The 44,621-nt window shown below is 32.3% G+C and carries 22 protein-coding genes and 1 pseudogene; 10 read left to right on the plus strand and 13 right to left on the minus strand.

Translation table 11 applies throughout. From position 1 onward, the window contains the following. The 5 genes from ACEN2I_RS17975 to ACEN2I_RS17995 all read right to left on the minus strand — a co-directional run. The coding region (locus ACEN2I_RS17975; RefSeq protein WP_441767482.1) for an amino acid adenylation domain-containing protein at window positions 1-15,311 on the minus strand (15,311 nt) is incomplete at its 3' end. A 122-nt stretch (window positions 15,312-15,433) separates the two neighbouring features. After that, complete coding sequence (locus ACEN2I_RS17980; protein ID WP_441767483.1) at window positions 15,434-17,110, minus strand: cyclic peptide export ABC transporter; 1,677 nt, start codon at window positions 17,108-17,110, stop codon at window positions 15,434-15,436. Between the two features lie 171 nt (window positions 17,111-17,281). Beyond that, window positions 17,282-18,880, minus strand: coding sequence for an MBL fold metallo-hydrolase (locus ACEN2I_RS17985; protein ID WP_441767484.1), 1,599 nt, complete (start codon window positions 18,878-18,880; stop codon window positions 17,282-17,284). 289 nt (window positions 18,881-19,169) lie between these two features. Then, the gene (locus ACEN2I_RS17990) at window positions 19,170-19,901 is read right to left on the minus strand and encodes a thioesterase II family protein (protein WP_441767485.1); all 732 of its coding nucleotides are present in this window, start codon (window positions 19,899-19,901) and stop codon (window positions 19,170-19,172) included. Window positions 19,902-19,925: 24 nt separating this feature from the next. Next, window positions 19,926-20,588: a 4'-phosphopantetheinyl transferase family protein gene (locus ACEN2I_RS17995; RefSeq protein WP_441767486.1), complete on the minus strand. Its 663-nt coding sequence runs from the start codon at window positions 20,586-20,588 to the stop codon at window positions 19,926-19,928. 285 nt (window positions 20,589-20,873) lie between these two features. Here ACEN2I_RS17995 and ACEN2I_RS18000 point away from each other — a divergent pair, with 285 nt between their 5' ends. Beyond that, entirely contained in the window at window positions 20,874-21,410 is a 537-nt protein-coding gene (locus ACEN2I_RS18000) for a DUF3575 domain-containing protein (RefSeq protein ID WP_441767487.1), read from the plus strand. Window positions 21,411-22,672: 1,262 nt separating this feature from the next. Here ACEN2I_RS18000 and ACEN2I_RS18005 read toward each other — a convergent pair. Further along, a complete protein-coding gene (locus tag ACEN2I_RS18005; protein ID WP_441767488.1) occupies window positions 22,673-22,891 on the minus strand; it encodes a hypothetical protein in 219 nt (72 codons plus the stop codon). A 153-nt stretch (window positions 22,892-23,044) separates the two neighbouring features. Between ACEN2I_RS18005 and ACEN2I_RS18010 the strand changes: the two genes are divergently transcribed. After that, on the plus strand, window positions 23,045-25,432 hold the full coding sequence (locus tag ACEN2I_RS18010) for an arylsulfatase (RefSeq protein ID WP_441767489.1): 2,388 nt from the start codon (window positions 23,045-23,047) through the stop codon (window positions 25,430-25,432). A 546-nt stretch (window positions 25,433-25,978) separates the two neighbouring features. Here ACEN2I_RS18010 and ACEN2I_RS18015 read toward each other — a convergent pair. The 3 genes and pseudogenes from ACEN2I_RS18015 to ACEN2I_RS18025 form a co-directional block, all read right to left on the minus strand. After that, window positions 25,979-27,535, minus strand: a complete 1,557-nt coding sequence (locus ACEN2I_RS18015; protein ID WP_441767490.1) for a hypothetical protein — start codon at window positions 27,533-27,535, stop codon at window positions 25,979-25,981. 882 nt (window positions 27,536-28,417) lie between these two features. Continuing rightward, window positions 28,418-28,540 (minus strand): hypothetical protein, encoded by a 123-nt coding sequence (locus ACEN2I_RS18020; protein ID WP_441767491.1) that lies wholly within the window; start codon window positions 28,538-28,540, stop codon window positions 28,418-28,420. Further along, window positions 28,540-28,682, minus strand: a pseudogene (locus tag ACEN2I_RS18025) (transposase); the annotation flags it as partial. The gene ACEN2I_RS18020 and the pseudogene ACEN2I_RS18025, both read right to left, overlap by 1 nt. A 33-nt stretch (window positions 28,683-28,715) precedes the next feature. Between ACEN2I_RS18025 and ACEN2I_RS18030 the strand changes: the two are divergent. The 6 genes from ACEN2I_RS18030 to ACEN2I_RS18055 all read left to right on the plus strand — a co-directional run bounded on the left by ACEN2I_RS18030 (window position 28,716) and on the right by ACEN2I_RS18055 (window position 33,500). Beyond that, window positions 28,716-29,003, plus strand: coding sequence for a hypothetical protein (locus ACEN2I_RS18030; RefSeq protein ID WP_441767492.1), 288 nt, complete (start codon window positions 28,716-28,718; stop codon window positions 29,001-29,003). A gap of 272 nt (window positions 29,004-29,275) precedes the next feature. Then, window positions 29,276-29,710, plus strand: a complete 435-nt coding sequence (locus ACEN2I_RS18035; RefSeq protein ID WP_441767493.1) for a thioredoxin family protein — start codon at window positions 29,276-29,278, stop codon at window positions 29,708-29,710. Window positions 29,711-29,750: 40 nt separating this feature from the next. Next, window positions 29,751-30,644 (plus strand): FAD:protein FMN transferase, encoded by an 894-nt coding sequence (locus ACEN2I_RS18040; protein WP_441767494.1) that lies wholly within the window; start codon window positions 29,751-29,753, stop codon window positions 30,642-30,644. Next, window positions 30,641-30,874 carry a DUF4266 domain-containing protein gene (locus tag ACEN2I_RS18045; RefSeq protein WP_441767495.1) on the plus strand — a complete coding sequence of 78 codons (234 nt, stop codon included), beginning with the start codon at window positions 30,641-30,643 and terminating at the stop codon, window positions 30,872-30,874. The genes ACEN2I_RS18040 and ACEN2I_RS18045 overlap by 4 nt, the downstream gene beginning before the upstream one ends. A gap of 18 nt (window positions 30,875-30,892) precedes the next feature. After that, entirely contained in the window at window positions 30,893-32,077 is a 1,185-nt protein-coding gene (locus ACEN2I_RS18050; RefSeq protein ID WP_441767496.1) for a DUF3570 domain-containing protein, read from the plus strand. 715 nt (window positions 32,078-32,792) lie between these two features. Continuing rightward, complete coding sequence (locus ACEN2I_RS18055) at window positions 32,793-33,500, plus strand: LytR/AlgR family response regulator transcription factor (protein ID WP_441767497.1); 708 nt, start codon at window positions 32,793-32,795, stop codon at window positions 33,498-33,500. A 51-nt stretch (window positions 33,501-33,551) separates the two neighbouring features. On the opposite strand, the gene ACEN2I_RS18060 is transcribed toward ACEN2I_RS18055, so the two are convergent. The 4 genes from ACEN2I_RS18060 to ACEN2I_RS18075 form a co-directional block, all read right to left on the minus strand. Next, on the minus strand, window positions 33,552-35,630 hold the full coding sequence (locus tag ACEN2I_RS18060; protein WP_441767498.1) for a tetratricopeptide repeat protein: 2,079 nt from the start codon (window positions 35,628-35,630) through the stop codon (window positions 33,552-33,554). 658 nt (window positions 35,631-36,288) lie between these two features. Further along, a complete protein-coding gene (locus tag ACEN2I_RS18065; protein ID WP_441767499.1) occupies window positions 36,289-37,842 on the minus strand; it encodes a cellulase family glycosylhydrolase in 1,554 nt (517 codons plus the stop codon). Then, a complete protein-coding gene (locus ACEN2I_RS18070; protein ID WP_441767500.1) occupies window positions 37,829-39,058 on the minus strand; it encodes a hypothetical protein in 1,230 nt (409 codons plus the stop codon). Before ACEN2I_RS18070 ends, ACEN2I_RS18065 begins: the two co-directional genes overlap by 14 nt. Beyond that, window positions 39,058-42,150 (minus strand): hypothetical protein, encoded by a 3,093-nt coding sequence (locus ACEN2I_RS18075; RefSeq protein WP_441767501.1) that lies wholly within the window; start codon window positions 42,148-42,150, stop codon window positions 39,058-39,060. The genes ACEN2I_RS18070 and ACEN2I_RS18075 overlap by 1 nt, the downstream gene beginning before the upstream one ends. A gap of 389 nt (window positions 42,151-42,539) precedes the next feature. On the opposite strand from ACEN2I_RS18075, the gene ACEN2I_RS18080 reads away from it, so the two are divergent. Continuing rightward, window positions 42,540-43,730 carry a sugar isomerase gene (locus tag ACEN2I_RS18080; protein ID WP_441767502.1) on the plus strand — a complete coding sequence of 397 codons (1,191 nt, stop codon included), beginning with the start codon at window positions 42,540-42,542 and terminating at the stop codon, window positions 43,728-43,730. An 11-nt stretch (window positions 43,731-43,741) separates the two neighbouring features. Further along, window positions 43,742-44,621, plus strand: an 880-nt coding sequence (locus ACEN2I_RS18085) for a glycosyltransferase (protein ID WP_441767503.1), incomplete at its 3' end; no start/stop codon positions are given.

The following is a 44,621-nucleotide window of genomic DNA, read 5'->3' on the forward strand; positions in this document are numbered from 1 at the left end:
ACTAATTGACCTCCATTTAATAAAGTACCCCAAAATTCCAACGTAGTTGCATCAAAAGCAATAGATCCGGTTGAAAGACAAACGGTATCCGAATTTAAAACTGTATAATCACAACTTGTACATAAACTAACAATGTTACCATGTGTAACCATCACCCCTTTTGGATTTCCAGTCGTTCCTGAAGTGTACATAACATAAGCTGCTGAAACAGGTGTTATTTCGTATGAAATAGCAGAAGATTCATATGTATAGGATTCTGTAACATCTAAGAGAAAAATAAAATCAGAAACAGATAACTTAGACAGCAAAGAATCTTCACTGTAAAGAAGAAAACTCACGCTCGAATCTTCTAGTATATAAGACAAACGATTCGATGGTAATGAAGCATCTAGCGGAACATAAGTACATCCTAATTTGATAATACTTAACATGCTAATGATCATTTCAAAACCCTTATCAAACAAAATACCTATTCGGGAATCGCTCGTCACACCCATCGATTTCAGGTAATGAACTAATTGATTGGAACGTTCATCTAATTCCTTATAAGTCATAAAACTATCTCCATGAACTAAAGCGACTGCGTCTGGAGTGCAGTTAACCTGTTCTTCGAATATATCTACTACAGTCTTATCTTTTGCATATCCAGTATCAGTATCATTAAAAACATTCAGTAATTGGTGCTTTTCTTTATTACACAAAATACTCAAAGTATTTATGTTTACTTCTTTTTCCATGGATATGCTATCTATGAGCTGAACTAGTGATTGCTCCATGAATTCAAGTATGCGATCAGCTCCAATACTTGCATCCACAAGTACGGTTAATCCAAAATCATCACCAAAATCATCCACAATAAAGTTAAATGGATAGTTTGTTCGTTCGTACTCTCCAATTAATGTTATCCCCAAATCTTTCACATTATTCTCTTCGATCAAAGATGATGAAGAATGGCGGTAATTTAATAAAGCACTGAAAAAAGCCATTTGATTTGAGATACCACTCCAATCATGGATGTGAGATAAAGGAGTTTGCTCATAAGATAATAATTCTCCTAATCTTAACTTAACCTCTTCTAAATACTCCTTAACACTACCTTTTAATTCCAAAGCAACAGGGAGTGTATTTATAAACAAGCCTAAAGAATCAGCTGCTCCTATAGAACCTTGCAAACGTCCGGAAAATAAAGACCCAAACACCACATGTTGTTTATTGCTACATCTTGCTATTACAAGTCCGAAAGCCGCATGGAAAAATACCGCAGGACTAATACTTAAACCCACACATATCGTACGCAATACTGTACTCAAATCTTTAGAAAGAATAACAGCAGACTCTTCAATTTGCGTACCGTCTCCTAAAGCATTCGATAAATTAAACGGATATGTAGGTTCAATAATAGTTCCCAATAATGACCTAAAATAAGACTCCCCACCGTTGACTGATTGTGTATATAAAGTGTGCCCAATGAAATCCCGATATAAAAAAGGAGATGAAAGATTTTCTGCTTCTCCTAATAAATACGACATTACCTCCTCTATAACTTTTTCTAAACCAACATGATCCATTATTAAATGGTGATCATAAACTACGAGATAATAAGATTCCTCCTGAGGATCATCAGCGATTTTCAATTCCAGTAATGGAGCCTTTGTGGTATCCATCCAGTGAGTACCTGAAGCTACTAGTACTTCTAACTGTGGTAAAATAGCTTTGGAACTATCCAAAATCGAAGTATTTAATAATTCTACTGTTAAAACAGCTTCTCGCAATACTACCTGAACTACACTAGGTAAACCAGTACTTAGAAAGCAAGTACGCAAAATATCATGACGGTTCACCACAAACTGTAAGGCTTCAATAAACGATGTACGCTTGTTTGAATCTGAAAATGAAAGTAAACTCGAAAGAACATAAGGGTCTCCCTGAACAGCATCGCTCATGAGATGATGAAAATAGATCCCTTCTTGTAAAGGAGATAAAGGATAGATATCTTCAATATTTGCAACACCACCCGGAACCATTGCTACTATTTTATCCAAATCACTTTGATCAAAATCAAGTAATGGCACCATCGATGGCGTAATATGGTCAGTTGACGCTAAAATCCCGTTAGCAGGAACAGTATAAACATGCGATATTGAAGATAACTTATCATGAATGGAAGCAACGGTAGGACCTGCAAAAATATCTTTCACCAAAATATGAAAATCTAAAGCCTGCAAGCGAGATATCAATTGAACTACCAATAAACTATGTCCTCCCAATTCAAAGAAATTATCATATATGCCTATCTTATTTACTCCCAACAGAGACTCCCAGATAGCTACTAGTTGGCTTTCTTTTTCATTACGCGGAGCAACATAATCTTGTTTAGACAATTGAGATCCATCAAATTCCGGCAAGGCCTTTTTATCCAACTTGCCATTGGACGTAAGCGGTATTCTATCTAATTCGACCCATAACCGGGGAACCATATATTCTGGTAAAATGGATTTTAATTGATCTTCTGTTTTCTCTTTATCTAATGCACCTTCCGATACTACATAGCCAACCAGACGTTTGTTTCCACTTGAATCCATTTGTACTAATACACGACATTGTATAACCAAATCTAAAGATAATAAAACGTTCTCTATCTCGCTCAATTCAATACGATAACCTCGAATCTTGACCTGATCATCACCTCTGCCAACAAATTCGATATTTCCGTCAGGTAACCAACGCGCTAAGTCACCGGTTCTATAAATTACCTCTCCACTAATGAAAGGATTCGTTATAAACTTCTCATTGGTTAATTCTATTTGGTTTAGATATCCTTTTGCAACTCCTGCTCCACCAATATACAACTCCCCAATAACTCCAACAGGTATTAGTTCCTGATGAGCATTTAAAACATAGAGACTTGTGTTCGTTAGTGGTTTACCTATTGGAACCGTTTCTGAAGTAGTTGGCATTTCAGAAATCACATAACAAGTAGCATATACCGTCGTCTCAGTAGGGCCATACACATGAATTATCTTATTATGTCCTAATCCAGCAAACATTTTTCGGACAGGTGGTACTGAAACTTTTTCCCCGCCAAATAATAAAAGTCTTAAACTTGATAATAACGATAGATTATAATCTGCTAATGAATTAAACAATGCCGTGGTAATAAAAACAATGGTCAATTCACTTTTATTAATAATTTGAGATAAAGCACCTGCATCTGAAGCCTCTAAATTATCTATTAAATAAAGGGAAGCCCCACTTAAAAGACTACCAAAAATCTCATATGTTGAACCATCAAATGCGTAATTAGACCATTGAAGTACTCGATCTGAAGCTTTTATTGCGATTCTACTAGATGGATCATTAATTAAAGTAATTATATTCTCATCGCTTATAAGAATTCCTTTAGGTGACCCTGTTGTACCTGAAGTATACATTACATAGGCAACTGAATCAACTTCTCTTTTGTATAAACTTTCTGAAGTTGGGTAGGTATAAGACTCTGCTGTATTTAAAAGAGTATATTCCGAAACTGTTAAACCAAAGAGTAAAGATTCATCAATATATAGCACGTAATCCACACTTGAATCTTCAAGTATATAAGATAGGCGATTTGACGGCAATAAAGGGTCTAATGGGATATAAGTATATCCAGACTTCAGAATACCTATTATAGCAATGATCATATCGAAACCTCTATTGAATAATATTCCTATTCGAGAATTCTCAACCACACCATTCGATTTCAAATAATGAGCTAATTGATTCGACCTTTCATCTAAATCCTTATAACTTAATTTCTCTCCCTGATAAACTAACGCCACAGCTTCCGGAGCCTTTGCTACCTGTTCTTTAAATAAATCAATTATCGTTTTATCTTTTGGATAAGCAAGGATAGTATCATTAAAAGTATTTAATAATTTATATTCTTCTTGCGCAGAAATCATGGACAAACTACCTATAGGCTGCGTTATATTGTTCAAAATACTAACTAACAACTCCTGATAATGCAGCAGCATTCGTTCTATTGTCTCTTTATCAAATAAAGCTGTACAATATGACATTTCCAATGAAATAGCATTATTATCCTCAAATACATTTAACATCAAATCAAATTGAGATGTAATGCTATCAAAATTATAATTAGAAATAGTAATATTTTCTAAGTTTAATTCTCGAGATGCATCAGGCGTATTCTGTAATACAAAAAGTACTTGAAACAAAGGGCTCATAGCCATTTCACGAGTAGTAACCACACGATCTACTACCTTTTCAAAAGGTGCTAATTGATGGTCATATCCTTCTAAGGTTGTCTTTTTTACCATTGCTAATAAATCGCTGAAACTTGGATCTCCGCTCAAATCACTTCGAAGAGCAATAGTATTGACAAAAAAGCCAATCATATCTTCTAATTCCAATTGCGTACGATTTGCAATAGGTGTTCCCACGCAAATATCAGACTGTCCGCTATATCGGGACAACAAAACCTTAAAGGCTGATAATAAAAACATAAACAGCGTAACACCTTCTGATCGGCATAAGGAATCCAAGGATGCGGTTAACGTTTTATCTAATAGAAAAGAAATACAAGCTCCATTGGTACTATGTACTGAAGGACGCGCATAATCAGTTGGCAATGATAAAGTGCTAACATCTTTGAGCTTCTCTTCCCAATACGATAATTGCTCTTCTAAAACAGTATCTGCTATATATTTTCTTTGCCAAATAGCATAATCTGCATATTGCAAACTCAATTTTGGAAGAGTTGCTGTTCGATCTAAGTGAAGCGCATTATACAACTTCATAAATTCGTTTACTAAAACACCACCAGACCAACCATCACTGGCAATATGATGGAATACACTAGCTAATACATATTTTCCGTTACCCAAATCATATAAGCAACATCTTAGCTTATAATCGTTAGATAAATCAAAAGGTTTCTTTAGAAAGTCCCTTATATTACTTTCTAATAATAATTCATCTAATACAATTTTTCTATCCAATGACCAGTTTTCCGAACTGATAACTTCCTGATAACCGATTCCATCTTCTGAAAGAAGTATAGTTCGCAATACCTCATGACGAGAAATAATTTCCTGTAATGTTTGTTCTAATATCGATACATCTAAAGATCCTTCTAAACGAAGAACGACAGGTATATGATAATCTGTACTGCCTTGCAACTTATCCAAAAACCATAATCGTTCCTGACTAAATGATAAAGGAATACGGGCCGGACGATCCTGTATAGTAATCGTAGGCAATAAAACACCTTCGGACTGAGCGGATACAAAAAGTCCCAATTTAGAAACTGTAGTATGTATAAAGACTTCTCTAATAGAAACTTCTATCATCAGCTCCTTACGGATCACAGAAACTAAACGTGTTGCTAATAAACTATGACCTCCCAGTTCAAAGAAATCATCATGGATGCCGACTTTTTCAACACCCAATAACTCCTGCCATATATTAACGAGTTGTAATTCTAAATCTGTAGTTGGCCCAACATATTCTTCACTTGATAACCCTGAGCTATCAGGATCTGGCAATCCTTTTTTATCTAATTTTCCATTACTGGTTAATGGCATTACATCTAATGCGATCCAGATCATAGGAATCATATATTCAGGTAAGCTTAGTTTCAATTGATTTTGAAGACGCTCCTTATCTAATTCGCCTTCTAATACCACATAACCTACTAAACGTTTTGTACCATTTACATCTTCTCTTGCTAATACACTGCATTGGGTAATTCCTGGCAACAATGATAATGCGTTCTCAATCTCACCTAATTCAATACGATATCCACGAATCTTAACCTGATCATCTTTTCTGCCTATAAATTCCAAATTCCCATCAGGTAACCAACGTGCTAAATCTCCAGTCTTGTACATTTGCTCCCCTTCTTTAAAAGGATTTGCTACAAATTTTTCTCTAGTTAATTCTTCTTTATTAAAATAACCTCTTGCAACTCCCGCTCCGCCAATACATAATTCGCCAATTACTCCTATAGGCACCAATGATTCAGAAAAGTTGAGTATATAAAAACTACTGTTCCATAAAGGTTTACCAATCGGGACATTAATTAAACCATCAAGACTCTTAACATTATCAGTTTCAAAATAAGAACTATCTATAGATGTTTCTGTGGTTCCGTAACTGTTAATGATTCGCATAGCGTGACCAAATCTGGTATACACTCTTTTAAAGTCATTAATACTGCATACGTCAGATCCTAAAATTAACAACTTCATCCAAGCGTAATCTAACTTTTGCTCGTAGATGTAATCCATCAATGGAATCACTAAACCTGGTGTACCTTCTAATATAGTAACACCTTTTTCTAAAATAAGGTCATAAAGTCTGGCTGGATCCAACCTAAAATCTGAAGGAGAAAGTATCATTCTGCCTCCAAATAATAAACTTCGGCATAAATCTCCAGAAAACACATCAAAAGAAAAACTTGCCATTTGTAATAAGCAAGTATCACTATCCAAAGTATAAGATGACTCCCAACACAAAGCTATATTTAATAAGCTCGTATGATTAATGACAACTCCTTTGGGTCTGCCTGTAGAACCTGATGTATAAATTACATAAACAGACTGATCTGCTTTGACAATAGAATCAACCTTACTTAATGGTTGTTCACCTATTGACTTCCAATTGTCATCTATTGTAATAATTTGTATTTTCTTGTTTTTGGCAACTAAAAACTCATGCGCATGATCTGTTATGAAAAAAACGGCATTACTGTCTTCAATTATGTATTGAATGCGATCTTCAGGATACTCAGCATCTATAGGGACGTAAGTTCCGCCTGCTTTCAAAACACCAAACACCGCTATAATCATATCAAAAGAGCGATCGACACATATGCCAACTAAATCTTCTGATTTTAGTCCTTTATGAATCAAATAATGTGCTACTTGATTTGATTTTTCATCTAATTCTTTATAAGTTAATTCCTCATTTCCAAAAACAACTGCTATGCTATTCGGCATTCGCAATACCTGTTCTTCAAATAAATCAACTATCGTTTTATCTTTTGGATACGATACTTCTGTATCATTAAAATACTGTAGTTGTTGCTCTTTTTTATCTTTAGATAACAATTGTATATCCTCTATACTGCCTCCATCGCCATCGCTTTCAATGATTTGATTTAAGATAAATTGATAACAATCTAAAATATCTTCTGCCAGTTCATTACTTAGAAAAGATTCTCTGTAGTCCAGAGAAAGAACTAAATCTCCAGATTCCTCAATGGCATTAAACATTAAGTCAAAATCGCTGTAAACTGGTTTATTATGTACTATATGTAAGTCTACACTTTCCATATCAGTATTGGAAGCACTAACATCAAAATTAAAAATAACATTTACCCAATTATCATACTTTATATCAGTTTCTTTTTGGAGTAATTCCATAAAATTAGCATACGGATATTCTTGATGCTCATAGACTTCATATATTCTGTTTTTTAGATCCTTTACATATTCTATTAAAGAATATTTGGAATTATGAGATATTAGAAATGGCATAAAATGAGAGAAATCTCCAATTGCTTCTTCTATATCCGGCATGGTTCGGCCACCTGCAGGTATACCAATAATAACCTCATCTTTCTCACATATTTTACATAATAAGAGCTCGAATGCAGACAAAAATGTCATGAAGAGTGTTAGGTTTTGCTGACTGCTCCATTTTCTGTACCTCAGAATATTTTCTTTAGAAATACGTAAAGAAACTGAATTACTTGCGTTCCCATATTTTGATAAACTGTTATCAAATGGAAGTGTTATATAAAAAGATTTTTTAGAAAATTTATTTATAAAATAGTCTTCATGAACCTTCCAATCATCATTGTTCAGGTTGTTTTCCAACCATTTTGTATATTCATAAAACCCAACAGCTTGCACTAAATCAAGTTTTTTTCCCTGAAATAACGAATTGTAGTTATCTACAACACCTTGAATAAATAAAGCACAAGACCATCCATCTGCTATTATATGATGCATAGTCACAATTAAAGTACTCTCTTCTGAAGAAAACTTTATTAACTGTAACCGTACAAAAGGTCCGTTGGTAAATGAGAATGCTGTACGCATGTTTTCATCAACTAAAGCTTTATAAGCCTCTTCTTGTTTATTTAATCCATCCTTTGAAAGATCTATTTCTTCTATTGGTACAGTAATAGATGGATCAAAAATTAAATGCTCTCCATCTTCTGATACCCGAGTTCTTAAAATACTGTGATTATCTATTAAATTATGTATTGCCATTTTCAGCAATGATGCATAAATTTTACCTTTCATCTGTAAGCTGAAAGATTGCGTATATGCTAAGGATCTTTCCGAGTCAATCTGATGAAGAAGATTAAACTTCTGTTGTGTTAAAGTCAAATTAACCTTAGAAATATTTGATTCCTGCACATCATAATCAATAACCTCCAGGGACAAACTCTTTTCTTGAGAAATATCAGAAGAAGTATAAACCAGTTTAGCACATTCTGTAATTCCTTTGTATAATTCTTCTATATCTTCATCAGAGTGTGCAAATGAGAGAAAAAGATTACTAGATTCCCATACATATATTCCTCTTTGAACCAAATGGAAAGCTAATAATTCGAAATTCGCTTTGTATCTAAATGAAAATAGAGATCCAAAATATACCATCATCATGGGTAGTGATTCCTTTTCGAAATAACTGTTCAATCGGTTCATTAAAGAAGCCGTTCTGTTATTGAGTTCCAGATATGCTTCTTTACCAATTTCATCAATACGGGTAAGCATCGCTTTTGATGCTGCCATAGTTAATGGATGTCGTGTAAAAGTACCTGCAGTAAATGTTTTGTCTACTTCAGGATAGGATTCATCTCCAAACTGCCAACGACCACCATCTACAGCATCCAGATATTTTGGTGAACCGGCAACAATTCCAATTGGCATTCCTCCTCCGGCTATTTTACCATAAATTACAATGTCGGCTTTGATATCAAAATACTCTTGAGCTCCTCCTGGCATGATTCTAAAACCAGTCACCATTTCATCAAATATGAAAGGAATATCTAATTCTTTAGTTAATTCGCTAAGCTGATGTAATAATTCTTTTGGCTGAAAATCAGGAAACCTGCTTCTTACAGGCTCTACTAATATCCCTGCAAGATCGTCTTTGTGTGCGCGTATTTGTTCTAGAATATCGTCATCAGAATAATTAAGGATGATTAAATCTTTAACCATATTTGCTGTTATCCCTGCCGATAAAGATTCTACAACATTTTCCTGATCACCTTGAACTCCAAGTGTTATTTCTCCATGTCCGTGAAAAGAGGCCGAAAAAACGATGATTTTATTCTTTTTTGTAACAGCTCTTGCTATTCTTAAAGCAAAAGAAACAGCTTCTGTGCCTGTATTGGTTAGGCAAACTCGCTCAGCACCAGTTAATTTGGAGACTAATCTTGCAATATCTCCAGACAACTTATTCATAGGGCCAATAATCATACCCTGACTATGCTGTTCAAGAATTGCCTTAGAAATAAATTCTGGTTGATGCCCAAAAATACAGGATCCAAATCCCATCACTATATCAATGTACTTATTTCCATCAATATCTGTAAAATGAGAACCAAATGCATGTTCACTCACTATTGGGTAAACCATTTCTTTTGTAGCAATGTTGAACTTATAAGCAGAGCGATAATCCGCTAAAACTGCTTTGTTTTCAATAGCAAAAGACTTTGATTTCTGGGTTTTAGCGGTATAACTCTCTATTAATTGTGGTAATTGTTCTTCTTGGTTTTTTGGTAATTTTTGAAAATAAAAGCTTTTACTGCCAAATGATCCTGGCAGGCTAACTTTTTCTTTAGTTGTTATTTTTTTTTTTACGATATCAAATATGTTCGCAGTTTTAGAAACCTCTGCGACTGTTTCTTCCGCTGTATGTTTATCAGTATTTTGTGATGTCCTGGAGGTGTTTAAAAACTCAGAAATTATCTGATTTTGTTGTGACAGTATACGATTCTGCTCAGCAAATTGTTCTCTTATTATAGTAAATTCTGTAATATCACTTGCTGTATTATTAATTACTTCTTTTACCGGTGTTTTAATATATTCAGCAGTCGATTTATTTATTGTTTCTTCTCCATTATTTGAATGTCTTCCAGTACCAATCTCACCATTTGAACTTGCCGAAAAACTACAAGAAGTATTCGCGTCAAATGTCTTATTAACCACTACATGATTATTAGATACGACTTCTGTTTGCCCCGTTTCCTGAATAATGTATTTTATAATTGCATCCAAATTCGTTAAATCTTCAAACATCTTTCGGATTGGAAGTTTCACGTTGAATTCTTTACGTATTTTATTTATGATTTCCATCAAAGAAAATGAATCTGCACCATAATTCAACAATGGTCTATGCAGCTCTATTTCTTCAATTTTCATCTGTAGCGTAGCTGAAATTGTATTCTTTAAAAAACTCTCTATATCTTTAAAAACCATGGTTTCTGAAAAATCTTTATTATTAGTACTAGAGATTGTATTTGATTCTTTGGAAATAGTAATTTGTTCTTCTTCTATCCAAAATCTTTTTCGTTGGAATTTATAAAATGGAGCATTTACTTTTACCCCATCTTTATTAGAATAAAATGATTTCCATTGTACATCTCCTCCTTCTTTATAATATTCATTTAGACTTTCTAATAATTGCAGGTTTTCATTTTTACCTTTTCTAAAAGAAGCCAACCAAATTGCTTTATCAGCTCTCTCATCAGATATACATTGACTTCCCATATTGATTAAAACAGGATCTGGTCCTATTTCTACATACACATCAACTTCTAAGCTCTCTAATGATTTCATACCCTTTAAAAAATCCACAGGAAAAGTAACATGATCTACCCAGTACTGTGAGGTACTTATTTCTTTACCTGCTACAGCTCCTGTTAGATTACTAATTACTATACATTTGGGAGATTGAAAGTGAATAGTATCCGCGATTGCTTTAAATTCGGAAAGTATAGGCTTCATCATTGGAGAATGAAAAGCATGGGAAACTCTTAATTTTTTCCACTTAATTCCTTTTAAAGATAATGTACTCGTGATGGTTTCTATGGCTTCTTTCTCTCCTGATAATACTATTTGATCAGGAGTATTAATTGCTGCAATGGTAACTTTTTCTTTATAGTACTTCAATACTTCAGAAATAGCTTCTTCATCCGACTGCACTGAGATCATCTCTCCTTCAAGTGTTATTCCTTGCATAAGACGCCCTCTGGATGCTACCAATTTAAGACCATCTTCTAAAGAAAACACTCCTGCAACACATGCCGCTACCAGTTCTCCTATGCTATGTCCCATTAGTACAGCAGGTTTAATTCCCCAGTGTTCCCAAAGCTGATATAGTGAATATTCTATGGCAAATAGTGCAGGTTGTGTGTATTGGGTTTGATCTATAAATTTGGCTCTTTCACTTCCTTCCTCTGCAAATAAAACAGTAATTAAATTTTCATCTAAATGAGCTTTTAATAACTCTGTACATGTATCCAAAGCTTTCTTAAAAACTGGCTCGGTATCATATAACTCTTGTCCCATTCCTCGATATTGAGCACCTTGTCCCGTAAATAAAAAAGCGGTTTTTAATGATTTGGTTTTCTGAAATGAGCTATTTGCCTGATTTAGTTTTTGAAGTAATTCTTCTTTATTTTCAGAAATTATTCCTAACCTATTTTCAAAGTGATCTCTATGCACAGATAAGGTATAAGATAAATCGCTGATTTTTACTTCTGGATTATTCTCTATGTAATCAATTACCGCAGCAATTTGGTCTTTTAGCGCTTTTTCTCCTTTTGCAGATATTGTAGTTAGTACTGTTTTTTGAGAAGAAATAGCATCGTTTTGTTTTTTTGTATGATAGACAGGAGCTTCTTCAAGAACTATATGCGCGTTTGTTCCTCCAAACCCAAAAGAACTTACTCCTGCCCTGCGTATGCTATTCCTTTTCTGATTCCAACTTAGTAAATCATTAGGAATTAATACGTTTAATTTTTCCCAATTGATATATCTATTAGGCTTATTATAATGCAGTTGTTTTGGGATTATAGAATGCTGCAGACATAAAAGTGTCTTAATTAAGCCCGCAATTCCGGCAGCAGCTTCCAGGTGACCGATATTAGCTTTGACAGATCCTATTATTAAAGGACTGCCTGAGTTTCTGTCTTTTTTAAACACTGCATCCAGAGCATTAATCTCTATTGGATCTCCCAAAGATGTTCCCGTACCATGCGATTCTATGTAATCAACATCTTTTGGTTGTAATCCTGCAGATTTTAGCGCAGCGTGTATTACCTCTTGCTGAGCTAATCCATTTGGAGCAGTTAATCCATTACTTCTGCCGTCTTGATTAACAGCAGATCCTTTAATTACTCCTATAATATTGTCTCCATCTTCTATCGCTTTTGATAGTGGTTTTAATAATATTAGTCCAGCACCTTCACTTCTGACATATCCATTCGCAGAATCGTCAAAAGTCTTACATCTGCCATCTGCCGCCATCATACTGGATTGTGACAATGCTACTGTAGATTCTGGCCTTAGTATAAGATTTACTCCTCCCGCGATTGCCATAGTACATTCGCCACTGCGAATATCCTTTATAGCCAAGTGTACACTTACCAATGAAGACGAACAAGCCGTGTCAACAGACATACTTGGGCCTTTAAAATCGTAATAATATGATAGTCGATTTGAAGCTATACTCAATGCTGATCCAGTTCCCGAATACATATCTTTAGGATAGTTTTTAAGTAGAGATGCATACTCATTTTGAAGAATACCAATGTATACTCCAGTCATTGACCCTTTGAGTTCTTTTGCTGTATATCCTGATCTTTCTAATAATTCATGAGTCAATTCTAATAAAATGCGCTGTTGAGGATCCATTAATTTAGCTTCTCGGGGTGATATCTCAAAAAAAGAGGCGTCAAATTTATCTATCGCATCGATAAAACCTCCCCAGCGAGTATTCATTTGATACCCGTCAATTTCTTCTTTACTGCTGAAGAAATCATCTATTTCCCATCGGCTCTTTGGCACTTCTGTAATAGAGTCTTTTCCCGATTTTAAATTCTCTAAAAATGTTTCCAGATCTTGCGCGCCTGGAAAACGACAAGACATCCCAATAACTGCGATTGGTTCTATATTCAATATTTTTTCATCCTCAACATTTGAGGTTGATTCAATATGTTCATTAGATAATAAATATGTAGCCAGATCCTTTATATTTGAATAACTATAAACAATTGTTGGCGTTATTTCTATCCCTAAATAGTCAGACAATTTTCCTGTGAGTCTTATACTTTGTATAGAACTCATACCTAATTCTGAAAACGAAGTATGTGCATTAACATTTAATATGCCTATACTTAGTTCTGCCGCTACAGCTTCTCGCAAAAACTTTTCTAAATCATTGGATAATATAGGCGCTTTTACTACAATATCTTCCTGTGGATTTTCATTAGAATTATTTATAACTTGACCTCGTACCCATCGATCCATTACTCCATCAATAGTATCCGACTCGTATAATTTTTTAGTAGCTAATCGTTTAATTTTTCCGCTGGAAGTTTTTTCAACTTTTCCTGGTTCAACCAATACAATTGCATATACAGATAACTCATGCTGCTCAAATACACTATCAATTATAGTTTTTACAATGAAATTAAAATCATACCCTCTCATTGAAGTTCTTTTAATTTCCTGAACAATGACTAATTGTTCTTTTCCTTTTGCCTCCATACAAAAAGCTGCTCCTGCATTGTTTTGCAAATCAATATGCGATTGTTGTACAACACGTTCTATATCTTGTGGAAAATGATTAACTCCATTAATAATCATGAGTTCCTTTAAACGACCAGTTATATAAAGTTCTTTATCGTTTACAAACCCCATATCTCCTGTACGCAAATACTCCTCTTTGTCTTCCTGTAAATTTGCTTCTGAATTTTGAATTCTAGCCTGAAAAACATCTTTAGTCAATTCCTCTCTTTGCCAATAACCTTTAGCAATACTAGCCCCACTAATCCAAATTTCACCTATTTCATTTTCCTTACATAGCACCTTAGTATCAGGATTTACGATCTTAATCTCTAACTCTTCTAAAACTGGTCCATTACCTATAAATTCAATAGTATTAGATGTTTTATCTTCTTTATCGAAAAGTTTTACTTCTCCTGAATGAAATTTTTCTTTATCTAATAATAAAGATTTGGGTATTGAATTAAAATTAGAACAGCTAACTATAAGGGTAGTTTCTGCCATGCCATAACATGGAATTAAATAAGTTTCATCAAATCCAATGGAACTGAAACTAGTACTAAAATTATTTACGGTTTCTGGTCTAATTGGTTCTGATCCATTGTAGGCTACTTGCCAACTGCTTAAATCCAAACCTTTTAAATCCTCTTCTTTAATTTGATTAGCACATAAATCATATGAAAAATTAGGTCCCCCACTAAAAGTCCCTTTATAATCTGAAATAACTTTTAACCACCGGACAGGTTTTTGTATAAAAGCGGTCGGTGGCATGACAATCATTTCAAAACCTACATATAAAGCTTGAAGAATATTTCCTATCAGGCCCATATCATGGTAAATAGGCAACCAACTAACTCCTATTGATTCAGAATTTTGATGAAAACAATTTTTCATCAATTTATTATTATGTACAATGTTAGCATGCGTGACCATAACGCCTTTTGGATCTCCTGTTGACCCCGAAGTATATTGAAGAAATGCAGTATCCTCTGGTAATATCTCAGGAAAATCTTTATCCAAAACCTGACTTAACACATTAGTTTGAAGCCATTTTACATTTTCGAAAATTTCAGTATCAAACCAACTAATACTTTTGATATATATACTCTCTAAAGTCAAAATAAGATTAGCTTTACAATCTGCTACAATATTTTCCAATCTGCCTATTCTTCTTTTTCCTTGCGGTGGAAAAGCCGGAACTGCAATTACACCTGCCAGCAAGCAACCCATAAAAGCATCTATAAAATCTAATCCTGATGGAAATAAAAGTAAGACGCGATCTCCCGGTTTTGCATGTTCTAAGATATGTGATGCAATACGTTTTGCGTTATCATATAATTCTTGATAGGTTCTGCAATCACTTTCTTCTTCCCCATTTTCTAAGAATCTATAAATAACCCTATTAGGAGTTTCACTAATATGATTACTTAAGACTTTAACTAAGGTTTCTTTTGAAGTCATATCTTCAACAATATTCGATTTTATTTTTGACATCATGATTTTATTTTTATAGAACTAGTTCCAAATATTCCTCACTACAAACTTTCGTCGCTTTTTGCTAGTCTCAATAGTTTCTAAAATATATCTTGGAAAATAAAATTCTTAAATTAAACAGTTTTTTATAACTGATCTGTATACTGTTGAAAAACTTGACCTTGAACTAACATTTCCCCATAATTAAATTTCATTAATCGATCACAGTACTTATAGTACGCATCATCGTGGGTGATTGCAATTATGGTTTTTCCTTTACTTTTTAAGTCCGGAATTATGTTTTCGTAAAAGTATTTTCGAAATTCCGGATCTTGATCTGCGGCCCATTCATCAAAAATAAAAATATCTTTTTCTTCTAATATTGAATATATCAATGCCAGTCGCTTTTGTTGACCACTCGACAAATTTTGGAATATTCTGTTATTCTCTTCATCTTGTCGAATAACTTTTTCAAGTTTCATTTTTTTCAAAAGTTCCACTAGGTCTTTATTGGTCGTATGGAGATTAAAATTGTCATAATTCTCTGTAAAGAGATAGTTATTGGAAAAAATACATGACATCATATCTCTATATTGCGATCTGTTATCATCTGTAACTATTAAATCATTAAACACAATTTTGCCGGTTTTAGGAATATAAAGTCCTGATAATAAATTGATAAAAGTACTTTTCCCACTACCATTACTTCCGGAAATGAAAATAATTTCTCCTTTATCAATTTTTAAATCGATCGACTTAAGTTCAAACGTAACATTCCCTTTTTCATCAATATGTTGATAGGTTATCTTATCAATAGAGAGGCTTTCAAAAACCGGCAACTCTTTTTTTAAAATTGATAGTGGAAGTACATCTGAATCGTTTAAAATATCTGTAAGCGTATCATTGAACTCATTAATTCTTGTAAAAGCAATTTTATAACCTATTACATTTTTCATAAGATTTATTAAGATACTGATTGGGCCCATTAAAAATAGTAGCGTAATCATAAAACCCGAAATAACCGTGTGATCAATACTAAAAACAACAGGTAACACAAAAAGTATCGTGCCAATTAAAAAATAAAAAAAATAATCCCCTAATAGCTCATTGCCAAAAGCAGATAATCCTGCCTTGATACTGAGATTTAATGCCTTATTACGATTTTCACTAATGTGCCCTAAGTATATAGAATCACTCCTTTTAGTACTCATTTTTACCATATTGAAACCATGCAAAAAGTCATTAAAGAATCTCATAAATGCATCGTCAAGATCTCTCTTAGCACCCAAATTCTTTTCAATAATTCCATTTCTATATATATAAATAAATGCCAGTACAGTAATGAGAAAAACTATTGTTAAGGCTCCTTTAGGATAAAGCCAAAACATATACATCAGTCCTGCAACTATCATTACAAGAGAATTGAAAAAAGTTATAAAAACTCCTGGAAGTGATTCTAAAGTACGTACATCCTCCAATACAGTTCTTACTTTAGCCTCCCCCATATGTAAGTAAGATTCATAGTTCGATAACCGAAGTTTATCTATGATTTGCAAGGTCATTTCTTTACCAAAGTTTAATGTAGCTTTTATCATGTAACCGTTAAACGAATACGTCAATACAAAGGAAACCGAAACAAAAATCAAGTAAATTAACCAATCGTACTTATTAAAAAAAGGTAAAGGTGTACCTGATATTTTATGACTCACAAGTACTAACAAACTGCCACTCCATAAGCCATTAATTACAGCCAAAAAGCCAAGTAATGGCAACGCTATTTTTAGTTTTAATCTTAATAAATTAAGCAATGTTGCTTTTCCCAATGTTCTAATTAATTTATTTGTTATTATTAGTTCTACTTTCCCTGAAAATAATGCGAAAAGCTTACAAAAATGTTGTGACAGAATTCTTTTGTTTTAAATTGTTCAACATTAATTTTCTTTTTTTGCAAATCATTAATTTTTTTAATCTACTCAGAAAAATTAAAATCGAATCTATTTTAAATACATAATCTCTTTTTCTCCAAACAAACGTTCAGCGACTATATTTTTAGCTATACAATCCTTTATTAACAAGTCAGACTGTACAATAGGATGGGATTCGTCTGTATACTTAATACTGCTAATAAACTCTAACCAAGGCTCCTGTCCCATTGCATACACATATACCTCTTTGGGATTAAATGCTTCTACTAAACCTTTCCCTCTTTCGAAGTTAGAGCCCGCCAATCTTCGAGAAGAATCCTTGTCTCTTGCTAACGGCTCTGTTAATAATGGGCCATATAGCCATGAAAGCGGTGCTCCATCACATTCCATCCCTAAAAAGATCACGTCAACATCTCCAACTAAAGCTTGCACTCTTTCATATATTTTTGATTCTACATTACACGAATCAGCAACAAAAAGCATTTTAAAATTGCCGACACGTACATGATGGCATATTTTAGCTTGAATATTTAAATCTGAATGTTCTCCAATAAATGGAATACCTGTGATGGAACAATCGCTAAAGTTAATAGTATCCATTTCATCAATTTCTACTACATTATTAAACCCTATAGCTTTAAACATCAGTTTCAAACTTGGATCTTGTAAACTACCATTAGCAGATCTAGGTACCACTATATTTTTTATTTTATGTCTCAATGGAATAAGAGTTTCAAATAAAATATGGTCTTGATGATTATGAGTAATTAATACATAATCAATAGTTTCTGGTAGATCCATATCTGAAAATCGATCAACTTCCTGAGGATAACCATAATAACTGATTATCGGATCTAAAAGAATGCTAACTTCCTTAGTCTCTACTAAAATGCACGCATGGCCAAAATAACGCATTCTTACTTTATCACCTGTATATTTTTCATAAGCTGTAGGAACTTCGGTTGTAAAAAAAGATTCGAAGACAGGCTCCATTTTAGAAGTAATATTCAATTTTTTTTTAATTTCCTCTAAAGAACCTGCCGTTTTCCTCATTTTACTCAGTTCATCCAACCCATGATGACTAAAAGGTATGTTTAAATGTACTTTATCCTTATCATCTAAGCGAGGTGTACTAAGAACAAATGGTCTTTCATCATTATCGGTCAACCACAGTAAAATACTTTGTGATTTTTCTTTATAAAAATTACTATTATATAATAATGGCTCAAAGAACCTAAATGAGGGGTTGTTATTTAGATCATAAATCAATTCTACATAACCTTTCAGTACTTCAGGAACTTCGTCATATAATGGCTCAAGAGAATAACCTTTTGCTTTTGACTTTAAAAGCAAATCTAATTCTTTAACCGCTTCACTAAAGGAAAGAAGATCTTTTTGACTTTCTAAAGTATCGTTTCTTAACTGTTCTATCTCATCTACCCTTTTTCCATCATAATCAATGAAGGGCCCTCCGAGCATTTTGGGATTTTTTACTGCCGCCGCATGGGCAGCAGGTGCCTGAATATAGGAACTCATTATCTTTAAATGTCTACCTGTGATATTCATAGCCGCTGTTGCTGGAGAGATTAAATGACTCCATGCATACCAGTTATCAAATAGTGGTTCTATTACTAAATTTGGTTTTAAATAAACTTGATCTGAATTCATAAATATTATTTTAGTCTTAAATTGACACCAAAGGCATCATACTTCGTTAAACGATAATTATAGGACATTTTTAACTATAAAAATTTAAAATGCACTTTCCATCTATGATAGTAAACTGATTAATACTCTAAATTTAATTAGAGCAAAAAAAATAGGATTATTATTTCAATAAAAACATTTCAGCTAATACTTGGCCACAATTGAGAAAACGCGAATTTATAGTATTTTTTTTATTAAACCTTACGGGAAACCGTAATTACAAAAGATTTTCAAAAAAACTTTAATAACCCTAGACAATATTAACAGAACCAATAGCAATTTGAGATATTCTTTTTGCAATTGATTCGGCGTGTTTAAAAATAAAAAAATGATCCCCTTCTAAAAATTCAAATGTACAATTCTCGCTAGTTTCATTTTGCCAGCCCTTCACTCCAACCAGAGAAGTTTTTTCCTCACCAATCCCTATTTCATCCTTACCCATTACGATATGTATAGGAAAGGTAAAGCGGACTTCCATTGGTAAATAATTGTAATCTTCTATAGCTTTGAAATCAGATTTCAAAATTGGATAGTAAAGATCCAAAAGCTCTTTACATTCAAGAATTTCTTTAGGCAGACCACCAATTTTATTAACCTCGTCCCAAAAAGCAGCAGTAGGTAGTATGGATTTTTTAGAACTAAACCTTCTAAATCCTGGCGCACCTCGACCAGTAAAAAATAGCGCCAGTGGTTGCTGCAATTTTTTCTCGGCTATTTTCTTTGCTAATTCGTACCCTACTAATGTACCCATACTATGTCCATAAATAATATAATTTCCATGTCCAATATATGGCATCATTTGAATCAATATATCATCTACTATATGGTCAACCTGATCAAGTAAACTTTCCTTAAAACGACTTCCCCGTCCTGGGAGCTCCAAAGTAATCCATTCTACATTTTTAGAAATATACTTTTCAATACTATTAAAGCTATATTTATTACCTCCTGCAAAAGGGAGCGCTATTACTTTATTTCTCATTGTCAATTAAATCGGCTTTGTAAATTAATATGTGTGATAATTTGAAGAATTTAATTCAGAAATTTCCATACATTCGTTATTAATCAGCTCACTAGTAGCAACATGGCATTTATACTTATCATCTATCATAATCTCTTTGATGAAAAATTTTTCATCATCAATAATTGCTATGTTTTGTGCTATTTCAAAAGATTTTAGAGTTACAAAGAGACCTTTTCCACAACACTTTATCACAGCTTCTTTCTGTGTCCAATAATTATAAAATGAATCCAATTTATTGAATGATGTAGAAATTTTCAGCCATTCATTATTTGTCATTTGAGGCTGAAAATCTTCTATATCGACATCTCGTACTAGTTCAATATCTATTCCTATATCACACACATTAGTAACAGCACAAATAACCATTTCTCCCGAATGAGAAATATTAAAGTAAACGTCGTCATCTTCAATAAAAGGTTTTTTAAACTTATTATACTTTATGTCTAAATATTTTTTATAATCTTTATTAAAATTTACAGCTGCTTTACAAAGTAATATTCTTCCTAACAAGGATAGTTGTGCATCTTGCCACCGTTGAAAACCAGTTATTTTTTTTTGAAAATCAATTGGAAATCTAAACAAAAATTTTTCCATTAAATTTTTGTGATTTTCTTCTGATATAGAGGCATAATAGATATATGTCATTTTTTCTTACACAATATAAAGTAATACATTAAATTTATACTTTTTTTACACTTTTTGAAGATCGCTCTAAAATTTTTTTTGCAAGTTTAGGCGTATTTTACTTAATAACAAAATTTAATTAATATAATATTTTTTGTTAAAACACAAACAAACTATACAACTGAGAATGAAGTATATACAAATTGAAATAAGATTTTTATGACATTTTAACAAAAATGTTGTGTTTTTTTAACATATATTTAAGTAAATAACTATAATTTTGGGCACTTAAAACAACTTATTTATATGAAAAAAAAGCACTTAATAATTGCGATGTTATTCTCAATTTTCGCAGTTAATGCACAAAACGACAACTCTGAAATTGAAAAAAAAAATGAATTAAAGTTAAATGTGATAGCACTTGTTGCAAGTAGCTTTGAAGGAACGTACGAAAGAATCCTTAATGAAAAATCTTCTTTAGGTGTATCTGGAATGTACGTATTTAATAACCATAGCGAAGATGACTTAAATTATTCTTTATCACCATACTACAGAAGATATTTTGGAAAAAAAATTGCTTCCGGTTTTTTCCTTGAAGGATTTGGAATGTTAAGCAGCATTGATGGAAAAAAAGTATACGACCCTATTGATAATTCCAAATTCACAGAAGGTTCCGATGTATTTGATTTATCTATTGGTCTAGGCTTAGGGAGTAAATGGGTTACTAAAAGTGGTTTTATATTTGAAGCTAACCTTGGAATGGGAAAACTATTGTTTAATGCTGATAAGACTGACCATGACCATGTTGCAAGATTTGGTTTGCATGTCGGTTATAGGTTTTAAATAATCTAGTAAGAAACTTTCAATAGCTTAATAAACAATCGATAGTTTCTAATTTTTAATTAAGAAATTTTAATTATTGTTTATTTACTAATAAATTTATTTAACTTTGATATTCAAAATAAATTATAACACTGATAAACACAAAGTTACGACTTTAAAAAAATGCATTAAATCTTAAAATTTAAGGTTCGTGGAAGAATCGTGGCGCAACACAGAAAAAAGTATAAAAAATGCAGTATATAAGAGGAATGAGCAAAAAGTTGCTATCCCTTGTTTCTCAGTGAATGGATTATAAAGAAACTTTTCAATTTCTACAAAAGAGCCAGAATTTACAGAGACGCTGTATTTTAAATTTTTATGGTATATTTGTAAAACAAAAAGAATAATAGAACTGCATATTAATTCGTTTGTATTTAATTTTTGTGCATTATTTAATATTGAAATTGCAAAATTTTGGATTTGGTGCAGAATCGGTGCACTTTAGTCAAAGACATTTTATAAACCAGTATAGACAGGACTTCAGCGATAAAGTTCGAATCCTGCTCTCCTCATCCCTAATAAATGCATACATAATTACCTACTAATTAAATTAAAGCGGTATGAAAAGTTTAATATCCCGACCAAATTTTGATTTGAATAATCTCAAAATTATTATATAATTTTACTAAAAACTAACCCGTTCTCTTTACATAGTACCAAATTTTATTTTCAAGAATTTTGTAAAAAGCTATTACATCTTAATAAATTTAAATATACATATGTTTTAACATTTTTTAACGTTTAACCCTTACGATATATACAAACCGCTCTAGAATTAAAATTCAAAATAATTATCTTACAAATCAATAGAAAAATAAGCCAATTTCTTTAAATCATTCATAAAATGCTTTGTAAAGTGTAAAATCGAGGTCACTCTTAAAAAGTTAAAACGAAAGTTTTAGCTTTTTTTTTGTTTTTATCGAGCTATTTAGTATGTTTTTTAACCTTCCAAAGCACAAACCACCCACAAGTACTAAGCTTAAAAGCATTATATTTATATTTAACAATAATTTTGTTTTATAAAATTCTAAGAATAGCCATAAGGAAAAATTCCACCCTAAAAAAGCACAAAAAATGCTTAACGATGAAGGTTTAGTGCTATTAAAAGAAGCAATTAAATTTTTAAACTTTCTAACATCTAAATTACTTATAAAATTGGTTTCAAATTATAATTTGCAACATCATATCCATTGGCTGATACCATTATAAGCATTATTTTTAAACTATAATTTTAAAAGCAAAAAGGCTGTTTTCCCCCCTTTTAAACCGCTTCTTATTTGTTTCCATCTCGCAAAAGAAAATGCAAAATGTAACACTAGTTCAAATTCGGAATCAGCCTTAAAATCTGATTTCAAATTAGGATCTGTTTGAAGCCATCTAATAGAAGCTGCTATTAAAATGACAGCGGCACACTTCCAATTTGGTACTTCTTTTGCTGACAATTTAGTTTATATAACGAAATAAAATCATGGAAAAACAAAACCACATACAATTGCAAATTAAACAGTTAAAAAAAATAACTTTACTACTAACGCTTGAAAATCAACATTTTAAACATTTTATGCCTTTTTTGATTAACAAATACCAAAACTATTATGAAAAGTAAATTATTCCTATTTCAATTACTACTGATTCTTCCCGTAAGCCTGATACAGGCTCAGGAAAAATCTTCCACAGGGAACTGGCCCGACAGAAGCGTTCTGCCTATTGAAGCATACCAGAAAGTTGGTAAAGTTGAACCTAATATTAAAGATTCAGATCCAATTGAATGGCCGAAAGAAATCAGCGCACCCGAAGGCGCGCCAAACGTATTGTTAATTCTAATTGACGATGTTGGTTTCGGGGCAACGTCAACATTTGGAGGTCCGGTCCCGACACCTAATTTTGATGCTCTTGCCAAAAACGGACTCAAGTACAACCGCTTTCACACCACGGCAGTATGTTCGCCTTCCAGAGCCGCACTTATAACGGGCCGGAACCATCATACTGCCGCTACAGGCATTATTATGGAATTTTCAACACCCTATCCCGGATATAACAGTCTGGTGCCAAAGAGTGTAGCCACAATTGGTAAAATACTGACAGACAACGGATACGGTACATCATGGTTTGGCAAAAACCACAATGTTCCAGATTGGCAGTCCACTCCGGCAGGTCCTTTTTATTTATGGCCGACCGGTTTAGGTTTTGAATATTTTTATGGATTTCTTGGTGCAGATGCTCATCAATTCAGACCTTCTTTAATTGAAGGGACAAAACCTATTGATCCTTATCTGGTTGACGGCAAGGTAGATCCGGACTACATTTTAGATAAAGATCTGGCCAATCATGCCATAAAATGGATTCAGACACAAAAAGCAGTATCACCAAAAAAACCTTTTTTTTCTTATTATACTCCAGGGACTGCCCATGCACCGCATCAGGCACCAAAAGACTGGATTGCTAAATTTAAAGGAAAATTTGATCAGGGCTTTGACAAGCAGCGTATTGCCACCTATGAAAATCAAAAGAAACTAGGAATCATTCCTCCAGATGCTAAACTGGCTCCAACTCCGGATGATTATCAAAGATGGGATAAGCTAAGCCCGGGCATGAAAAAAGTGGTAGCAAGGGAAATGGAAGTTTATGCAGCACAGCTGGCATACTGTGACGATCAAATTGGAAGAATAATCCAGTCCATTAAAGATTTAGGAGAACTGGACAACACCCTTATCATTTATATCATGGGAGATAATGGAGCGAGCGCGGAAGATCCAACTGGGCATGGATTGACAAGCGAAATTGGAATTATGGTAAATGGCGAAAAAGACACGGAAGAATTTATGCTGAAAAATTTAGATGAATTTGGTGGACCTTGGACACAGGAACATTATTCTCAAAGCTGGGCGCATGCTATGAATACTCCTTATCAATGGGATAAAAAAATAGCCTCACATTTAGGAGGTACCAGAACAGGGATGGTGATCTCATGGCCAAAAAGAATCAAGCAAACGGGTCAGATCCGTAGTCAATATGCACATATTACAGATATAGTTCCTACTATTCTTGAAGCCGCAAACATTCCTGCACCTACTTCTGTAGATGGATTTAAACAGCTGCCTATGGCAGGAAAAAGCCTTGTATACAGTTTTGACAATGCATCTGCCCCTGAAACGCATACCACACAATACTATGAGATTATAGCCAACAGGGGAATTTACAAAGACGGCTGGCTGGCTAATACAACCCCTAGAAACTTGCCCTGGCAGGGACATCCTATTCCGTCAGAAGATCCTATAAAAGATTATAAATGGGAATTGTATGATCTTAAGAAAGATTTCAGCCAGGTTGATAATCTTGCTGCCAAAAATCCTGAAAAGCTAAAAGAACTGCAGAAAGCCTTTTTAGAAGAAGGGAGAAAATTTAACGTATTTCCATTAGATGACCGTTATATCGACAGGGTAAATCCTGAAAACCGCCCGAATTTGAATAAAGGAAGAACTATTTATGTTTACCACGAAGGAAACTCCCGCATTACAGAGGGAATGGCTCCGAATATGAAAAACACTTCCTTCAGCATTACAGCTGATATTGAAGTAAAAGCTGGTGATGAAGGAATGATTATAACTCAAGGAGGTTATTTCGCCGGATTGGCTTTAATGCTTCAAAAAGGAAAACCAACTTTTGCCTATGCCTTTTCTCATTATCCGCAGTCAAAATGGTCTATCCAGTCTCCAGCTGCACTTACAGCCGGTAAACATAATGTTACTGTTAATTTTGATTATGCAGGAGGAGGAGCAGGAAAAGCTGCTAAAGTTACCTTACTGGTAGACGGCAAACAAGTCGCTACAGGAGATATCCCAAAAACAGTTCCAAGTAGATTCTCTGCCGATGAAACTTTAGATGTTGGCGAAGACTTTGGAACTCCAGTAAATAGAAGCTACGATGTACCATTTACTTTTCAGGGAGAGATTGAAAAGGTTACAGTAAATCTAAAACCTTAAATCACTCTTAAAGTAATTTTTCATAAATAACAAAAGAGGTATTTGCTGTCCTTTAACGGCCAGATCAAATACCTCTTTTTATATCTTGGGTAAAAACGAGGAATTTTATGCCTAACACTTTAAAAAAAGATAAAAAAAAGCCACTGGAAAATAGTGACTTTTTTGTCTTGAGAATGCAAAAAGTCAAAATCAGGACTTTTTATTAAAAGATTTAAACTTTTTAATCTTATCCCTTACAATGATAATAAAACTGTAAAGATCAAAATTAGCTTTAGTTATTTCAAAATCAAATTTGATTTTTTGAGTAGCGATAAATTTCAAAAATAATTTAACAAGAGCGAATGAAAATATAATATTACTTTAATATTTCTCGAATGCCAGTAAAAGAAAGTTTAAGAATAAAATTTTATTTTTTTTTCCGCCCCTGTTTTTTTGTTTTCATAAATGTAAAATTTTCTTCCCATAAAAAATGCCCCATATAGTGTCTAACTTTTTGGGGCATGTTCATATTGCTTACAGGCTTTTTTTATTGAAAAATTAAATTAATTATTTAGTGCATTCAATCTTAACACCCTTTTTATCATAACATTCTGTTGGTTTTCCATTGAACTTTTTGGTGAACTCAAAATACCCTTTAGAATTATTATATTGTATGTAATCAGGCACTATAATTTCATCTACAAGAATAGCTCCTTTACCATTAATTATGGTACGTTTATTATCCTCACCTGTTTTATTTACCATGTAATAATAGTCTGCATTTCTTATACGCCCAAAACTTTTTACATTTTCATATAAAAAAGTATGTGTTAAAGCACTATAAACATCATAAAGCGTATTATTGTCATCAATTTTCTTTGTAATCGAAAGCAAATTATTACATATTTGAACATCTGTCACTTTTTTACTTTCATCATACATTAAGTAGCCATCGTTGCTGGTATTAGAATTGCCCATATTATTGTACACTTCATAATATTTTTGATACTTAACCAAGGTCAGCTCTCCTTCTGATTTTAATTGCGTATAGAAATCTTTGTAAACAAAAGCTTTTTTAGCCAGGTTATAGAAGTTTTCTTTTCCTTGTTTGTTTTCAACAAAAAAAGTAATTCCATCATTCTGAAAGTACACTCTTTTATACTGATCTTCCAAGACTTTTTTACCACTAATACCTACAAGCGTAACATCCTGAAATCCTCCTAAAGCAAAGTAATTTTTTGGAGTACTATCGTCTAAACCATGAACTTCACCAATTAATTTATCGGTTTCAAATAAAACTTTATTGTTTGCTGGATTTATAAGAACATTTTTTCCGTTTAGTTCCCCAACAAGATAGCTGTTAACACGAAGTCCAGTTACTCTAGAATATCCTGACAGATCCGTAATTTTTTTTGTCTTTAATTCCATCAATTTACGTTTTCCACCTTCCTCATAATATATATATCCCGGAAGTATAAAACTAAGCTTAGAAACATCTTTGGGAAATAAAGTTTTTCCTTCTTCTGTAATAATATTTTGAGAGTCTAAACTAGCTGATACAATGATATAAGTATGATCTTCTGAATTATAAAAAGATTCCATTTGTCCATAATAATATTGTGAAAAATCAGGGCTAATGGTTTTTCCAGTACTATCGATAATTCTAATGTTTCTACATTTTGTCCAATCGTTTTCGTATTTACAAGCATCCGCTAGTACGCGATAATTGTTTTTAGTTACTGTTATTAAACGAGACCCCGTTGGAATCTTTTCTATATCTCCTTTTAAATTAATCAAATAAGCATCTAGATTTTCTTTGTAAAGCAAAAAACTATCGTACATAAAACCACGTTCTGTGCTTCTTGGTATTTTAAAATCATTACCACTTAAATTTATGCCTTGACTTTTTACTTTTGCAATAACTTCTTGTGATACGGGATTGGAAGGTGCTAGATTTAATATCACAAATGGGATGTCTGCCACTTCTTTAACTTCTAAAGCTTTGGTTGTAATTGTAGCCGTAGTAGGCTTTTTAGCGGGTTTGGGAGTTGTGCTTTTTTTCTGAGCGGAACTACTTAAGGCGGTTACGATTAAAATTGTTAATAAAAGTAGTTGTTTTTTCATATTTTGAGGATTAAAAATTTAAGTGAATATTTTTTGGCTTGTCTAATTTAAAAAAAACAGTATTATTATGAGCGTAAAGAACGTAAAGTAAATTAGCATCTACAAACAAAAACATAGCGAAAAAATGCTCTTTAAAAAACAAAAAAATCCTTATTCTTTCTTGAATAAGGATTTTTCGTTTAATTGCTTGAAAGGTGTTACTTTTGTGCCACAAAACATAAATCGAATAAAGTAATTCGTAGAGCCAAAGAAAGACAATCCCGCCTTAAATTAAAACATTCTTTTAAAATCCTCCATAAATCTTGTAAATTTATATATTAGTTTAATGCGATGAATCAATTGAGTTTGTATAATTTTTGCATGAATCACCAAGAGGACATCCAAACCAAATTCATAACGCCAATGAAAGACAGACACTACATATAGTAAGCCAATTTCTTCAAATCATTCATAAAATGGTTTGTAAATTGTAAACTAGACGTCACTACTCGGTACAAAAGAAAAATATCATCTTTTGTCCCTTTTTTTATCTTCTAACTCCTTGGCTAATCATATATGCAGACTCAATAATTTTGTTCACTCTAGTTATTTGTACTTTATTTTCTTGAATTGTAAAATTTTCAGGGTAAACCAAACCAATCAAACCTCAGGTATAAGATAGTCCATATCTAAATATGCTTGATTTATTTTAATTAGATTGTCAATCCCTTTATTCAGTATTGTTTCAATACTATGCATATCTTTTATAATTGACGATAATTCTCTTTCAAGGTTTGTAATTTGTATACCATAGTCCTCTTTCATCAATTTAATATCCAGCGCATAACTGAAGGGGCAGGTTCTACCGATGCAAGATAGATGGAACCATCTTCTTTAGACCATCTATCTTGCTTCTTTTTTTGCCCTTCTCATTCCATGAAATGTGTTTAAAGCCCTACGATCATTTTCTACTTCAGGAGCTGCAAGATAGAAAGCCAGCATCATTTTTTTTTCCGGAATTGACAAGACCCTATCTCTATAAAACAATTTCAAATAGTTTAGAAATTTCAAGACAAACTTCTTTTAAACTTGATTCTACATCAACAGAAAACACAACTCGCCTATATTTTGCATGGCATACAAAATGATATAACAAAACTATTCCTATTCAAATTTCGTATATCTAATTAAAATATTTATCATGGAAAAATTATCAATAATTTGTATTAAAATTCTGCAGACACTTTCTGGCAGATATGGCATGAGTTACACTTTAGAAGAGCTTACTAGTGTACTTTTTCCAGTTTTTAATGTAACAGCAACATTAAAAATTCATATATCCAATGAAATGGAAAACCAAGCAAGAGTTCTAGAAGCGTTGATGGTTTTGAATGATAATGGATATATTTTTTTAAATACAATCACCGACAAAAGTGTTATAACGATAAAAGGTCTAATCAAAGTAAATAATCTGATCTTTTGTAATTAACTTAAATTCTTAATAGTTTGTTTTTTTATAAAATATCTATTTTTATACTGGATGATACAAATTTAAGTAATGTGAGGAATAGCGTATCTGCGCCTGAGGTATTTTTATGATGCCAGTCTTTATATTAGTTGACTATATTTTTGGAGCTCAGACCACTTAAATAAATAATTGGTATATATTAGTTAAAAAAAATTAATCTAATCTTAAGCAAGTAAAAAAAATAAGATACCATACAATTCGTTATTTCGTATATATCTAAAACATAGTACTAAATGAAACTAATTACAATGTTCCTTTTGATAATGGTTCTTCCCATCAATTGGGAGCCTGACTTTAATAATGCAAAAAAAATTGCAAAGGAAAAAAACGAATTAATTCTATTGAACTTCTCCGGTTCAGATTGGTGCGGCCCTTGTATTGTGACTCGCAAAGACTATCTAGAGAATCAAGCATTCACAGATATGGCAAATGAAAATTTAGTATTGGTTAATGCTGATTTTCCGAGAAAAAAGAAAAACATAGGAACACCTGAACAAGTAAAACGAAACGAAGACTTAGCTGAAATTTATAACAAAGAAGGAAGTTTTCCTCTAACACTTCTTCTGGATGCTGATGGTAAAGTAATAAAAACCTGGCATGGAAAACCGGAAACTACTCCTGAATTATGGACAGCAGAAATAAAAGCGATCTGTGACAGCCGAAAATAATATATCCAAAGACCAAAAATATTCACAATCCTTAAAACTCATGGGGAACAGCTTTACTATTACAGTTGTAGCTGAAAATGAGAAAATTGGGAATAAGAATATTAATGTCGCCATTGAAGAAATCAGACGGATTGAAAAACTGCTGACTACTTATAAAGATGAAAGTCAAACGAATCTCATTAACAACAATGCCGGAATTAAAGCGGTTAAAGTAGATCAGGAGGTTTTTAATCTTGTCGAACGATCAATTGGGATTTCGAAAATTACCCAAGGTGCTTTTGATATTTCTTACGGAAGTATCGATAAAGGGCTTTGGAATTTTGATAAAACAATGACCAAGCTTCCAGATGCTGAAACGGCTTTGAAAATGGTGCATCTTATTGATTACAGAAATATCATTTTAGATAATAAACATACAACCGTATTTTTGAAAGAAAAAGGAATGCGGATTGGTTTTGGCGGTATTGGTAAAGGATATGCTGCTGAAATGGCAAAGCAGATTCTCCTCAAGAACAATGTTCAGAGCGGTATTATAAATGCCAGCGGAGATCTTTGTGCATGGGGATTACAGCCTAATGGCAAAAAATGGACTATTGGCGTGGCAGATCCTGATTTACCAAATGCTGCATTCTCTTATATGGAAATATCCAATAAAGCAGTGGCAACATCTGGAAATTATGAAAAGTTCGTAACTATTAACGGCAAAAAATATTCGCATACAATTGACCCAAAAACAGGGCTGCCGATAACTGGAATAAAAAGCGTTAGCATTATCGCTTCAAATGCAGAATTTGCAGATGCAATGGCAACTCCAATAGCGGTTATGGGAATCAAAGCAGGCTTATTTTTAATAGATCAGATACCAGATCTATATTGTATTATCATCGACGACAATAATAAAATTTACACTTCTAAAAACATTAACCTGAAATGAAAAAGCCAAAGCAAAAAAATCTCGTATTGCTATGCAGTATTGCTTTTATCGGCATACTGTTCTCTTCTTGCACTTCGGTAAAAGAATACCAGAAAGGAAAAATCAACGATTCTGAAATGGTACTTTCTAATCGAAAAATCGAAAAGACAGAACTCAGCTTTCAATCCTACCGTGAAGGAGCTTCCGGTGCAAATTCCGGAAAAAGCGGCGGTGGCTGCGGTTGCAACTAAAAATCATACCATTAAAAAATGAAAAGAATATTCATAACAGGGTTTGCTTTATTGGCTTTATTTCAGATGAGAGCACAAAATGTTCCTACTGATTCAACCAGTTACAAAAGCAAAAAATTAAAATTGGAAGAGGTTAATTTAGTTTCAAGCTACTATAAGCAAGATGGAAACAATTCAGCTGTTACAGGCGGAATAGGTTCAGAACATCTTACCGATATTGCCAATACTATAGATGTTAAATTAGTGAAATACGGAGAAACCGGAATCAAACATACTTTTGATATAGAAGCAGGAATTGATCATTATACTTCTGCTTCGTCAGACATGATTGATTTAAGCGCCAACTCATCGGCATCTTCTTCAGACAACCGCTTCTACCCTTCTTTGACTTATATTAGAGAAAATGAAGCAGCAGGAAGAACAATTGGAATTGGAGTTTCTTCTTCTTCTGAATTTGATTATCAGTCTTTTGGTGGTAATATTAGTTTCTCTCAAAAAACAAAAGACAGAAATGGAGAATTTACAGCTAAATTTCAAACCTTTATTGATCAGCTGAAATTAATAGAACCCTTAGAGCTTCGCGATCCCACAAATGAAAGTTACGGAAGCGCCAACCGAAATACTTTTGCAGGAACTTTGAGCTATTCTCAGATAGTTAACAAAAATTTGCAGGTAATGCTTGTTGGGGATGTTATCAGCCAAAACGGCTATTTAAGTCTGCCTTTTCACAGGGTTTATTTTGCAGATGGTTCAGTGCATCAGGAAAAGATGCCAGATACAAGACTCAAAATTCCACTAGGAATAAGGGCAAGTTATTTCTTAGGAGATAATGTAATTATTCGTGCTTATTACCGATATTATAGTGATGACTGGAGCTTAAAAGCACATACTGCTGATCTAGAAATTCCTGTAAAATTAACTCAGGCGTTTTCAGTAAGTCCGTTTTACAGATATTACACCCAAACCGGAACGAAGTATTTCAAACCTCATGGCGCACATACTTCAGCTGATGAATTCTATACTAGCAACTATGATTTATCCAAGTTTGACAGTGGTTTCTTTGGAATGGGAATGAGGTTTACACCTATTAATGGAGTATTTGGCCTTAAACACTGGAATACTTTAGAGATTCGCTATGGGCATTATACAAGAACTACTAATATGACTTCGGATATTATAAGCATTAATATTAAATATAAATAACAGACAATCAATAACTTATTTTTAAATAAATTTCAGGCAGGTTTCTTGTTTTATCAAATACATTAAAAATTAAAATAATTATGTTGCTAACTCACTTGAATGTAAACTAATTTCTTTAAATCTTGCATAAAATGCCTGTAATTGTTAACAGAGCTCACTCTACGAGACAAAAGATAAAAATTATCTTTTGTCTCGTTTTTTTTTTGCAGCTTAGCTCTCCGTTAATTAATTACGTCCTCAATAGTAATTCTTCATCAGCTTTAATTTTTGATATTAAGATAAGATCTCTGGATTTACTTAATTTAAGCTCATAATCTTTATTTGTTCAACAAGTCTTGTTTTCTGTTTACTGGCTTAATTTGCTAATTTACGATGGGTGTTATATAAGATCGAGTTGTGTAATTTTTTAACTTCAGGTACAGGCTGATATTTTTAAGGTCTTCTATAAACAATCAATTAGCCGTTTAGAATTAATTCTAAATTTACTTTGTGTCTCACATTGGTAATAATAGTTTGTCTTCATTTATAAGGCTTTTGTATACAATCTGTGTAATTAAAATATAGAATTTCTCTAATAATTCTTAAAAAAGTTATTATATTGCTAAAGAATAGGAAGAGAATTACAAAAAACAACCGTACGGCTTTGCAAAATGATTTTGTGGTATTTTAAGATCCTGCAATAGCTACTCTGGCATTATAATATAGGCTTTAGACTATGAATTGCATTATTATTGACGACGAGGAAATGGCTAGAGCCATCATTAAAAAAATGATTGAGAACACTCCACAATTAAACTTGTTACAAGAGTTCTCAAATGCTATCCATGCCATAAAATACTTAAATCAAAATGAAGTCGATTTGATTTTTCTTGATATTCACATGCCTGACTTTACAGGTTTTGATTTTATACAGACAATTAAAAGTCCTCCTAAAATTATACTGGTAACTTCTGATAAAAATTTTGCTATTGAAGCTTTTGAATATAAATGCATCGTTGATTATTTAGTAAAACCTATTGCCGAAGATCGTTTTGTAAAAGCAATTCAGAAAGCAAATGATAGGTCTGTATCGACAGAAACAATTATAAGTAAAGATTCGGTTGATGATCCTGCAAACGAATTTTACATTAATATTGATCGTCGTTTAATCAAAATTGAATTTGCATTAGTCACTATTGTTGAAGCAAAAGGAGATTATATTCACATTAAGACAGAAAATAAAAATTATATTGTTCACTCCACACTTAAAAAAATTGAGGACAAATTACCTAAAGACCTTTTTTTGAAAGTACATCGTTCCTTTATTATAAATACAAAAAAAATCATTGATATCGAAGACAATAGTGTTTTGATTGGTAAAGATGTTATCCCTGTAAGCCGAGCTAACCGCCCTGATTTAATGAAACGGTTGAATTTATTGTAGATTTTAATAAAAATAGAAGGCTGCTTTTCTATTCCTAATCCTTAAAAGTTTCTATTTCGTGTTTTTTGAGACTTTGAATACTGGCTTAGATGCTAACATCCATCTTAAGCGCAAACCAATTTCTGTATATTGAAATCCAGCCGCAGTAGCTGAAGCAATATTACTTTTAACCCCATAAATATTAGCCAAAAAACGATCTGAAAATTTATACCCAAATTTGGATTGCACTCGATAAGTAGATTGCTTACCATCATTTTCAATATATTGAAACCCTGTAGCAGCAGTTAGCGTATAAAAAACAGTTTTACTTTCGGCTGCTTTTTCATCCTTCAGAAAATCAATAAAAATCTCATAGGCATTAAATTTATGTGGACTAAAATAAATGGTTGGCACCTGATCTTTAAAAGTTATAAATTGATAATTAAAACCCGCTTTCAAAATGGGCTTAGATAAGAAGTTATAATATAATGAGGTAAATAATAAGTTTCGCTGATTATTATCACTTTGTGAAGTGAAGAAATATTGTGTAAACCACCCTAGTTTAAAGTTCGTACCAATATTATAATTGAAATAAAAATTATTAGCTGTTATTTCACGACTAACCAAATCAGCATTAAAATTCTGAATATCTCTCTTATAGCCTACTTCTAAATCCTGTAATTTTAAGGGCTTAATTTTAAAAAATATGTCAGCTAATAATTGGCTGTAATTATTGGTAAAAGAGTTAGCATTACTTGATCCAATTAAAATATTAAAATTTATTTTGGGATGAAATTTCCACTGTGTGCCTATTTTGAAATCATTAGAGACAGACGAATTTTTAGTGACTGTATTTTCGGTTTTTCTGTATTGATAAGTTCCTATAAAGAACCATTTTGTAGATACTGGAAAAACCACTAAAGTATTAGTTGCATAAGCTTCATTCTTTCCATTATCGAATGAATAACTTAACTTCTCCTCTACACTGGGTGTGAAATTTTCATTTAATTTTTTTAGAAATCCTACAGCATCTTTTTGGTTTTCAAATATTTTCAAGGTAGTATCAACTGTTTCATAAGCTTTTAATGGTTCGCCATCTGCATAGTAAGCATTAGATATTCCTAAGTTTCCATCAAATGATTTTGCATCGTTGATCAATATGTTTTGGTAGTCCGAAATACTTGCTTTAAAATCACTTCGATACATTCCTAAAGTTGCAGAAAGTGCTAATACCCAATTTTCATTTGGATTACTAACTTTATATTGATTAATTTTAGTTTCTGCTTCTTTGTATTTTTTATTCCAAATTAAAGCCTGAACATAACGCTCTTTTGTTTGATTTTGTAGTTTTACATCCTCAATCATTTCGCTTTTTTCTATTGCTTTTTCTGATATAGATAAAGCTTCTCTATTTCTTTCGGCTATATGTGCAACTAATGACAACCCATTCAAAGCTATTAAACTATCATTTTTGGTAACCGCTAAATCATGATATGCTTTTATTGCATTTTTTTGATCTTTTGTTATTAGATAAATATTGGCTTTATTCATTAATGTTTCCTTATCCTTTGGAAAATCCTCGAGATTTTCATCCAATAATGCAAGTGCCTTTGTATAACCTTGTTGTTGTACAAATTGATTAGCATATCCCAGTCGAATGTATTTCTTAGAAATCAAAGCATTAGGATTTTTAACAGAAACTGTCAATGCCTTATTTACATATTCTAAAGCTTCTTTGTATTCTTTTAAATTTGACAAAGTATTAGCATAACCTAATAGAGCAGGAAAACTTTCAGGATGTTTTGTTATTAAGCTAAAGTAATAAGGCTTTGCCTCAGCATAATTTTTATTCCATAACATGCATTCAGCATAATTCAGTTGGATTTCGAAATCATCTGGATATGTTTTTAATAATTCGGAAAAAATTACCATAGCCTTTTCAGGACTCGAACTTAATCCAACAGCTCTCCCATAACATAGTTTTGCTGTTTTATTATCAGGATAAGATTTTAAAATTTCTTTGAAAAAAGTTTCTGCCTGAGCAAATTCTCCTTTTTCCAGATTCGTAAAACCCTCTTGCATATCTTGTGCCTGAACTGATAATCCAAAAAGAAAACCAAAAACTAAGATTATTTGCTTTTTTATGTTCATTTGTCAGCTTATAATTTGTAATTAACTGCAAGTTAAGTATAAACATTGATTATTCATCTACAGTAAACTGCTGTTCAGCCAAAAAAACGAAATATTTTTTATAATCAGCTTAGATTTGAGTCAGAATTAAAGGCATAAAAAATTAATTCCAAAAACAAATTGAAATTCTGCAGTTATTACTTTTTCATTAAATAACATTCTTGATTTAGTAAACACTCAGAATTAGATTATTTATTAACAAATATGAAGTTTCATTCAAATACCACTGAAAATGAAAGCAACGATCCCTCTAGAAATAAAAATCTGAGCAATATTTAATGTTCTCAGCAATTCTTGTTACTATTGGAAAAACTTTTTATAATTCGATTGTTTAGAAAAGTTCAGAGTCAAAAAATTCTATCGAAGCTTTTTTTGATTGAGATTCTTTTGCTCTTTTCATTACTCCGAATGATGCTTTATATTGTTAATAATTTTACAATTATTTATTCTGTCTTTTAAGTATAAAAACAACTTGCTTTTTCTTTATAATTCGAATCTTTTATTATTTAATGTTAATAATAAATTCAAAAAGCATTTACCTTTCATGAAGGCCTTTATAATACTAAAACTAATTATATATAATTGTTGTAGTTTTATAAAAGATATTTTTTTTAAAAGTTCAATAATTTATGTAGAAAAAAGAAGGTTTTTTTTTTCCTTCAGCATCAATAAACCCAAACTGCTTTTGCTTGTTTTTTATCCACGGCCATTTTCCAGCAACTTTATCTGGAACTTTTGGAAAATCATATAAAGTCCAAGAAACAAATGCAAGTTGTTTCTTTTTGAATATAGATTGCATTTTTTTATGATACTCCGCCTGATCCTCTTTTGAATTGCCAAACCAACTCCAAAGTCCACGATTGGAGGAAAGCCCAAATTCTTGCATTACCAAAGGCTTTTTGGTTGCTTTTTCTAAAACAGCAAGTTTGTCTTCAAAAAGCGAAATGTCTTCATAATAATGATACGAAACAAAATCTACCTTATCTTTTAGTATCTCTCCCGATGCAATATTAGAATATCCAATAGTAACCAAATGATTAGGATCGATTTTTTTGACTATTGCAATCATTTCTTCCAACCACGGCTTTACATTTTGTTGCCCGCGCGATTGAAAATCTAGATCAGGCTCGTTTTTAATATCCCAAGCAATAATATTTTTGCAGTCCTTAAAAGTCATTACAATTTTCTCTGCATGTCGATGCGTTAAAGTCCAGCTTTCTGGAGCATAATCTCCATAAAAATCGAATAATGTAACGATTACAGCTAGTTTTTTTTCTTCGGCCAAGTCTAAAACTATTTTTAGCTTGTCTAATTTATCTTGTAAAACCTCTGCTTTACCAAATTCTTCATAAGGAACAAAAATCCTAATCGTATTGAGTTTTGCTTTTGTAATAATCTCAAAATCAGCAGCTATCGTATCTCTATTAAATTTATTTCCAAACATATCCCAAGCAGAATTTTTAGGATAATAATTAATGCCTTTTATGATGTAGGGAACACCATTTTTTAAAATTTCATTTCCTTTTACCGTGTATATTTTTTTATTTAATTCTACAGCAACCAAACTCTTTTCTTTTTGCATCCGAACATAATGTCGAATACGCCAAAAACCATCCTCAAGCAGCATTAAAACCTTATAATTTGCGGTATCCCTAACAGAAGTTATAAGCTTGTTATCTTGATAAATATTTTGAAATTCAACTACATTTTTATCGGTAAAAACGACTTGTTGGCCGTCTTCGCTATAAAAATCTAAGGATGCATGATGTTCTATTGTTGTACTCTGGATCGAAATTTTTTTAGCCTTATTATAGGCTATAATTTGTTCTAATTGCTTTCTCGAACTTTCTGTAAAATAATCGTCAATTCCATCATTGACATTGTTTTTAAGAGCATTATTTTTTATTACATAAGAAAACAAATAATGTTTCTCAATTTTCTGGATGGTTTGATTTTCCATCCGCCTACCTTGATTTTTGAAGGTTTCCCAAGTTACTTTTGGTAAATATGTATCTGAAGTCTCTTTCTCTAAATGCAGCATCGAACTTCTATCTGCTCCCGAATTTAAGTAGCCCAAAATTTCACTCATTCCAAATAATACTAAAATATTAATCGCAATAAATGAAACTATTAAAATTGCTCGATAATTATTTTTATTGTTAATTACTATCATAATTTTTTTCTTCTACTTTTTGAATACTTCCTAAGGTTGAAATTTCAAATGAATATTTTTTTTCTTTATAATATTCAGATGAAATAGTAAAAACAGCATGGCCTTTTACGCTATCTTCTTGCAAAGTTGCTACGAGTTGATTATGATGATACACTTTTAGAGTCACTTTAATTCCGTCTGGAACTAACTGATTCATAAAACTACGCAACGGACCGATTATTATAGTGCGCTTATCTTTTGAAAATTCAAATTCAATTTTCGGATTAATCGGTTTGTAGTTAATTGCTATAGAATTACTTTCTGCTATTCCCGCCACATACGCTTTTGCAGTATAAACATCTTGGTGATCAGGATGCAAAATCTGAGCGGTTGCTACTCCGTTTATAGTTGTGCCAAATGATTTTAAAACCATATTACTACTTGTAGAAATCACAAATAACACCATGGTTCCGTCGCTTACAACGTTACCAAATTTGTCTTTAATAATAGTGGTTTTTAAGGTCGTAATTTGATTTCCATCTGCATATTGATGATTTCTAGTAAAAGAAATTATGAAATTTGTAGCGATTCCAGGAAAAATTACAGCGTCAAATTCTTTAGTAATGGTAGCATTGCATTGAGCAGAAACCAAAACTATTCCAGCTTTTGTAGGAGCATCAATTATTTTCCAAGCAATGAGATTTTTCGTTTTTACCGTTTGATTTGTAATAGTATTTAAAAACTGACTTCTAATAATTACAGGAGTATTTTCTGGTTTCGGATTATCAAAGCCATCTGTCGGAATGGTAACGTACATTACAAAATGACCATCTCCTACCAACGTACTTGGTGGGCCTAAATAATTTTCGATATCCGTTTTAGTGTCGTTATTAGGCAAAATTTCAAAGTTTCCCTGTAGTTTGTTTTCTCCGTTTACAACCAAAAACCAATCAATACGACCCGATTTTTTAGCATAACTTTTAGGGAGGGCAAAAGTTAATTTATCATTTTTTATGGTGCCATCTAAAAGCGTTTTCCCTAAAGAATGAATTAAAAACAACTGCGGTCTATTTGACGAATTTACCTTAAAATCTAAGGCTATTTTGGCACCCGCTATAAAAGTCTTCTGTTGGGTCATTAATACAATAGTACCCGCTTGTTTTTTAGGCAATAAAGTGACTGATACCAATAATATGGTAAACAAACAAAAACAAAATATAGAGATTTTATTCTTCATTATCTAGGATTTCCAATATAATTATTGATTTCAATTTTAATAAACGAATACCCTTTATGTCCTTTAACCCTTTGCATTTGTTCACTTTCTTGTTTACTGTTTCGTGCCGGAATTACCGCACGAGCAAGAGCTTCTGATTTTAAACCATTTACAAAACAATTTTCCGTTGAAGATTTTATAATAACAGGATTCAAATCCCTTGGCAAATTATAAGTAAAATATTGCTTACGCTGAATGCGAACGCCCTCTTTTATAAACTGATCATCAACATAAACCAATTCTTTTTTATCATTGTAATACGAAATTAAGAGCTCAGGAATGGTTACTTCTTGAATTCCGTAATTGAATAAAGTACCTTTGATCTGGTTGTTATCTATCACTAAATCTGAAATAGCAACCGAATTATACAAATCTGTGGTTGCGACATTTCCAGCACTTTGAATATCAAATGTAGCGGGAATATTTTTCAATTCTTTTGGTGTAAATTCATTAGGGTTAAAAGTTGTTGGTTTTACATCAGTTGGCTTTAACCACGCAATATCTTCAAAATTCACCTTAAAACTCGTGACTTCTTTTGGCATCAACTTATGTTTAATAGTATACTTTGCGTTGAATACGGCAATCGATTTATCATTTCGATCATATAAAGTAGCTTTCAATACAACATCTGCAGGAACATTATCTATATTTTGAACTTCACCAATCACGATATATTGACTGTCAATTTTCACCAAACTTGCCGATATAATTTCTAAATCTGGTTGGCGTAGTACATCTTCATGATAAGTCTGTTGGGTAGTTATCTTTCGTCTCCCTTGCTTGTAATACGAATTGATATTGTCTGAAATAAATTCGTCTGGAGGAATATCGGTATCTTTTTTATCTGGAATAATAAACCATTTCCCTTTTATTTTATGAACGTTATGTGTGTACTTTTTTTCAATTAATTCTAATGGTGTAACCCATTTGGTCGTAGCAATAACTCTGGCTTTGTCTTTACTTTGCTGAACAATTTTAGTTTCTATAGCATCTAACTTGGCGTAAGAATTAAGAATACCATCAGAAACAGAAATTTCCAGCATAAACTGAGCCACCGAGTATTCTTTTTTAGGAACAACATAAGAGTGCGCTTTATCATAAAACTTAAAATCTAGAGCATCATAATACGCTTTTACAACATTTTCAGGACTAATCTGCGTAGCATTTTTGATGTAAATGCGGTATACTCCAAAGCTTATAATTAGCAGTAAAATACCTGTCCAAATGTGTAGAAATTTTATCATCGCTCTTGGAAAATTAGCATAAACAATTCCATACTTATTGAAAGAAGGTTTTTCTAAATGCTTTATTTTTAAGGCCTGCAACCAAATCATCTGAACATTAAGTATAAAAGCCAAAAGAATGGTTAACATCGGAATAATTCCCCACATTAATTTCAAATAAATCGGTACTTCATCTTTTGGAAGAATTTTAGACAAGGGCTGCACATTTAGTTTTTCCCACACCATTATACCATTTTCTAATTGTGATAATCGATGCCAACCGCAGAAATAGAGAATTGGATCGTAGAATTTATCGTTAGAAAAAACATATTTCAAATTGTATTTTTCAGGAACCGTAAGAAATTGTTGTAAGGAACCAATACCTTCAAGTCCTCGAAATTTGGAGTTTTCCAGCCGTTCTACTGCACGAGAAGTTAATTCTGGTAATCTTCTTGCAGAATGGTAATTTCCATCAACCGTCATTGCCTTTGTTTGTGTCGATAAGTAGGCCATCTGATCGCCAAAACCTAATGGTAGAAACCTCCAATGATCATGCTGATCCTGATTTAAGAAATTGACAATTGGCAAAAAGTTAATTTTTTGCGGTTGCAAGGGTCTAAAATACCCTAACGTCATGGTAAAAACTCCAAAAAACAAAAAGCAACCAGCAAATAACCCGCCTACGATCCTCCTATAAACACTCCCAAATTTTACTTGCAAAGCCGTTCTTAAGTCACCTTCAACTAATCGGTACACAAATTCACCAAAAATGGGCAAACTCATTATAGAAGCCCAAAGTGTAAAGCGATCCAAGGTTAGGATATTAAAAGCATTTTCTCCTAAAATTGCTAAGGGAATTGGAGTTGTTCCGCCCGTTCCTAAAACAGTGAGCAAGGTTAAGGATAATCCGAAAAAAATATACCTTTTGCTGTAATATCTATAAAATATATAAGGCAATATAAAAAGTAATATTCCCCAAGGTATCAAGAAGAACATCAAGCCCGAAGAGGTTACTTCTATAAAATTGTCGCGACTCCCATGCGGAATAGGAACCTGAGTGATGGGATTGGCTTTAGAATTAATCCAGTACGGCAGTATACAAAATACTAGCAGAAAAACGGCGCTACCACAGAAAAGAATAATCCGTTTTAATAATGATAGAAATGTTTTATAGAATATTTTGAATGTGATTTCCTTGAATGAATTGACATTTTCGCGAGCAGTATCCATTACTATCATACCGATTAAAGGCGAAACAAAAAATACCATTCCAAATAAAGGTGTAACATGATGCGAACAAACGGTTACGGCCATCAAAGACAGAGAGGTGAAGTAATATTTCTTTTTGCCTGTTTTGATAAAAAGATAAATCTCTGGAAGTGCATGCATTAAAACAGAAACTCCAATTATACTGGGTAGCTGTCCAAAAATATGCAATGTTTCCACAAAAGAAGAAGAAACCACCGCCAGAATAGCAGAATAGCCTGCAACAGTTCGATTTCCAGTTATTAAAAGTGAAAATCTAAAAGCTCCTGTAATGAATAAAATAATTCCAACAATTGCCACAGTAAACATGCCAAATTTCAAACCACCAATTAAAGAAAGTAACCCAATGGTTTGGTGCACTAATGGAGGATAACTCATCACATTAAAACCCGTGTACCAACTATAATTCCAAGGTTCAAACCAACTGTGGGCATAATGATTTCCGAAAAACATGTGAATTAGAGCGTCGTAAGTACTTTCTAAAGTAAAAAAAATAGCGCTGCCATGGAAAGTCAATCCAAAAATCAGGGCTACTATCAAGTATTTATTAGAAGTTTCTTTCAATCGCTCTTATTGTAAATGATTATTTTTGTAAATATAGGGATATCCTTTTACAGACAAACACTAACTAACTGTACAACCTAACTGTACAACATGATTTTTCATAGAATGAAATGCAATAATTATCTAATTTTAAAATCGATCTTTTTGATATTTTTAAGTTTGAAAGAGATTAACAATCAAAAAAATAAATTTAGTTAATTAATCTTGGTAAAAGGAAATTTACATTATAAATTCTCTTTTGTTTTTTTTGCTAAAGTTTTTCTTATTTTTCTTATATTTGAATATACAAATACATTTTTTAAAGCTTTTATATCCAATTTATTAAATACAAAAAAATTAAATTGAACATTAAAAAAACTCACAAAAAGATCTCTCAAGAGCAAACTTTCATGCTTACCATTTTATTTGTAAACGGTGGCAACTATTTATACAATCTGCTCTTAGGAAGAATACTTGGTCCATCTGAGTTTGCTGATGCTGCAATTTTAATAACTTTACTTTTAGTGTTGTCTTTTGTAGGGATGACTTTTCAGATCACTACCGCTAAATATGCCGTTTTATTTGAAGGAACCGACCTGAGTTTGTTTTTAAAATTTATTTTTAAGTACTCATTGCTTTTCGGTTTTTTATTTGGTTTTACCATAATCTTTTTCAATGGTCAATTGCAGGAAACTTTTAATACCAAAACATCACTAATGTTTATTGTTTTTGGATTTGGTCTTCCAATGTATTTTATAATGAGCATTAATAGAGGTCTATATCAGGGCAAAAATGATCTTAGAAATTTATCCAAAACCTATTATTTTGAAATGTTATGCCGATTAATTTTAACCATTTCACTACTCTTCATTTTACCAGAAATTCAATCATCAGTAATTATCTCAATAGGTATTTTGGTTTCATTTATATTTGGATTAATTCCTTTGCAAAGATCAATACTTTACAAAAATAAAAATTTAGAAAATAAAGGTTTATATACCAAACCAATTGTTACATTTTTCGCTTTAACAGCCTTTTATGAATTAACGCAAATTATCATTAACAATAGTGATATTATGTTGGTTAAACATTATTTTAATAATGAAAAAGCGGGCTTATATGCTTCTCTAGCATTAATAGGCAGGGTTGTATATTTTGTCGCTTGGATGTTTGTAATGCTTCTTTTGCCTAAAGTAATACAGTTAAAAAAACAAGGATTTGATACATTGCCAATTCTATTAAAATATGTCCTGTACATCGTTTGCTTGTCAACAATAATTGTTTTGGTTTCATTTTTATTTCCAGAAGTTGTAGTACGATTAATGTTTGGCGAGAAATACCTGCCCATAGCTTTCTTGTTATGGAAATATGCATTAGCAACTTCGATTTTTGCTATTGCAAATATTTTCGCATACTATTTTCTTTCAATAAATAAATATATTCCCGTAATAATATCAGCCTTTCTGGGACTTACACAAATAATTTTAATAGTTCTATATCATAATTCTCTGGAACAGGTTGTTGCTATGCAAATTATTGCAATGATAGTTTTATTACTATTTCAATTGAGTTTTTTCTTTTTAAACAACAATAAAAAGTGATGTTTTAAAATATGAAAGTAGCAGTAGTAACCGCATTTCCGCCAAGTAAAGTTACATTAAATGAATATGGTTATCATTTGGTAAAAAACTTTGTTCAAAACTCAGAAGTAACTGAATTAATTTTATTATCGGATAAAACGTCTGAAGCTAAACAATTAGATTTTAACCAAAAAGAAAAGGTAAAAGTTAAAGAATGTTGGAGATTTAATAGTTACACTAGTATTTTTTCTGTTATTAATGCAGTTCTACAAGAACAGCCAGATGTGATTTTGTTTAATCTTCAGTTTGTGAAATTTGGAGACAAAAAAATACCTTCTGCCTTAGGATTATTGTTACCCATGATTTTAAGATTTTTTGGGTACAAAACAGTGGTGTTATTACACAATATCTTAGAACAAGTTGATCTAGAAAAAGCGGGATTCACGCAGAGTAAATTCATGCAAAAGATCTATAATTTTATTGGAACTAACATTACTAGGTGCATTTTAAAAGCCAATAAAGTGGCTGTAACTATTCATAAATATGTGGATGTTTTAAATGCTAAATACCATACCCAAAATGTAATGCTAATACCTCATGGGACATTCGAATCGGTCAAAAATCCTAATTTTGAAATTAAATCTGGCCCTAAACAAATTATGGCTTTTGGAAAATTTGGAACCTACAAAAAAGTTGAAATTTTAATTGAAGCAGTTGAAATTGTTCGAAAAACAAATCCAGCAAAATTAGAGGTAGTAATTGCAGGAACTGATAGTCCAAACACACCTGGATATTTATATGCTGTACAAGAAAAATACAAAAACGTTGAGGGAACTATTTTTACCGGATATGTTGAAGAAAATGATGTAGAAAGAATTTTTACTGATAGTACAATTGTAGTATTCCCTTATA

The sequence above is a fragment of the Flavobacterium sp. W22_SRS_FK3 genome, assembly GCF_052113665.1.
Lineage (GTDB): Bacteria > Bacteroidota > Bacteroidia > Flavobacteriales > Flavobacteriaceae > Flavobacterium.

What these genes read in the sequence shown, in the direction of transcription:
- ACEN2I_RS18080 (WP_441767502.1), top strand. Translation starts at nt 42,540, where the DNA reads ATGCTTACCATTTTATTTGTAAACGGTGGCAACTATTTATACAATCTG.
- ACEN2I_RS18030 (WP_441767492.1), top strand. Translation starts at nt 28,716, where the DNA reads ATGGAAAAATTATCAATAATTTGTATTAAAATTCTGCAGACACTTTCT.
- ACEN2I_RS18000 (WP_441767487.1), top strand. Translation starts at nt 20,874, where the DNA reads ATGAAAAAAAAGCACTTAATAATTGCGATGTTATTCTCAATTTTCGCA.
- ACEN2I_RS18015 (WP_441767490.1), bottom strand. Translation starts at nt 27,535, where the DNA reads ATGAAAAAACAACTACTTTTATTAACAATTTTAATCGTAACCGCCTTA.
- ACEN2I_RS17990 (WP_441767485.1), bottom strand. Translation starts at nt 19,901, where the DNA reads ATGAGAAATAAAGTAATAGCGCTCCCTTTTGCAGGAGGTAATAAATAT.
- ACEN2I_RS18050 (WP_441767496.1), top strand. Translation starts at nt 30,893, where the DNA reads ATGAAAAGAATATTCATAACAGGGTTTGCTTTATTGGCTTTATTTCAG.
- ACEN2I_RS18035 (WP_441767493.1), top strand. Translation starts at nt 29,276, where the DNA reads ATGAAACTAATTACAATGTTCCTTTTGATAATGGTTCTTCCCATCAAT.
- ACEN2I_RS18045 (WP_441767495.1), top strand. Translation starts at nt 30,641, where the DNA reads ATGAAAAAGCCAAAGCAAAAAAATCTCGTATTGCTATGCAGTATTGCT.
- ACEN2I_RS18010 (WP_441767489.1), top strand. Translation starts at nt 23,045, where the DNA reads ATGAAAAGTAAATTATTCCTATTTCAATTACTACTGATTCTTCCCGTA.
- ACEN2I_RS17995 (WP_441767486.1), bottom strand. Translation starts at nt 20,588, where the DNA reads ATGACATATATCTATTATGCCTCTATATCAGAAGAAAATCACAAAAAT.
- ACEN2I_RS18055 (WP_441767497.1), top strand. Translation starts at nt 32,793, where the DNA reads ATGAATTGCATTATTATTGACGACGAGGAAATGGCTAGAGCCATCATT.
- ACEN2I_RS18070 (WP_441767500.1), bottom strand. Translation starts at nt 39,058, where the DNA reads ATGAAGAATAAAATCTCTATATTTTGTTTTTGTTTGTTTACCATATTA.
- ACEN2I_RS18065 (WP_441767499.1), bottom strand. Translation starts at nt 37,842, where the DNA reads ATGATAGTAATTAACAATAAAAATAATTATCGAGCAATTTTAATAGTT.
- ACEN2I_RS18040 (WP_441767494.1), top strand. Translation starts at nt 29,751, where the DNA reads ATGGGGAACAGCTTTACTATTACAGTTGTAGCTGAAAATGAGAAAATT.
- ACEN2I_RS18060 (WP_441767498.1), bottom strand. Translation starts at nt 35,630, where the DNA reads ATGAACATAAAAAAGCAAATAATCTTAGTTTTTGGTTTTCTTTTTGGA.
- ACEN2I_RS17985 (WP_441767484.1), bottom strand. Translation starts at nt 18,880, where the DNA reads ATGAATTCAGATCAAGTTTATTTAAAACCAAATTTAGTAATAGAACCA.